53 protein-coding genes and 1 riboswitch (2 of these 54 cut by a window edge) are annotated in these 57,671 nt (G+C 53.4%); of the genes, 48 read left to right on the forward strand and 5 right to left on the reverse strand.

What is annotated here, in order from left to right:
* The 5 genes from ACY1JZ_RS07970 to ACY1JZ_RS07990 form a co-directional block, all read left to right on the forward strand.
* Positions 1–950, forward strand: the 3' portion of a protein-coding gene (locus ACY1JZ_RS07970; protein ID WP_462628781.1) for an ABC transporter substrate-binding protein. Its footprint begins 334 nt before the window's first position; the window shows 950 of its 1,284 coding nt (coding positions 335–1,284); its start codon lies off the left edge, out of view; it ends in the stop codon at positions 948–950.
* Positions 951–1,092: 142 nt separating this feature from the next.
* The gene (locus tag ACY1JZ_RS07975; RefSeq protein WP_270165449.1) at positions 1,093–1,989 is read left to right on the forward strand and encodes a carbohydrate ABC transporter permease; all 897 of its coding nucleotides are present in this window, start codon (positions 1,093–1,095) and stop codon (positions 1,987–1,989) included.
* Positions 1,989–2,813, forward strand: a complete 825-nt coding sequence (locus ACY1JZ_RS07980) for a carbohydrate ABC transporter permease (protein ID WP_462628782.1) — start codon at positions 1,989–1,991, stop codon at positions 2,811–2,813. Before ACY1JZ_RS07975 ends, ACY1JZ_RS07980 begins: the two co-directional genes overlap by 1 nt.
* Positions 2,810–3,823, forward strand: a complete 1,014-nt coding sequence (locus ACY1JZ_RS07985; RefSeq protein WP_462628783.1) for a pectinesterase family protein — start codon at positions 2,810–2,812, stop codon at positions 3,821–3,823. Before ACY1JZ_RS07980 ends, ACY1JZ_RS07985 begins: the two co-directional genes overlap by 4 nt.
* Before the next feature lie 187 nt (positions 3,824–4,010).
* Positions 4,011–5,138 carry a glycoside hydrolase family 88/105 protein gene (locus tag ACY1JZ_RS07990; RefSeq protein ID WP_462629058.1) on the forward strand — a complete coding sequence of 376 codons (1,128 nt, stop codon included), beginning with the start codon at positions 4,011–4,013 and terminating at the stop codon, positions 5,136–5,138.
* Between the two features lie 170 nt (positions 5,139–5,308).
* Here the strand turns inward: ACY1JZ_RS07990 and ACY1JZ_RS07995 are convergent, their stop codons facing one another.
* Complete coding sequence (locus ACY1JZ_RS07995; protein WP_462628784.1) at positions 5,309–6,118, reverse strand: MerR family transcriptional regulator; 810 nt, start codon at positions 6,116–6,118, stop codon at positions 5,309–5,311.
* A gap of 305 nt (positions 6,119–6,423) precedes the next feature.
* On the opposite strand from ACY1JZ_RS07995, the gene ACY1JZ_RS08000 reads away from it, so the two are divergent.
* From ACY1JZ_RS08000 to ACY1JZ_RS08020, 5 genes are all read left to right on the forward strand, one after another.
* Positions 6,424–7,752, forward strand: coding sequence for a cytochrome ubiquinol oxidase subunit I (locus tag ACY1JZ_RS08000; protein WP_270165444.1), 1,329 nt, complete (start codon positions 6,424–6,426; stop codon positions 7,750–7,752).
* Positions 7,753–7,766: 14 nt separating this feature from the next.
* Positions 7,767–8,783, forward strand: coding sequence for a cytochrome d ubiquinol oxidase subunit II (locus ACY1JZ_RS08005; RefSeq protein ID WP_462628785.1), 1,017 nt, complete (start codon positions 7,767–7,769; stop codon positions 8,781–8,783).
* A gap of 620 nt (positions 8,784–9,403) precedes the next feature.
* Entirely contained in the window at positions 9,404–9,898 is a 495-nt protein-coding gene (locus ACY1JZ_RS08010; RefSeq protein ID WP_270165442.1) for an RNA polymerase sigma factor, read from the forward strand.
* Positions 9,891–10,559 (forward strand): zf-HC2 domain-containing protein, encoded by a 669-nt coding sequence (locus tag ACY1JZ_RS08015; protein WP_270165441.1) that lies wholly within the window; start codon positions 9,891–9,893, stop codon positions 10,557–10,559. The genes ACY1JZ_RS08010 and ACY1JZ_RS08015 overlap by 8 nt, the downstream gene beginning before the upstream one ends.
* Before the next feature lie 155 nt (positions 10,560–10,714).
* A complete protein-coding gene (locus ACY1JZ_RS08020) occupies positions 10,715–11,275 on the forward strand; it encodes an SF0329 family protein (RefSeq protein WP_462628786.1) in 561 nt (186 codons plus the stop codon).
* 438 nt (positions 11,276–11,713) lie between these two features.
* Here the strand turns inward: ACY1JZ_RS08020 and ACY1JZ_RS08025 are convergent, their stop codons facing one another.
* On the reverse strand, positions 11,714–12,988 hold the full coding sequence (locus ACY1JZ_RS08025) for an MFS transporter (protein ID WP_462628787.1): 1,275 nt from the start codon (positions 12,986–12,988) through the stop codon (positions 11,714–11,716).
* Between the two features lie 167 nt (positions 12,989–13,155).
* On the opposite strand from ACY1JZ_RS08025, the gene ACY1JZ_RS08030 reads away from it, so the two are divergent.
* The 14 genes from ACY1JZ_RS08030 (at position 13,156) to ACY1JZ_RS08095 (ending at position 28,806) form a co-directional block, all read left to right on the forward strand.
* Positions 13,156–13,701, forward strand: a complete 546-nt coding sequence (locus ACY1JZ_RS08030) for a hypothetical protein (RefSeq protein ID WP_462628788.1) — start codon at positions 13,156–13,158, stop codon at positions 13,699–13,701.
* Entirely contained in the window at positions 13,702–13,965 is a 264-nt protein-coding gene (locus ACY1JZ_RS08035) for an acyl carrier protein (protein WP_462628789.1), read from the forward strand. It abuts the gene before it with no gap.
* Positions 13,962–14,255 carry a hypothetical protein gene (locus ACY1JZ_RS08040; RefSeq protein ID WP_462628790.1) on the forward strand — a complete coding sequence of 98 codons (294 nt, stop codon included), beginning with the start codon at positions 13,962–13,964 and terminating at the stop codon, positions 14,253–14,255. Before ACY1JZ_RS08035 ends, ACY1JZ_RS08040 begins: the two co-directional genes overlap by 4 nt.
* Entirely contained in the window at positions 14,252–15,553 is a 1,302-nt protein-coding gene (locus ACY1JZ_RS08045) for a beta-ketoacyl-[acyl-carrier-protein] synthase family protein (protein WP_462628791.1), read from the forward strand. The genes ACY1JZ_RS08040 and ACY1JZ_RS08045 overlap by 4 nt, the downstream gene beginning before the upstream one ends.
* The gene (locus tag ACY1JZ_RS08050; protein ID WP_462628792.1) at positions 15,550–16,473 is read left to right on the forward strand and encodes a beta-ketoacyl synthase chain length factor; all 924 of its coding nucleotides are present in this window, start codon (positions 15,550–15,552) and stop codon (positions 16,471–16,473) included. Before ACY1JZ_RS08045 ends, ACY1JZ_RS08050 begins: the two co-directional genes overlap by 4 nt.
* Positions 16,451–19,366: an AMP-binding protein gene (locus ACY1JZ_RS08055; RefSeq protein ID WP_462628793.1), complete on the forward strand. Its 2,916-nt coding sequence runs from the start codon at positions 16,451–16,453 to the stop codon at positions 19,364–19,366. The genes ACY1JZ_RS08050 and ACY1JZ_RS08055 overlap by 23 nt, the downstream gene beginning before the upstream one ends.
* Positions 19,366–21,696 (forward strand): PEP/pyruvate-binding domain-containing protein, encoded by a 2,331-nt coding sequence (locus ACY1JZ_RS08060; RefSeq protein WP_462629059.1) that lies wholly within the window; start codon positions 19,366–19,368, stop codon positions 21,694–21,696. Before ACY1JZ_RS08055 ends, ACY1JZ_RS08060 begins: the two co-directional genes overlap by 1 nt.
* Complete coding sequence (locus ACY1JZ_RS08065) at positions 21,693–22,313, forward strand: gamma-glutamyl-gamma-aminobutyrate hydrolase family protein (RefSeq protein WP_462628794.1); 621 nt, start codon at positions 21,693–21,695, stop codon at positions 22,311–22,313. The genes ACY1JZ_RS08060 and ACY1JZ_RS08065 overlap by 4 nt, the downstream gene beginning before the upstream one ends.
* Positions 22,300–23,064 (forward strand): class I SAM-dependent methyltransferase, encoded by a 765-nt coding sequence (locus ACY1JZ_RS08070; protein ID WP_462628795.1) that lies wholly within the window; start codon positions 22,300–22,302, stop codon positions 23,062–23,064. Before ACY1JZ_RS08065 ends, ACY1JZ_RS08070 begins: the two co-directional genes overlap by 14 nt.
* Positions 23,065–23,075: 11 nt before the next feature.
* Positions 23,076–23,807, forward strand: a complete 732-nt coding sequence (locus ACY1JZ_RS08075; protein ID WP_462628796.1) for a phosphocholine cytidylyltransferase family protein — start codon at positions 23,076–23,078, stop codon at positions 23,805–23,807.
* Between the two features lie 20 nt (positions 23,808–23,827).
* On the forward strand, positions 23,828–24,883 hold the full coding sequence (locus ACY1JZ_RS08080) for a hypothetical protein (protein WP_462628797.1): 1,056 nt from the start codon (positions 23,828–23,830) through the stop codon (positions 24,881–24,883).
* Entirely contained in the window at positions 24,880–25,398 is a 519-nt protein-coding gene (locus ACY1JZ_RS08085; protein WP_270165411.1) for an adenylyl-sulfate kinase, read from the forward strand. Before ACY1JZ_RS08080 ends, ACY1JZ_RS08085 begins: the two co-directional genes overlap by 4 nt.
* Before the next feature lie 51 nt (positions 25,399–25,449).
* Complete coding sequence (locus ACY1JZ_RS08090) at positions 25,450–26,268, forward strand: helix-turn-helix transcriptional regulator (protein ID WP_462628798.1); 819 nt, start codon at positions 25,450–25,452, stop codon at positions 26,266–26,268.
* Positions 26,269–26,427: 159 nt separating this feature from the next.
* Positions 26,428–28,806, forward strand: a complete 2,379-nt coding sequence (locus ACY1JZ_RS08095) for a helix-turn-helix transcriptional regulator (RefSeq protein ID WP_462628799.1) — start codon at positions 26,428–26,430, stop codon at positions 28,804–28,806.
* A 120-nt stretch (positions 28,807–28,926) separates the two neighbouring features.
* On the opposite strand, the gene ACY1JZ_RS08100 is transcribed toward ACY1JZ_RS08095, so the two are convergent.
* The gene (locus tag ACY1JZ_RS08100) at positions 28,927–29,805 is read right to left on the reverse strand and encodes a LysR family transcriptional regulator (RefSeq protein ID WP_270172611.1); all 879 of its coding nucleotides are present in this window, start codon (positions 29,803–29,805) and stop codon (positions 28,927–28,929) included.
* Between the two features lie 160 nt (positions 29,806–29,965).
* On the opposite strand from ACY1JZ_RS08100, the gene zwf reads away from it, so the two are divergent.
* The 7 genes from zwf (at position 29,966) to map (ending at position 37,514) form a co-directional block, all read left to right on the forward strand.
* Positions 29,966–31,531: a glucose-6-phosphate dehydrogenase gene (zwf, locus tag ACY1JZ_RS08105; protein ID WP_462628800.1), complete on the forward strand. Its 1,566-nt coding sequence runs from the start codon at positions 29,966–29,968 to the stop codon at positions 31,529–31,531.
* Positions 31,509–33,503, forward strand: coding sequence for a transketolase (gene tkt, locus ACY1JZ_RS08110; protein ID WP_462628801.1), 1,995 nt, complete (start codon positions 31,509–31,511; stop codon positions 33,501–33,503). Before zwf ends, tkt begins: the two co-directional genes overlap by 23 nt.
* A gap of 30 nt (positions 33,504–33,533) precedes the next feature.
* A complete protein-coding gene (gene fsa, locus ACY1JZ_RS08115) occupies positions 33,534–34,199 on the forward strand; it encodes a fructose-6-phosphate aldolase (protein ID WP_270165406.1) in 666 nt (221 codons plus the stop codon).
* A 47-nt stretch (positions 34,200–34,246) separates the two neighbouring features.
* Complete coding sequence (gene gnd / locus ACY1JZ_RS08120; RefSeq protein ID WP_270165405.1) at positions 34,247–35,671, forward strand: NADP-dependent phosphogluconate dehydrogenase; 1,425 nt, start codon at positions 34,247–34,249, stop codon at positions 35,669–35,671.
* A 414-nt stretch (positions 35,672–36,085) separates the two neighbouring features.
* A complete protein-coding gene (locus tag ACY1JZ_RS08125; protein WP_270165404.1) occupies positions 36,086–36,232 on the forward strand; it encodes a hypothetical protein in 147 nt (48 codons plus the stop codon).
* A 172-nt stretch (positions 36,233–36,404) separates the two neighbouring features.
* A complete protein-coding gene (locus ACY1JZ_RS08130) occupies positions 36,405–36,590 on the forward strand; it encodes a hypothetical protein (protein WP_270165403.1) in 186 nt (61 codons plus the stop codon).
* Between the two features lie 165 nt (positions 36,591–36,755).
* Entirely contained in the window at positions 36,756–37,514 is a 759-nt protein-coding gene (gene map / locus ACY1JZ_RS08135) for a type I methionyl aminopeptidase (protein ID WP_270165402.1), read from the forward strand.
* A gap of 100 nt (positions 37,515–37,614) precedes the next feature.
* On the opposite strand, the gene ACY1JZ_RS08140 is transcribed toward map, so the two are convergent.
* Entirely contained in the window at positions 37,615–38,382 is a 768-nt protein-coding gene (locus ACY1JZ_RS08140; protein WP_462628802.1) for a hypothetical protein, read from the reverse strand.
* 537 nt (positions 38,383–38,919) lie between these two features.
* Between ACY1JZ_RS08140 and coxB the strand changes: the two genes are divergently transcribed.
* From coxB to ACY1JZ_RS08200, 12 genes are all read left to right on the forward strand, one after another.
* Positions 38,920–39,963: a cytochrome c oxidase subunit II gene (gene coxB, locus ACY1JZ_RS08145; protein ID WP_462628803.1), complete on the forward strand. Its 1,044-nt coding sequence runs from the start codon at positions 38,920–38,922 to the stop codon at positions 39,961–39,963.
* A 69-nt stretch (positions 39,964–40,032) separates the two neighbouring features.
* Positions 40,033–41,838 (forward strand): cytochrome c oxidase subunit I, encoded by a 1,806-nt coding sequence (ctaD, locus tag ACY1JZ_RS08150; RefSeq protein WP_270172609.1) that lies wholly within the window; start codon positions 40,033–40,035, stop codon positions 41,836–41,838.
* A complete protein-coding gene (locus tag ACY1JZ_RS08155; protein ID WP_270165397.1) occupies positions 41,835–42,455 on the forward strand; it encodes a cytochrome (ubi)quinol oxidase subunit III in 621 nt (206 codons plus the stop codon). The genes ctaD and ACY1JZ_RS08155 overlap by 4 nt, the downstream gene beginning before the upstream one ends.
* Positions 42,456–42,458: 3 nt before the next feature.
* Positions 42,459–42,776, forward strand: coding sequence for a cytochrome C oxidase subunit IV family protein (locus ACY1JZ_RS08160; RefSeq protein ID WP_270165395.1), 318 nt, complete (start codon positions 42,459–42,461; stop codon positions 42,774–42,776).
* 85 nt (positions 42,777–42,861) lie between these two features.
* Positions 42,862–43,764: a cytochrome c oxidase assembly factor CtaG gene (gene ctaG / locus ACY1JZ_RS08165; RefSeq protein WP_270165393.1), complete on the forward strand. Its 903-nt coding sequence runs from the start codon at positions 42,862–42,864 to the stop codon at positions 43,762–43,764.
* Positions 43,765–43,967: 203 nt separating this feature from the next.
* A riboswitch (cyclic di-GMP riboswitch) is annotated at positions 43,968–44,054 on the forward strand.
* A gap of 151 nt (positions 44,055–44,205) precedes the next feature.
* Positions 44,206–44,673, forward strand: a complete 468-nt coding sequence (locus ACY1JZ_RS08170) for a chemotaxis protein CheX (RefSeq protein ID WP_270165391.1) — start codon at positions 44,206–44,208, stop codon at positions 44,671–44,673.
* A gap of 21 nt (positions 44,674–44,694) precedes the next feature.
* A complete protein-coding gene (locus ACY1JZ_RS08175) occupies positions 44,695–45,054 on the forward strand; it encodes a response regulator (RefSeq protein WP_270165389.1) in 360 nt (119 codons plus the stop codon).
* Positions 45,055–45,243: 189 nt separating this feature from the next.
* Positions 45,244–45,963 carry a hypothetical protein gene (locus ACY1JZ_RS08180; RefSeq protein ID WP_462628804.1) on the forward strand — a complete coding sequence of 240 codons (720 nt, stop codon included), beginning with the start codon at positions 45,244–45,246 and terminating at the stop codon, positions 45,961–45,963.
* Positions 45,964–45,984: 21 nt separating this feature from the next.
* Complete coding sequence (locus ACY1JZ_RS08185; RefSeq protein ID WP_270165385.1) at positions 45,985–46,401, forward strand: GntR family transcriptional regulator; 417 nt, start codon at positions 45,985–45,987, stop codon at positions 46,399–46,401.
* The gene (locus ACY1JZ_RS08190; RefSeq protein WP_462628805.1) at positions 46,398–47,294 is read left to right on the forward strand and encodes an ABC transporter ATP-binding protein; all 897 of its coding nucleotides are present in this window, start codon (positions 46,398–46,400) and stop codon (positions 47,292–47,294) included. Before ACY1JZ_RS08185 ends, ACY1JZ_RS08190 begins: the two co-directional genes overlap by 4 nt.
* 79 nt (positions 47,295–47,373) lie before the next feature.
* Positions 47,374–48,276, forward strand: coding sequence for an ABC transporter ATP-binding protein (locus tag ACY1JZ_RS08195; RefSeq protein WP_462628806.1), 903 nt, complete (start codon positions 47,374–47,376; stop codon positions 48,274–48,276).
* Positions 48,236–49,564, forward strand: a complete 1,329-nt coding sequence (locus ACY1JZ_RS08200) for an ABC transporter permease (protein ID WP_462628807.1) — start codon at positions 48,236–48,238, stop codon at positions 49,562–49,564. Before ACY1JZ_RS08195 ends, ACY1JZ_RS08200 begins: the two co-directional genes overlap by 41 nt.
* A 122-nt stretch (positions 49,565–49,686) precedes the next feature.
* Here ACY1JZ_RS08200 and ACY1JZ_RS08205 read toward each other — a convergent pair whose 3' ends face one another.
* Complete coding sequence (locus tag ACY1JZ_RS08205; RefSeq protein ID WP_462628808.1) at positions 49,687–51,285, reverse strand: CotH kinase family protein; 1,599 nt, start codon at positions 51,283–51,285, stop codon at positions 49,687–49,689.
* Positions 51,286–51,647: 362 nt separating this feature from the next.
* On the opposite strand from ACY1JZ_RS08205, the gene ACY1JZ_RS08210 reads away from it, so the two are divergent.
* The 5 genes from ACY1JZ_RS08210 to ACY1JZ_RS08230 form a co-directional block, all read left to right on the forward strand.
* Positions 51,648–52,652, forward strand: coding sequence for an ABC transporter substrate-binding protein (locus ACY1JZ_RS08210; protein ID WP_462628809.1), 1,005 nt, complete (start codon positions 51,648–51,650; stop codon positions 52,650–52,652).
* A gap of 134 nt (positions 52,653–52,786) precedes the next feature.
* A complete protein-coding gene (locus tag ACY1JZ_RS08215) occupies positions 52,787–54,457 on the forward strand; it encodes a helix-turn-helix domain-containing protein (RefSeq protein WP_462628810.1) in 1,671 nt (556 codons plus the stop codon).
* 188 nt (positions 54,458–54,645) lie between these two features.
* Complete coding sequence (locus ACY1JZ_RS08220) at positions 54,646–55,776, forward strand: hypothetical protein (RefSeq protein WP_462628811.1); 1,131 nt, start codon at positions 54,646–54,648, stop codon at positions 55,774–55,776.
* 65 nt (positions 55,777–55,841) lie between these two features.
* Positions 55,842–56,939 (forward strand): hypothetical protein, encoded by a 1,098-nt coding sequence (locus ACY1JZ_RS08225; protein WP_462628812.1) that lies wholly within the window; start codon positions 55,842–55,844, stop codon positions 56,937–56,939.
* 63 nt (positions 56,940–57,002) lie between these two features.
* Positions 57,003–57,671: the 5' portion of a hypothetical protein gene (locus tag ACY1JZ_RS08230; RefSeq protein ID WP_462628813.1), read on the forward strand. It continues 489 nt past the right edge of the window; only the first 669 of its 1,158 coding nucleotides appear in the window; the start codon lies at positions 57,003–57,005; its stop codon lies off the right edge, out of view.

Here is a 57,671-nt window from a genome sequence, read left to right on the forward strand (position 1 = left end):
ATGCCGATCAACTGCTGGATCTGACGGAGGACAAGATTGAGGAGGGCATCCTGCCGAACTTCCGCGAGGGTGGCAAGTACAATGGCAAGACCTATGCAGTGTCCACTCAGGTGCTGGGCTATGGCCTGATCTACAACAAGCAGGCGTTCAAGGAAGCTGGCATCGATGCGCCGCCCAAGACGCTAAGCGAGCTGAAGACTGCGGTGGACAAGCTGAATAACGTCGGTATTACACCGTTTGCCTCCGGCTTCAAGGATGTGTGGCTCAGCTATCATATGTTCTGGGCGATGCAGGGCGCAACGCTGGATGACTTTCAGCAATTCTACGACGATATGAATGCCGGGAAGGCGAAGACCAAGACGGATCGGCTGGATAAGGCGTTCGAGCTGTTCGATCTATACAATGCGAATGATGGGCAGAACCCGCTGTCCAGCGACTTCGCCAACATGAGCCATCTCGTCGGCACGAAGCAGGCTGCGATGGCGATCCAGGGCGTCTGGTCGTATGAGGAGATGGTGAAGCTCGACCCCAACGTGGAGCTTGGCCTTGCGCCGATCCCGGTATCCGAAGATCCGCAGGAAGCGACGATGCTCGCGGACGGCGATGGCTTCATCTACATCTCCAAGGACAGCAAGCATCCGCAGGAGGCGAAGCAGTTCCTGGAGTGGATGGTGTCGAAGGAAGGTGCTGAGGCAACAGTTGGCAGCATCCTGAAGCAGCAATCCACCTCGGCGAGCAATCCGAAGTCCGAGCTGAACGCGCTGAGCGCCGATGTGGCCAAGTATATCGAGGAGGGCGGCAAGACGCGCGGATTTGTGATCAATTTCTGGCCGAGCGGTCTGGCCGACATTATCGGCAAGGAAATGCAAGACTATATTGCGAAGAAGAAGACGCGCGACCAGCTCTTCGACAACATCGACGCTTCGTGGAAGAAGCTATATAAGCCATAATCTGCAGGACGCGCATAAGCGTTCCCATATAAGATCATAAGAGTTCCCATATAGAGAAGAAGGCAACAGCCGTCCCGGCGGCCAGGTGCAGAGCTTATGCACGCACCTGGCCGCAAGTGGACTGGAGGAGGAGAGAGATCATATGAACAGCATCCTGCAGCGTCGCGGCAAGAACACTGCCTCCCTGCTTATGTTTACGGCCCCATTTCTGATCGTGTTCGCTGTGTTTTTCCTGTATCCGCTCGCGCGCGGCGTTGTGCTGTCGTTCACGGATTGGAATGGCATTGAACGTAGCGCTCCATTCAACGGGCTGGACAATTATATCGAATTATTTACCGACGATTCAAGGTTTTTGCACTCGCTCTGGATTACATTTGTATTCACTGCGCTCACAGTCATCGCATCGAACTTTGTGTCGCTCGTGCTGGCCGTGCTGATTGAGAGTGGCGCTCGCTTCAAAAATACGCTACGGACGTTATTTTTTCTTCCTTATGTATTCAGTCTCGTCGTCGTTGGGTTTACCTGGAAAATTATGTACATCGAGATTATCCCCGACATTGCGAAGCTGAGCCCCTTGCTCGAATTTCTGAATTTGGACTATATCGGGAACCCGCAGCTTGCGCTGTATGCGGTGATCGTGATGAATATCTGGTTTGGCATCGGCTACTATCTGATCATCTACCTTGCAGGCATCCAGACGATCGACTCCAGTGTCATGGAAGCAGCGTCAATCGATGGCGCGACAGGGTGGGCGCGGTTTCGCATGATGACGGTGCCGCTCCTGATGCCGTCCATCTCGATCTGTGTGTTTACGAGCATCACGAGCTCGCTCAAAATATTCGATGCGATCTTCGTGCTGACGGGCGGAGGCCCGGGCTATGCAACAGAGTCGATAGCGCTGAACATCTATTATGAGGCGTTCGGCTCGGCGAACCGTTTTGGCTACGGCATGGCGAAGTCGGTCGTGCTCGGCATCATCGTGCTGATCATTTCCTACTTCCAGTTGAAATTTTTCAAATCCAGGGAGGTGGAGGCTTAATGCGCAGTCCATTCAAAACATCGCCTCTGCTGGGCATCGTGCTGCTGCTCATGGTTATCGTCTATCTGTTCCCGGTGTATCTGATCGCGCTCAATTCCTTCAAGTCCTTCCGGGAAATCTTTGATTCGTTCCTGGCGCTTCCGCAAACGCTCTATCTGGACAATTATGTTCGGGCGTGGTCGTCGACCAACTTTGCCAAGGCGTTTATGAATAATGCGATCATTTCTGTCGCCTCTGTCATCGGAGTGATTATCGTGGCTGCGCTGGCGGGCTACAAGCTGTCGCGTGATCGCGGGCGGTTGGGCTGGTTCATTTACTTGCTATGCACGTTCCCGTTCCTGATTCCGTTCTACACGTATATGATTCCGCTGGTTCAGTTGTCCAAGACGCTGCATATTACGAACAATCCGCTGGGGCTGTCGCTGATCTACATGTCCACAGGCAGCTTCGCCGTCTTTCTGTTCCATGCCTTCGTCAAAAGCATCCCGCGTGAGATCGATGAATCGGCCTACATGGATGGCTGCTCGGAGATGGGCTTCTTCTTCAAGATCATCTTTCCGCTGCTGAAGCCGGCGGTAAGCAGTGTCGCTATATTGTATGCGCTCTGGACATGGAATGATTTCCTGCTGCCGTTTCTCGTGCTGACGGACAAGGAGGCTGCGACGCTCACGATCAACATCTATAAGCTGTTCGGCAAGTTCGGCAGCGATTGGGATATTATTACGGCGAGCCTGATTCTCTCCTCGCTGCCGATCGTCATCCTGTATATCTCGCTGCAAAAATATATTATTAGCGGGGTAGCAGCGGGGGCAGTCAAAGGATGAGCAGGAAGAAGAGGATGGTTGTCGCTTGGGATGGGAGTGGGGAATTCACCCGAATTCAAGAGGCCATCGACCAGGTGCCTGCAGACAATCGCGAGCAGGTCGTCATCTACATCAAGCCGGGGGTGTACCGCGAGAAGCTGGTTATTGAGAAGTCATATGTAACCCTGATGGGGGAGAGTAAGGATGCGGAGGATACGGTCATTACCTATGATGACTCTGCATGGAAGACATTCCCGGACGGAGAGCGTTATGAGACCTTCCATTCGTATACGCTGTTTGTCGGAGCGGTCGGCTTCACAGCAGAGCGGCTGACGATCGAGAATAGCGCCGGGCCGGGCGAGCAGGTAGGGCAAGCGGTGGCGGCCTATGTGGATGCAGACCGCGCTGTATTCCGCGATTGCCGCTTGCTCGGCTATCAGGACACGCTCTGTACCGGGCCGCTGCCCGATCGGCCGATCGATCCGAATCAGCCGTACTTCGGCGGCCCGCGAGGGCGCGCTCCTCGTATACAGGGAAGACAGCTATACGAGCGCTGCTACATCGAGGGAGACATCGACTTCATCTTCGGCTCGGCAGCGGCGCTCTTCTACCATTGCTCGATTCATTCACGCTCGTTGCGGCAGCCCGCTGCCACCCATGGCTGGGTGACGGCGGCATCGACACCCGAGCATGCGAAGTACGGGTATGTATTCCGTCGTTGCCGACTGAGTGGAGATGCGCCGCCAGGCAGTGTCTATCTGGGACGCCCATGGCGCAATCACGCGCATACGGTGTTCATCGATTGCTGGCTTGGTGCGCATATTCGCCCGGAGGGCTGGGATAATTGGGACAAGCCGGAGAGCGAGCACACGGTGCGGTATGCGGAGCACGGCAGCTACGGGCCGGGAGCGATGGGGGCGCAGCGTGTCAGGTGGTCGCGGCAGCTCGCGGAGTCGGAGCTGCGACAGTATGAGCCGGAGAGGATGCTCGGCGGCTCGGATGGCTGGAGGCCGCTGGAAGGCAGCGAATAGGCGAGGTGTTGCTCCAGCGGAGTCCAATGTGCAGCACAAGCCGGGAGAACAAGCATGTGGGTGGGCGCAGACGCTCCGCAGTCAGTGTGTGAGAGCTGTTACTCGTGTCGATATGGAAGACATGGCAGGAATTCGAGAGATGGAGAGAGAAGAAGTGAAGGATCATTCATCAAAGGAGGCGGAGCACCTGAGCAAGCTATGGTCGCTGGCGATGTCCGAATCATTTATGAAGCAATATCCTCTCGTATCGGACATGCCCTTTCAGAAGAGCAGATGCTGGAATTATGAGAACGGTTGCATTTTAACCGCATTTGAACAGGTATGGCGAACGACGGGAGACGAGAGATACCTCACCTATATCCGCGACAACATGGATTTGTTCATCCGTGAGGACGGCTCCATCGATACGTATTCGCTTAACGAGTACAATGTAGACATGATCAATCAGGGCAAGGCGCTCTTCGTGCTGCTGGAGCAGACCGGAGAGCAGCGCTACCACAAGGCAGCAGAGCTGCTGGCCGCACAGTTGAAGGGACATCCTCGCACCACAGAGGGCGGGCTGTGGCATAAGAAGATTTATCCGTTCCAGATGTGGCTGGACGGGGTGTATATGACCTCGCCATTTCTGGCGCAATATGCGGCGGTGTTTGATGAGGCGCAGTGGTATGATGATTTGGCAAGCGAAATTCTGCTGATGGAGCGCGTCTCGCGTGATCCCAAGACAGGATTGCTCTATCATGGATGGGACGAGAGTCGTGAGGAGCGGTGGTCGAATCCGCAGACAGGCTGCTCGCCGCATTTCTGGGGACGGGCTGTCGGCTGGTATATGATGGCGATCGTCGATGTATTGGATCATCTGCCGCTGTCCCATCCGCAGCGTGGTCAGATTGTCGGTATCTTCTACCGTCTAGCCAAGGCAGTGGTGCGCGTGCAGGATGAGGGGAGCGGACTGTGGTATCAGGTGCTGGATCAAGCGGAGCGCCAAGGCAACTATCTGGAGGCGTCCGGGTCGGCGATGTTCACCTATGCACTGGCAAAGGGAGCCAACGAGGGCTATCTGGACGGCTGGGCGTTGGAATCGGCGGCACGCGGCTACCACGGGCTCTTGAAGCATTATGTGGAGCAGGATGCAGATGGCTCCCTGCATCTGAACGGCATATGCAGCGTTGCGGGGCTGGGCAACACGCCATACCGCGACGGCTCGTTCGACTATTACATCAGCGAGCCGACGCGCCGTGATGATCCCAAGGGCTTCGCTCCGTTCGTGCTGGCCTGTCTGGAGATCGAGCGGTCAGGCGTGCTGGATGCCGGATGATACCCAGAACAAATGAATAACCGCTATGAACAGCACCCGGGCGTATCGTCCGGGTGCTGTCTTTGCTCGACATACAAGAAAGTGATTATCCAACGTATACTGATCTTCCATTCCTACGCGAAACGAGGCTTGACTCTTAACGGCGGCAGCCGTCTACGCCGGGGGCTGCTTCACGCCCGCTCAAGCAGGCACGCGACTGGCAGGAGCAGCTCATAGTGCAACTGGTCGGGGGTGAACAGGGAGAGATATGACTTCTCCACTACAACTAGCGGGCCACAAGCGACCAGTGCATGCTCGGCGGCATAGTCCTGGAGGAGCTGAATGGGCAGCTCCAGCTCCTCCTCGTCGGAGGCGAGGGTCTGGATAGATAGATAGGAGCCCGTCGGTAGCTCCAGATCAGCGGGCTGTTCACTCTCGATATAGAGCCCGACTCTTCCCCGATCATCCCGGATATAGTGAATATCGGCCTCGAACAGCTCCGGCACCTGCCGCGGCTGGGCGACCAGCAGTGCGGCATGGAGCGTATCATGCTGGCCGAGCTCCAGCCAGCGGAGCAGATGGACGCCTGCACGTTGCTTGAGCATACAGCGTCCCTTGCTTGCGGCGAAGCTGCGGTGCTCCTCCAGAATATGAAGCGTGTGCCGCTGCAGCTCCTGAAGCCGAGCGATCTCGCTTGCAGTGTCATGAAGCGATTGCTCCAGCAGCTCCTCGTATTGCACGCTGCCGAAGGATGTGAAGCACTCCTTGATCGTCGGCACAGACACCCCGAGCTTGCGCAGCAGAAGAATATGGGCGAGCCGATAAATTTCCTCCAGCCCGTATTTACGGTATTGGTTATCATCGATGAATGCTGGGGGGAGCACCCCTTTGTCCTCAAAATAGCGGATCTGATGCACAGACACCTTCATCAGGCGCGCCAACTCACTAATCGTAATCTCCTTCTTCATCCTTCCTGCCGCCCTTCCACATTCCTTATCCATTAGAATACACCTTAGGGCAGAGCTAGTGTCAAGCCGAAGGGTGCTATAAGGCACAGCCTGGCGATTCAGACAGGTGAACAAAGCCCTGGGGACGACTCTGATCACGAGGCTTCGCGCATAGGCAGATCGTGGACTGGTTATGATAACCATGTTCATGAATTCCAGAAGCTTAGGATGGAGCTGGGGAGTGTGCTAGCCGATCCATGAGCCATCAGGGATCATACGCTGTCAGCAAGAGTCTTGTGCTGTGCCCGATAGGGCGAAGCGGGCTGGCGCATCATAAGGTTTGGGGGAGGCATTGTAATATGAGTACAGTGGATTGGAGCCGCGGTCTGACGGAGATGACGCTGGCTTTTCATATTTTGTTCGCCACGATTGGGGTAGGGGTGCCGGTGCTGATCTCCATCGCTGAATGGCTCGGCATCTACAGGAAGGACCCGCATTATTCGCTTATGGCGCGCAGATGGGCACGGGGATTCGTTATCACGGTTGCCGTCGGTGTCGTTACTGGCACGTGCATCGGCTTGCAGCTCAACCTGCTGTGGCCGGAATTTATGAGTCTGGCCGGCAATGTCGTCGGACTGCCGCTGTTCATGGAGACGTTCGCGTTCTTCTTTGAGGCGATCTTCCTCGGCATCTATCTCTATACATGGAATCGGTTCAAAAACCCTTATACCCATTGGCTGCTCACGCTGCCGATCGTGCTGGGGGCCTCCGCCTCCGCACTGTTTATTACGACTGTGAACTCGTTTATGAATACGCCCCAGGGCTTTACATTCGAGAATGGCAGCCTGGTTGATGTCGACCCGCTCGCTGCGATGTTCAATCCGGCTGCCCCATCCAAGGTGGCGCATGTCCTGTCCTCGGCTTATCTCACCTCTGCCTTCGTGCTGGCGATGATCGCTGCCTTCTCGATGCTCAAGGGGCGCAAGGATGAGTATTACCGCAAGTCGATTCGATTGAATATGACGGTTGGCCTCGTACTGGCGGTGCTGACGATTCTCATCGGCGACATGTCTGCGCAATTTCTCGCGGCACATCAGCCAGAGAAGCTGGCGGCAGCGGAGTGGCACTTCGAGACGGGCGGGCGAGCGCCGCTCATCGTTGGCGGTGTGCTTGACCCGGACACGCAGCAGGTGAGAGGGGCGCTGGAGCTTCCGTGGGGACTAAGTCTGCTGGCGACTCATAACCCGGATGGCGTGGTCATCGGCCTGAATGACTACCCGCAGGAGGATTGGCCGCCGCTCTATGTCCATTATCTGTTCGACGCGATGGTCACGATCGGCTTCTACCTGCTTGCTGTGCCTGTACTCTTCCTGCTGCTGCTGCGTTCCAGGCGAGAGGGGGCGTATAATCGCTGGATGCTGGCGGCCATCGTCGCAGGCGGCCCCTTGTCACTGTTCGCGATTGAGCTGGGCTGGTTCTATGCCGAGGTGGGACGTCAGCCCTGGATATTGCGCGGCTATATGCGCGTATCGGAGGCGGCGACGACAAATCCGCATGTCGGCGCAGCGTTCTGGATGTTTGCGGCCTTGTATGCCTTACTGGGCATAGTCTGCCTGGTCGTGCTGGCGAGGCTGTTCCGCAATAAGCCAGCCGAGCTGGAGCTGGAGGCGCGGCGGATTATATTATAGGGAGGAATGGGAGGATGTCGATTGAACAACTGGGCATCGGGGTACTGTGGAGCTTCTTATACGGCTATCTGATCGTCGCCTCTATCGATTTTGGAGCAGGCTTCTACGCCTACTATGGTCGCTTGATCGGTCAGGAATCGATCATCGCCCCTGTCATCTCGCGTTATCTGTCTCCGGTCTGGGAGGTGACGAATGTCTTCCTCGTCTTCTTCTTCGTCGGCCTGGTCGGCTTCTTCCCGGAGACGGCCCATTATTATGGAACAGCGCTTCTAATTCCTGGCAGCATTGCGCTGGTGCTGCTGTCCATCCGCGGCTCCTTCTACGCCTTCGCCAATTACGGCGCGAAGAAGAACAGCTTCTATTTATTCGCCTACGGCATGACGGGGCTGCTGATCCCTGCTTCCCTGGCGACCGTCTTCACCATCTCTGAGGGTGGATTTATTGCCGTACATGGTGCAAGAATTGAGCTGCTCATGGCGGAGCTGTTCTACAGCACGTACTCCTGGGCGGTCGTACTGCTGGCGATGTCGAGCGTGCTGTTCATCAGCTCGGCCTTCCTGGCGTATTATGCTGCTCGCGCCCGCGATGAGCGGGCACTGGAGCTGATGCGGCAGTTCGCGCTATGGGGCGGAGTGCCGACGATCATCTCCAGTCTGTTCGTGTTCATCGCCCTGCGCAATCACAATCTGGAGCATTTCGAGCGGACGCTGGACATTTGGTGGATGTTCGGATTGTCGCTGATCAGCTTCCTCGGGGCGGCCTGGCTCATCTGGCGGCGTCAGCAGTATGGACTGGCGTTTGTACTGGTCATGCTGCAATTCGCATTTGCCTTCTACGGCTACGGTATCTCCCATCTTCCGTACCTGCTGTACCCGCATCTGACCATCTACGGCAGCGTAACGAATCCGGCGTCTGGGCGTGCGCTGGTTGCTGTCTTCGTCGCAGGCTTCGCGCTACTGGTGCCCTCGCTCGTGCTGCTAATGCGTCTGTTTCTGTTCAATGTCCGTTATGTAAAGGGGGAGCTGTCATGAATCTGTTCGATCGGCAGGATCGCTGGCTGATGCGTCTATGCTTCGGGCTGGCGGTACTGCTGCTGCTGTCGATTGTTCGCCAGTTGGTGTAGGAGGAATAGGGGGAGGGCTTGAAAGCCCGATTGAATTTCGTTTGGCAGTTGATCACATGACGGTTATTGATCTATCCTAGAGAAGGCACCTCTTCAGTGTGGCAGTGGAGCTCGACACTCTCACTTTACCAAACGAAGAGGTGTTTTTCTATGTTCGTCAAGATGGCTCCCCAATAGATTTCAAGCCTGTGCTACACATGCTGTTGAACTGATTCTCACTCTGTGAAAGTTGATGTGTAAACCTGATTTATGTATTCTGGCTCAACCTAATAATCAGTGCTTGACAGAAAGGGATTCTGGAGAAACGTCAGTGTTCGCCTTTAAAGACCGATTCCCACCATAGTCTTCATATAAATAAAAGGAATCGGGCTTTAACAGCGATCGGAAGAACCCTCTGTCCCGTAGCGTCTCATCTCGGCCCAAGTCAAGCACTGATTTCTGGTTTGAGCCTGTAGTATAACGAAAAATATTTAAATGACCTGTAACGAAATGACGGATGTGCGCACTTATAAAGCAGGAGGTGAAGAAATGGAAAGCATTGAGCATCTCTATGCAATGTATGCTCAAACCGTTTACAAATACTTATTCAGCATCACGCAAAATGCTGACCTGTCCGAAGAGCTTACGCAGGAAACGTTCTACCAAGCCACAAAAACCATTCATCATTTTCGCGGCGATTGTAAAATTTCCGTCTGGTTATGCCAAATCGCCAAGCGGGCCTGGTATAAAGAGTTAAGTAAAAGTAAAAAAATGCAAACCCGCTCCATGGATGAGTCGGAATCCCTTGTACATCCTGGACATAATTTGGAAAACAGCGTTTTGCAAAATGAAGACAAGCTGGCGATGTTTCGAATGCTGCATCGGCTGGATGAGAAAACAAAAGAAGTGATGTATTTACGCCTTTCAGGCGAACTAAGCTTTTCCGAAATCGGGGATATTCTGGGTCAAAGCGAAACGTGGGCCCGGGTGACATTTTACCGCGGCAAACAAAAAATGGTGAAGGAGCGAGAGCAGAATGGATAAATTAAACTGTAAAATTGTACAAGATCTTCTGCCGAGCTATATTGAAGGTCTGACAAGCGAAGTTACGAACAAGTCTCTGGAGGAACACCTTGCTTCATGCAGCGAATGCGAGAAAATACGGTCGGCGATGACAAAAGAAGTGAAAGAGCTGGATACGGCTCCGCAAAAACAGATCAATTTTCTAAAAAAAATCAAAAGGCGGCAATGGATGACGGCCGCGATTAGCGTATTTGCCGCCCTAATGATCTTTTTCGCCGTGTTTTACTTCATTGTTCAGAGACAATTTCCCGTCTCAAGCAGTGAAGTGAAGATTAGCGATGTGTACCAAATGAAGGATGGCTCCATCCATTACCGAATCTCTGCTAATGTGGAAAGTTATATAAGCAACGCCACCCAGATCGGCAGCGGAAGCACACAAATTCTTCGACTCTATGAGCACAGGCGCTTCTCATCGAGTTCAACCAAAAGCGTCGTTTCACTTCCCGAGAACTGGATTCCCACAATCCATCCGAGCACGAACAAAGAAATAACAGCCATTTATTACGAAGGAAAAAATCAAAACGACCGGATTACCATTTGGGAAAAAGACATGAATATTCCTAAAGCCACTGCTGAACAAGAAGCCGAATATGAGAGAAATGTCCGAAACAACGTCAAATAAAGCTGGATGCTTCCGCGAGAGAAAGTGGCTCCCAAAGCAGCTTCCGGCATGCGAGTTATAACATACTCGGGGGAAGCGCCAAGCGTCTCCTGTATTCGCACCTGTTCAATAATTGGTGTATGATGGTATGTATCATAGGTAATATGGGAGGATACATGTCCTGGAGCAAAGTGAAGCAACAACTGGAGAGTTTTCTCAGTCCTGCATTACAGGGGAGGGTAGAGTACCGGGCAACCAGCTATCGTTATCTGCCGGACAAAGCAGGGCAATGCTATATTACAGTAGATAAGAAGAATATTCTCCATATGGGCGATCCAGCAAGCCCCATCAGATGGTACCAGACAGAGCTGGAGATTAAGAATGATGCCACGATCCAGATTCCGATCAGCGAGGAAGAAATAGAGGCGATCAGAATAGAGACCAAAGGGCAAGTTCCAGAGGATCGTCTGCAGGTTATCGCGAGAGGCAGGAAAACTTCTGTCTATGCCAAGGAGATTATGCTGGCACAGACTGCCCTAAGCAAATCTGATTTTATGACGGTCGCGACGAGGTTTTTGTCCACTTCCATAGAGGATTGCTTGGAGAGCAAGGAGATCGTCCTGAATATCCTAGCCCTGGTGGACAGACGAGTGGGCAAGAAACGATTGTTGAACATGGCCGACAAGATGAAGGCCAAGCATCCCAGCGTGCAATACTTTTATGAGCTGCGGCTGTAGTCTACACTGGTCGATCGATGGATAGCGATAATCATCCTGATGCTTTCGCCGACATTGTTCTTTATCCTTAATCGATGGGATATTGCAATCCTTGTCATTCTACTGCAGATTGGATTATTTCTGGCAGTGCTCAAGATTAGGCCGCCGAAGGAGATTATTACCCTCTGACTTCTAAAATAAATTCTATACGAAGCAATTCTCCAGCAGCTATGAGATTTCTAGACTAGAAATTATTCTAAGATAATAGCATTTCAAATGAACAGATGCAGAATCACCCCATCACCGAATGTACCCTTCGGTGATGGGGTGATTTTGTTATGGGCAATACACTTTGTACAGGCTTCGTCTGCCAGAATTGATGCGTCTCATCGTTTCCGAAAAAAAGTGAATACAGGAAAAAATGATAATTTCTTGATGAATCTGCTTCCTGTATAGTCATTACATGGCTTTGGAATCGGCGCCAACCGTGCTGTCGCTCGAAGTCCCACTGACGGCGAGCGTCAGCCGGAACATCAGCGAGATGACGACCGTCGAGATAATAAACATCAGGCCAGAGATGACAAACATAACCGCCAGCGGCACGTAGGAGCTGAGCCAGCCGGAGAGCATCGTCATCAGTACCATCGACCCCATAAACACAGGGCCGAACGCGCCATTGACTCTGCCCACATAGGATTCATGCGTCGTCTTCATGACGATCGAATTAATCCCGACTTGAATGAAGGGCAGGACAAACCCACGGATGAACTGCATCAGCAAGGATAGGTACAGATAGGTGGATATGCCGATGCCGATGACAGAGAAGGCGCTCACGATATTGCCGATGGCGAGGATCTTCTGAGAGGATACCCGCTTGGAGATGCCGACGACGAGCAAGCCCCCGGCTACGGTGGCGACAACGTTCGTGCTGGCGAACCATTGGTAGTATTCCTTGTCTAATGAAAGCTGCTTCACGACGATGAAGATGCTCAGCGGCTGGATGATGCCTACAGCGAGCCCGCCGAGTCCGAAGGCAATGCCCAGCAGGCGCAGCACCGGATGCTGCAGCACATAGCGAAAGCCGCCGCGCAGCTCGATCCAGAAGGGCTCTTGCGCTGTGGCAGCGCTGCGTGGTTTGTCTGTTGGCAGCATAACGAGCGTGACAGCGGACAGGATGAAGGCCACTGCCACCAGACCTAATGAGACCTGGATGCCGTATGCGCTGTATACGTAGGTTCCGATGACCGGGCCGATGATCATGAAGGTGCTGATCAGCGTCTGATACATCGCCATGCCGGTCTGTATATGCTCCTCGGGTACATGCTGCTTGAATAGCTTCATTCCAGAGGGCTGCGAGAATTGGGATAGGATGGCGGACAGCAGCGTTGTGAAGAAGACAGCCTGCCATGAACCGGCTGTCAGAGCAGCTAGAATCGCTAGCAGCGATAGAGCGCTGAGGATGTCGCACCAGATCATCGTCCGCTTCGGCCGCCAGCGGTCCGCGAACGTTCCGCCGATGACGGAGAAGATGAAGATCGGAGCATATTCGGCAACGTACAGCAGCGATACAGCCATCGTATCGTTGTTCGTCATCTCCATGACGAATAGGAGCACGGCGAAGTTGCGCACCCAGACGCCGGTCTGCAGGAACAGACTGGACAGCAGTATGACGCGGATAAATTTGTTGCCAAAAAAGTCGGATGCCGACATCAGTTGCTTGAGCTTGTGCATCATGTTCGATCGCTCCTATGAAATTCAAGGTGATGATACCGTTTTCTAAAAAATACCATGTTCTGCTGCTCCCTACAATAAAAAATTAAAAAGTGGATACATTATGTGATTTTTGTTATTTTAGGCTGCCCCGCTTCCCCGTACTGCTGATGAAAGGAGGTGAATACCCATTGGGCGACACCAATCGCTTGGAATGGATCATATTTCAACTGCTCGTCACCTCGAATAGCCGTACAACCGATCTGCTGGAGCTGATCGTCATGGATCGGCTTTTGCCTATCGTGGCGGGTCAATCGGAATTGGCCGGAGGGGTAATATGGCGTGAGTCCTTCCTCATGACGGAGAAGGATCAGCGCTATGTATCACAAAACATCGTAAGGATCAACCCGAATTACGTGCCGCCTGCGCTGCTGGGGCGAATCGTGCATGAGGGAGAAGGCATCGGCCACGTGCTGCGTGCAAGCGGCACAAGCGATCAGCGGCAGATGATTCGCAATGGCTGGCGGCGGGCAGAGGAGATTGTTGATCTCTTCGGTCAGCCGTATCAACTGAGCTTTGAGGAGGCTGGCTGGATACCGTTCAAGGAGTACAAGCTGATATTCCCGCCTTATGAGCAATGCGGGGCGCATATTCTCGAATATTTTAACCCGGATATGCTGCGAAGGACGATGGAATCGGCACTGCAATTCACTGTAAAGGAAGGAGAGTTGGTATAAATGACGAGAGAACATATCTATGAGGCTATTGTTCAGATGATTACAGGTCATATGAATCTCCCTATCGATCCACAGGCGATCGCCGAGGAGCTGCCGCTGGGGGAGGCGGGACTGGCGCTGGATTCGATCCAGATTATCGAGCTGGCTGCTCGTATTGAAGCGCAGCTAGGGGTGAAGCTGTCGGACAGCGAGCTGCTGGATGTGGGGGGGTATACGGTAGGCGAGCTGTTGACCACCCTGCAGACGCGGGCTGATGCGGTATGAAGGAGCCGCTGATTACGCTGGAGGAGATTCGGCAACTGCTGTTGGAAAATCAGTTGTATGTCGCGCTATCTGAGGAGCTTCGCTATGATTCGCGCATCGTGATGGATTCACTGTCTCTGCTCTGGTTTCTGGAGAAGCTGGAGCAGCGCCTGCAGTTGCGTCTGGAGCTGCAGGAGCAGGACTATGAGCGTTTTGATTCCATCCAGTCCATCCAGCAGCTCATTTCGGAACGTGCCGCCGCTGCATGCGGCATGGCTGGCGGCTCGGGAGAGAGGAGTGAACAAGGATGAATCGCGTCGTTATTTCGGGTATCGGGATGATGGTGCCCAGCGGCTTCGGAGAGGAGGCGGCGCGGAGCAGCGTGCTGGCAGGCGTGCATCAGTTCCGGCCGATCACTCGTTTCGATACTTCGCCGTTCCGGGCAGGGATAGCCGCCGAGTCGGCCTTTACGGGCAGCCTGCTGGAGCTGGGACTGCGCCTGGCAGCCGATGCTCTGACCTCGGCGGGGCTTGCCGATCTGTCCAGCTCAGCACTGGTGCTAGGCATACAGGGCGATTATAACGGCCTGCAGCACTACTGGCGCGAGCGTATAGACATGGGGACTCCGCAGGTGGCGGCTGGGCAAGCTGCCACTGCGGCTTCCAGCAGCCGCAGTGCAGCCTGGGAGAGCGAGTCTGAGGGAGCAGAGCCAGAGGGCGGGCGTCCTGAACGATTGCAATCCGAGCACATGGCGCCAGCGGCTGTCCCGGCCGTGGAATTTCTGCCGGCGTTCCATATGCAGACGATAGCAGAGCGCTACGGGATGAGCCCGCTGGGCACAAGGCTGTGCCTGAATAATGCCTGTATCGCCTCAAGCAATGCGATCGGGGTCGCCTATGAGCTGATTCGGCAGGGGAGGGCGAATAGTGTGCTATGTGGCGGCTATTCGCTCGTCACTGAGGAGATGTTCGCCAAATTCGATTCGGGCCGTGCCTTTGCCAAGGATGGCCGAGTGCGGGCGTTCTCTGCCAACCGTTCAGGCATGCTGCTCGGAGACGGCGGCGCCATGCTGGTGCTGGAAAGTCTGGAGCAAGCTGTTCGCCGCGGAGCAACGATCCATGCGGAGCTGCTCGGATGGGGGCTGTCCTGCGACGCCTTCCATGTCTGTCAGCCGCATCCGCACGGCGCGGGGATGGCGCTGGCGATCGAGCGCGCGCTGCAGGCATCCGGCTTGCCTGCGGATCAGATCGATTACATTCATGCGCATGGCACAGGTACGCCGCTGAATGACCGCAGCGAGACGGCGGCCATCAAGCAGGCGCTGGGGGCGGCGGCTTATCGAACCCCCGTCTCCTCGACGAAGACGGTGACAGGACATCTGCTCGAAGGCACGGGAGCGCTGGAGACCGCGCTATCGGTGCTGGCGATGAAGGAGGGCATCCTCCCGCCGACTGTCGGGTTCGAGCAGCCGGATGAGAGCTGCGATCTGGATTATGTCCCGAATGAGCCGCGAAGCGCCAGACTGCGACGAGTGGTCAATCTCAATGCCTCGTTCGGCGGCAATAATACGGCGCTGGTGCTTCAGCATCCCGAGGAGGTGGCGAGATGAGCAGAGGATGTCTGCGAGTTATCGCTTCGACTTGTGTAGGACCCTGGGGAGAGACAGTAGAAGGGATGGCCAATTACATCGAGTCGTGGTCGCAGCAAGCATCGGCCGCCTCTGCCGCAACGTCGGCAGACATGGAGCTGCCTCTGACAGCCGAGCTGGCTCCGGTGCCGGGCTTCATCGAGTCCACCTTCAATCCGCTCGTCTACCGGATCATTCAGATGCATCTGGAATCAGGGAACATCCACCAGCCCGAGAAGCTGGCCATCATCCTGGCAAGCGCGATGGGGGATACGGCAACGGCTGACTGCGCCAGCCGCAATCTGCTGGCAGGACAGGTTCATAATCCGCTGCTGTTCTACCAATCGGTGCCCAATTCGATCCTTGGATACGCTTCCAGACAATTCGGCTTCACCGGACGTATGACGGCGCTTGCCCACCAAGGGGACGGGCTGTCTGCGTTGCTGGAGATTGCCACGCTGTATAGCGAGCTGCCAGATGTCGGGCAGGTGCTGGTCATTGGTGTAGAGCTGCACTCGACCCGAGCGGATGAGCTGCTGGCTGAGCTGTCAGGGGATGCCACAGCAATGCGCTCCTGCGACCACGCCGTCTCGCTGCTGCTGGAGCGAAGCGCGAATGTGGATGCGCCCCCGGATAGGTCAGCCGACCAAGAGGATGAGCACGGCTGCGTGGATGCCTATGGTTCCGGAGATATGGCCATGGTCTGCATAAGCGAGATTGAATCGCGGCGGTCGGAGAATACCGATGGTGTTCGACGTGCGCGTCCGCTCTCAGGCAATCAGGGCCTGGCAGAGGTGGCCATCGCCGCAGAGCGAATGAGCCGAGGGGAGATGACGGGGCCGGCTGTGGTCTATGATGATCGATTTGGAGGGGGAGGCTATGCAGTTACACTCAATCGATAGGCAAGCATTTGGGCACATGCTCCTTGCCCATGCGGCGGCGCCAGATGACTTGGCGCTGAAATGCGCATCTGCTGTCACTTATGCGCGGCTGGAGCAGGAGATTGAGGAGCAGCGGTGCAGCCTGTCAGATGCCGGCGTTCAAGCCGGTGATCTGGTGGCGCTGCATGTCAAAAGCTCGCTGACCTTCATTACGCTGCTGTACGCGGTCTGGCGGCAGGGGGCGCAGGTGATGCTGCTGGACAGCAGGCTGAAGCAGGCGGAGAGTGAAGCGCTGCTGCAGCAGTATCAGCCCCATTACTATATCCGGTCGATCGGCAGGCAGAATCCGCTGGCGGCATTTGAGGATCGGGTAGAGGTGGAGATGATCAAGCTGCCAAGTCCGCAGCGGCTTCACAACCCGGATCATGCGCTCATCCTGTTCACCTCCGGCTCTACGGGCAGGCCGAAGGCGATCGGCAGGAGGCGGGAGGCGATTATACATGATATGTACAAGCTGACTGCCGAGCCGCTGATGAAGCCTGGCGACAGAGTGCTGACGCTCTCTCCGCTGACGCATACCTATGGTTTGCTGAATGGTCTGTTGCAGACGTTATACGTTGGCGCAACGCTTTATTTCCCGAGGAATAATCAGAGCGCGCACCTGCTGGAGACGCTGCGCGAGGAACGGATTACGATCATGTACGGTGTTCCGTTCCATTACCAGTTGCTGGCGCAAGCCCCAGCAGCCGCGCCGCTGGAGCATCTGAAGCACGCCATCTCCGCAGGGGAGGCGCTGTCGCTGGAGACGCATCAGGCGTTCTACTGCCGATACCGCGTATCGATCGGGCAGCAATATGGCACAAGCGAGACGGGGGTGCTGACGATGGACTGGGAGGGGCGTTGCCCGGAGAGTGTCGGCCGTCCGCTTCCAGGCGTTCAGCTTCGCGCCGAGCAGGGCGAGCTGCAGGCTGCGCTGCCGGAGAGTCCGTATCTGCCTCCTGCGGGATTGGAGCGCTGGCATGAAGGCTGGTTCAATATGGGAGACAGCGGCTATGTAGATCACGATGGCTATGTGCATGTCCAGGGGCGGTCGGACAGCATCAAAATTATCGGCGGACTGAAGGTGAATCTGCAGGAGGTAGAAGCCAAGCTGAAGCAGCATCCGCAGGTGCGTGAGGTACTGGTCTGTCTCTCTGAGGACAATCAACGAATTGAAGCTCATATCGAGCGGGAGGCGGGGCTGCAGGAGGCGGAGCTGCTGGCATGGTGCCAGGAGCAGATGGCAGACTACAAGCTGCCGCGCCGCTTCTGCTGGACCCCCCGACTGCCGCGAACATCGACTGGCAAGCTGCTGCGAATCCACCCGCATCTGCTGGAGAAGGAGGCGGAGCGGCTGCAGCGGCGCCTGCTTCGCGAGCCTGAGGAGCTGCCCGTGCTGCAGGAGCTGGGCGCCCTCTGCGAGCAGCAGGGCAAGCTGCTGGAGGCGCTGGATCTGTATGCGCGGGCGGAGCGGCTTGCTGCCTCCTCTGGAGCGGGGGCGATGCTGGCGCGTGAATGCGAGCGGCTGCGCGGGCTGGTCGGCGGCATGAGGCTGACGAAGCGCGACTATGCAGCGGCGCTTAACAAGGTGGTCAGCATCTATTGCTATGGACGAAGCGGCACCCACCTGCTCAAGAGCTTGCTGGACGGACACCCCCAGGTGATCGTGACCATGCTGAGCGGGCCGGAGCTGTTCAAGCTGTGGCAGACGCAGGTAGGGATGGCTGACGGGCGGCCGGACTTGGAGGCGCTGGTAGAGGCGATATTCGCTGCCTTCCCCGGTGAGTTCAATGAGGGGCGCGTGCTGGAGGAGCCGCGTATGAATGGCATGTGCGCGCTCGGCGAGGAGCGGGATCAGCTCTTTACGATCGATCGTGTCCGCTTCCGGCAGGAATGGCTGGAGATTGTAGAGACAGCAGAAGAGCTGGACCTGAAGCTATTCTATCAGTCTGTACATCTGGCGGCATTCGTTGCGCTGGGCGGAAGCTATAAGCCGGAGGCGGGAGAATTGCCGCTTATCGTGGAGGGGGGCATCCATTTCGGGACGAATGTCGCGGATACAGAACGTCTGCTTGCGCTATTCCCCTGGACCAGGCTGCTGTATATGGTGCGCAATCCGGTCATCGCCTTTGGTTCAGCGATGAATTACCAGCTCAAGGCAGGGCAAGCGACATTATACAATCTGTGTTTTCAGCTACAATCGCTGTTCCATGGTGTGCCTGCCAAGCCGGAATGGGCGGAGCAGACCTATGTGGTCAGGCTGGACGATGTGCATGCGCAGCCTGAGGCTACACTGCGGCTGCTCTGTGCCTACCTGGGCATGAGGTGGGAGGATAGCCTGCTGCGCAGCACGTTCGGCGGGATGAAATGGTGGAATTCGTTGACCTCCGAGCTGTTGTCCGGGTTCACAGACCGCACGGTCTCCAAAACCTATGACGAGCTGCTATCTCCTCTGGATAAGTCCAGGCTGGCCCGCATGCTGCTGGTCAAGTATCGGGCCTGGGGCTATGATTGCGAGCCTGGCGACATGAAGCAGAAGGTCGAGGCGGAGCGCGCAGGCGAGGAGGGAGCGGGCAGCGCAGCCGATGCCGATAGCGTGGAGGCGACAAGTCGTCATGGCGGAGCAGTAGGAGGCCAGAGCGAAGGGATCAGCGGCTATGCAGAGCTGGAGGAGCAGTTGAAGGAGCCCTTCCGGTTCGAGCAGGCATATGAGGCGGCGGCCGGACAGTCTGGAGCAGTTCGGGCTGTGATCTACCGGCTCTGCATGAAATTGCTTGCAGCAGAGCTGCAGATGGAGGAATCGGAGCGTGTGGAATATAAGGCGCTGCTGCTCTCCGGCATAGCCAGGCAAGGGAGCGGAGGGAGTGTGTCGTGATGGTGTTCGGTACGAAATCGGAGACGCTGGAGCGGTTGAAGGAGCGGGTAACCCAGGCGATCGTGCTTCCGCAGCTTCAATTTGCCGTGGAAGAGTGGCGAATGAACCAAGCCGGCGTATTGGAACGCTTGCGGAAGCTGCCCTGGTCGGGGCAGCCGCTAATTGTCCGCAGCAGCGCCGCCGGTGAGGATGGGGCGGAGGCCTCGCTCGCTGGACGATATGATTCGGTGCTGGATGTGCATGGCGAGGGCGAGGTCATCCTCGCAGTCCATAGCGTGATTGTCTCGTACCCCCAGCAGGACGGGGCGCTCCATCACGTATTCATCCAGCCGATGCTAGCGGATATCGCATCCAGCGGCGTCGCCTTCAGCGCCAACCCGAATAACGGCGGACACTACATCGTCATTAATTACGATGACAGCAGTGGAGCCTCCGATTCGGTGACGGCCGGGACAGGTGGGGGGCTGAAAACCTACTATTACTTTAAAGGCTCTCCCGAGCCGCCAGCCGAGCCGCTGGACAGAGTGATTGCCCTGATCAGAGAGCTGGAGGCGATCCTGATGACCTCACGGCTCGATATTGAGTTCGCATTCGATACGGCTGGCCGTCTCTATCTGTTCCAGGCCCGCCCGCTGGCAGCCGTCTGTGAGCCGGCAGATATGAGAGAACAGACCGAGCTGCTCCAGCGCATCCATGACAAGGTGGAGCAGGGGCAGCAGCGGCAGCCATATCTGTTCGGCAGCAAGACGGTGTACGGTGTCATGCCGGATTGGAATCCGGCCGAGATTATCGGCGTTCGCCCACGCCCGCTCGCGCTGTCACTGTACAAGGAGCTGGTAACCGACAGTATCTGGGCGTACCAGCGCAGCCGATACGGGTATCAGAATGTACGCAGCTTTCCGCTGCTAATCGATCTTGGGGGCGTTCCGTACATTGATGTGCGTGTCAGCTTCAATTCCTTTTTGCCGAGAGAGCTGGATGCGGCATTAAGCGAGAAGCTGCTCAATTACTATATGGAGCGTCTGATTGCCAATCCGAAGCATCATGATAAGGTCGAGTTCGAGATCATCTTCTCCTGCTTCACCTTCGACCTGGATCGGCAGTTGTCGGGCTTGCTGGAGCATGGCTTTGACCCTGCCGAGCTGGAGCAGTTGGCGCAATGCCTCAAGGAGCTGACCAATCACATCATTGGACCGGACAATGGTCTGCTGCGCAGTGATCTGGAGCGAATCGATGAGCTGGAGGCTCGGCGGGCAATCATCATGGACAGCTCGCTGGATAAGGTATCCCAGATCTACTGGCTGCTGGAGGATTGCAAGCGCTACGGCACGCTGCCATTTGCCGGGCTGGCCAGGGGAGGGTTCATCGCGGTGCAGTTGCTGCGCTCGCTCGTTGCGATCGATATTCTCTCTGATACAGACTATCAGCACTATATGAGCAGTCTGGAGACGGTCAGCTCGCGAATCAGCCAGGACTACAGTGAATTGGATAAGCAATCATTCCTGGATAAATATGGGCATCTTCGTCCTGGCACCTATGAGCTGTGCTCACCACGCTATGATGAGGCTCCGGAGCAATATTTCGCGTTCGAGCTGTCGCAAAATAGCAGTGACAAGCCGGATAAGCCGTCCTTCTCACTGTCTCTCGCGCAGTACCGGCGCATCCAGGCGCTGCTGCTGGAGCACGGCTTGCTTGGCGGCGATGTGCTGCAACTGTTCGATTTTCTCAAGACGGCGATTGAGGGGCGGGAATACTCCAAATTCGTGTTCACCAAAAGCTTGAGCGAGGCACTGCGTCTGTTCGGGGAAGTAGCGGCTGAATACGGCATCTCGAAGGAGGAGGCTGCTTATGCAAACATACTCGTCATTAAGCGAGCCTATGAGTCGGATGGGGATCTGCGCAGCCTGCTGCATAGCAGCATCGAGGAGGGCAAGCGACGGCACAAGGCGACATTGCAGTTGGAGCTGCCGCCTCTGATTACCGAGCCTGCTGATGTGTGGCGCTTCAGCTATCCCGAATGTGAACCGAACTATATTACGCTTCGTGAGGCGACGGGACGAGTCGTCTTCCCGGAGGATGAGCGCGACCGCTTCAAGGGAAGCATCCTGCTGCTGCCAAGCGCTGATCCAGGGTATGACTGGATATTCTCCACCGGGATTGCGGGCTTCGTCACCATGTACGGAGGCGCCAATTCGCATATGGCGATTCGTGCAGGCGAGCTGTCGATTCCGGCTGTAATCGGGGCGGGCGAGGTGCTGTACCAGCGATGCAGCCAGGCTGAGCTGCTCACGATTGATTGTGCAGGCAAGCAAATGAGGATTATTCGATGATCATGATTGGCGTAACGTTGCGCGTAGATGATTGGAGTGAGCGAGTGGAGCGGCGCGATGCGATCGATCAGCGGTGGATCAAGCTGCTGGTAGCCTGCGGCTGTATGCCTGTGTTGCTGCCTAACCATCTGCCAACGGTGAAGATGATACTCAGCCAGTTGACGATCCGTGGCTTCTTAATTACCGGGGGCAATGATCTGTCCAAGTATGGCGGAGACTCCCCGGAGCGCGAGGAGAGCGAGCGCTGGCTGCTCCGTTATGCGTGCAGCAGCGGCAAGCCGCTGCTCGGCGTGTGCCGCGGCATGCAGCTTATACAGGATTATTGGAAGGTGCCGCTGGAGCGAGTCGAAGGTCATGTAGCTGCTCGTCATATCGTGCATAGTGGCGACGGCAGCGCCTCCCGCAACAGTTATCACCGCTTCGGCGCGCGCACGACTGTAGATGAACTGGAGGTGACGGCCCGATCGCAGGATGGAGTGATCGAGGCCGTGGCTCACCGTGAGTTTCCAATTCGGGGCATCATGTGGCATCCAGAGCGGGAATACCCATTTGACACGACAGATATAAGCATGATCCAACAATTTTTCGAAGGAGAGAACGCATATGAAACATGGTGACTTTACATTGCTGGCCAAACAATATATACATCGTCCTGGTTACTCGGAGAGAGTGCTTCGCGTGCTGATGTCCCACACTGGAGCGGACAAGTCCCCGTTCACAGTGGCGGATGTCGGAGCAGGCACAGGGAAGCTGACCGAAATTCTGGGGGAGCTTGGCATGAAGGGAATGGCGGTTGAGCCGAATGATGCGATGCGCGAGGAGGGCATGCGCCTGCAAGCGGGCGGACAGCTATTCGAGTGGCGCAAAGGGTTCGCGGAGGAGACAGGGCTGGCGGATGCTTGTGCCGACTGGGTATTTATGGCGTCCTCCTTCCATTGGACCGACAAGCCGCGGGCGCTGGCAGAGTTCCACCGCATCTTGCGGGAGGGCGGACATTTCACAGCACTATGGAATCCGCGGAACATCGAAGGGAATGCGCTGCATGAGGAGATTGAGGCGCTCATCCGCCATTACGTGCCGGATCTGAAGCGGGTCTCGTCCGGGTCGCACAGCCATATGAACGGACTGGAGGAAGCGCTGCAGTCCACCGGGCATTTTGGCGACCTGCTGTTTGTGGAGGCGCCGCATCATGTCGACATGACCAAGGAGCGCTACCTGAATGCCTGGCGGTCGGTCAATGACATTCAGGTTCAGGCCGGGCCGGAGCTGTTCGAGCGAATTGTAGGCGAGATCGATCGCGTGCTTGGCGATGCGGAAACGATCCGTGTGCCGTACAAGACGCGAGCCTGGACGGTTCAGGCCAGGTAGGGGGAGGAAGGATGAGAGCGATTCTACTTGCCGCCGGTCGCGGCAGCCGCCTGGGAGAGCTGACGAGGCAGGAGCCCAAATGCCATACGGTGCTGCTGGGCAAGCGTCTGCTTGACCGTCAACTGGAGGCGCTCCGGGCGGCGGGCATCAGCGAGATTGCGATCGTGCGCGGCTACAGGGCAGAGCAAATTCAGGTCGATGGCGCTACTTGCTTCGACAATGAGCAATGGGAGCATACCAATATGGTGTCCAGTCTATGCTGCGCGGCCTCCTGGCTGGAGCAAGGGCCATGCATCGTAAGCTATACGGATATTGTATACAGCCCTTCCGCGATAGAGCAGCTCCTGCAAGCCGAGGAGGATATTGCGATTCCCTATAGCACGCAATGGCGCTCCTTATGGGAAGCGCGCTTCGAGCATCCATTAAGCGATGCCGAGACCTTCAGGCTGGGGGCGGATGGACGTCTAGCGGAGATTGGCGGCGTGCCGGCAACTATGGAGGAGGTAGAGGGGCAGTTCATGGGCTTGCTGCGCGTGACGCCTGCGGGCTGGGAGGCCATCCGTACCTATCTGGCTGGTCGCAGCGCCCAAGAGAGAGCGCAGATGGATGTAACGAAGCTACTTGCGGCACTCCTGCGCGAGGGCGGCGCAATCGCTGCACTTCCCTATGAGGGGCTGTGGCTGGAGGTGGATCAGGAATCGGATCTGCGTCTATATGAACAGAGGTACAAGGATGTATTATAACCTGGAAGGAGGCGGCCTACGTGGTGAAGCTCGCGTTTGAGCCGTACAATGCAAACCGGATTGACTGCTACTGGAATAATGTTGTCGCTATACTGATGACCAGGCATGAGGAGTTTGAGGCGCTGGTTCCGCTCGTGGCGTCGCAATATGTCATCCCTGTCCCCAAACGGGAGATCATCTCGGCAGCAGAGTTCACCGATAGGCAGCGGAACGGCTTGCTGCTGCCCTATCTTACAAGAGAGCTGCCTGACGAGCTGTGTGATCGCTATATAGAACGTACCGAGCTGTCGCTAGGCCGCGACACGGATATTGTGGAGCTGGTGAGGCAGTATGTGCGCGGCGGATACTATTGCGTTGTGCGTCTGGACCGCTACCATTTCCCGTTCTGCCCGGAGTCGTTGCAGCGAAGCCTGGTTCATCCGGTGCTGGTGTTCGGCTATGATGATGAACGGCAAGTTGTATATGCGGTCGAGGATTGCATCCCTCCTGGCAAGATGAATGTATATGAGTTGAGCTATGAGAGTCTTCAAGGCTCCTATAATTCCGTGGCGGAGACGGAGCTGTTCGGCTTGTCACTGCGCGTGCTGCAGGAGCGGATGGACAAGGGTGCACCTTGCGGCGTGATTCGCAACAATATTCACAGACAGCTCTACGGGGAGCCGGTGGAGACGGAGCAGCAGATACTGCTGCATGGGCTTGCGGCCGTGGAGTATTATCGCGAGCACTTCGCTGAAGCGGCGCTTGCGATGAGCGGTCAGGATGTTCACGCTAATCTGCGCTTATCCTATCCGCTGTTCTACCAGCAGCGCAATCTGATGCTTGTCGGCTATCTGGGTGGCAAGGGCATCTTGAGCAATCGGGAGCAAGAGGAGCTTCATCGCGGATTCCAGGAGCTGTGCAATGCGTGGGGGCTGATTCGTACCAAGCTGATACAATATTACATCAAGCCGGAGCGTCCGTCTGTCCAGGACTATGCTGCGGAGATGGAGCCTTACCTGGAGGGCTGTCTGAAGGAGCGTGAGCTGCTATTGCAACTGTTGGCAGCTCTGGAGCGGGCAGGAGTGGAGGCCAGTTGAGCAGCCAGGGGAGAGTATATTGGATTACGGGTCTTGCTGGCGCAGGCAAGACCTCCATCAGCAAGCTGCTCTATGCGAAGCTGAGGGAACAGCGCGATGGCGTTGTTCTGCTGGATGGCGATATGCTGCGCGAGGCATTCGGACATGATCTGGGCTATTCGAGAGCTGACCGTTATACGAATGCGATGCGTTATGCAAGGCTTTGCCGCATGCTGTCGGAGCAGGGGCTGGATGTCGTGTGTGCCACGATCTCGATGTTCCACGATTGCCGTGCCTGGAATCGTAAGAGCATTGCGGATTACTGTGAAGTCTATGTGCGAGTATCTGCGGCCACGCTAATGGAACGCAATCAGAAGGGGCTGTATGCGGCAACAGGCGAAGGACAGAAGCAGGCGCGGAATGTGGTCGGGCTCGACCAGGCCTTTGAGGAGCCGCTGCAGCCAGATCTTGTAGTCGATAATGACGGGCAGACCCCGCTGGAAGCTATCGTGGCGCAGATCATGCAGTTGCCATAATGCATCGACGTGTCGGAGCCATGCCCGCAACAGAAGGGAAGCCAGACCGTAATGAAGATTCAATTGTATTCCTTCATATCCCAACAGTCGTTGACGGTGAACAGGAAATCTATACGACCGCTTCAACTGATCCAGCAGAATCAACACATTCTGCTGCAGGCTCTTCATCCGTTAAGCTTGCTGCAGGGGCCGCGCGCAATGGAGATGGCCAAGGGCGACGTGATGCTGGCCGCAGGCCCGCTCGACATCACCCCGCAAGCGAATCACCCGGTTAGCTTCCGGGCGATGATCTTCGACGTGATGGAGTCGCCATCGGCGGAGCAGGCAAGCTGGGCAAGGCCGATTACAGAGACGGAAGCCCGCAGCAAAGCGGAGCGACTGCTCGAAGCACCGCTGCAATCCGAGCAGGAGATTGCAGTGGCTGAGCGAGGGCTGCAGCGAATTGTTGCCGCTTGTCCTCTACAGCCATGGAGTGGTAGAGAGGTGTCTTACAGACCGCAGGAGCAGGTGGAACAGCGTGTAGCCTCTGTCTATCACTATATGCTGACTCATTGCGAGAAGCCGCTTACGCTGCAGGAGCTGTCTCATCTGGCCGGATGTCACCCTGTCTATCTGAGCAATATGTATTCACGTGTGTACCAGGTATCTCCGATGCAGCACTTGCAACAGATTCGAATGAGCAAGGCCAGTGTATACGTTCGCAGTACCAAGATGAAGATTAAAGAAATCGCGCTTTCTCTCGGCTATGTCTCTAGCTCGCAATTTGGCTCCATCTACAAGCGTTACTACGGCGTGTCGCCGAACCGCGATCGTGTAGCGGCGAGAATGAGGCTGAGTCGCAATGAGACCCGGGAGGAAGAGCAAGGATAAGGGCGGCGTCCTCTGTATCGGAGGGCGTCCCTCAATTAAAGTTCTATAGTTTGTGAAGAACAATGTATAGTCTATAATCTTGTTCCTGCTGTGGACAGCCTATATACTTGGTTGAAAGGAATAATATGCTAATTCAACCATGTGAACGGAGCTGGAGCAATGATGATGAAGTGGTATTGCCGCGCGCTGCTTTCGTATATCCCCATGTTGTTTATCATCATTTCTTCCCTTATTTTCTTCTCCTTTATGGCACTTACTGCCGCCTCTGAACATGACTATATCGAGACCAACCAAGCGATACTGGACCGCATTGCTTATCAGGCTGATGCGAATCTGTTGCTCATTGAACGCAATGTCATCAGCCGACTGTTGACAGATAAGGAGCTGCAGCAGTTTTTCTCGAACCAACCCAAGACCGCCTATGATCATCTTCATATTCAGCAATCGCTCATTGAATTGAAGGCTGCTCTGCCCTTCCACAGCTCGGTCTATGTCTTCAATCAGGAGGAGCAGCGCATTATGTCCGAGGGGGGGGCATATGAGCTGACGGAATTTGCGGATCGCTCCTTTGTCCAGACGAATGATGCACAGGCTGTCCCGGCACAATGGTCAGCGCCCCGTTCGCTGCTTGCCTATGACGGTAGCACAAGTCAGGTTGTGTCGCTTATGAAATATTACGAGGAGGGCGGAGTCAGACGAGGGGCCATCGTTATTAATGTATATACGGACTCGATATTGGAGTATGTGAACAGTTTTAGTGAAAGCGTTACCAGTCCGATAAGACTGATGTATGGAGACGAGATGGATCAGGCGGCTTCAAGGCGCGGAGGCACAGAGGCCATATCGTACAGTGTAGCTCCCTCCGAGTATACGGGATGGGGATATCGATGGGAGATCGGACAAGGCACAAGCTATGAAACGTTGTCGCTGGCGGCACGCCTCTGGTTGGGGCTGGCGATACTGATCGCGGCAGCATCGCTTGTCGGATTTACCCTTGTTGTGCATAGACGCCCAGAACAATTGACGGCGCTTGTCGCCAGCCGGATTGCCGTCTGGCCGCGAGGGCAGACGGGGGCGGGTACGAGCAGGATCAAGAGCGGCGTGGCTGAGTATGGGATAAGTGCCGCTGAAGGTCAGAAGCCGACGGAGTACGCAGCGCTGAAGCGTGCAGAGGAAGAGGAGGGCTACACTCTCTTGGCACAGACGCGCAAGTCGACCGATTCCATGCGTAAGCCAGCGGGGAGCTGTACAGATGAAGAAGCTCGTCTGGCGGAAGTGGCGGGATTGCAGGCAGCAGAGCCATTCGTGGCACTTGTGATCGATGAGGAGGAGGTTCAGTTGCGCAGCCAGCGGCTATTTCATGACTTGCTGGCGGGACATGTCATACTGACCGATGATCAGTTCATCTGTCGTATGTCGCAGTTGCAGCTTCCGTATGCTTTTGACCGGATGGGAGTATTCGCCGCAGAGATCGATAAGATATCCCCCTTTACAGAGCATTATTCTGCACAGGACCGGCAACTGCTCAAATATGTGGTCGAGCAATCCCTGCGCGAGCTAGCCGAGCAGCATGGGCTGTTTGCCTGGCAGGTGTGGATGGAGCCGTATCGTCTGGCCTGCGTTGTTCACCAATTCAGGCAGGAGCCCGCGCCGCTCATGACGGCGGGGGAGCTGGCGGCGGCCTGGCAGAAGTGGATCAGGCAGTATCTGCAGCTCACCCTATCGATCGGCGTCGGGGCCGATTCGAACAGCATCGAGACGATTGCTGAATCCTACCGCAATGCACAGGATAATCTGTCGCTGAAGCCGGTATTCGGGGTCGGGGCATGGATTGACAACAAGCTAGGCGCATCCAAGAGCAGTCTGGACAGCTATGCCTATCTGCAAGCTCTGGAGAGTGTGGTGCGCTCCTTGCGTCTGCAGGATGAAGATTGGCAAGACAAGCTGATGCAGTGGATCACAGAGCTGCGAGACAGGAGGATAACGAAGCAAGAGCTGAATATGCTTGTACATAGTGTGGTGCTGCAAGTAGAGAAGGAGCTTCTCGTCTTGCACCCGAACATTCAACAGCAATGGAAAGAGGAGTTTATACACCGTTTTGCCGATTTGAAGGAGTGTGTAGAGACGCTGGATGAGCTGGAGAAGCAGCTTGCGAAGGAGTTGACGGCCTTCGCCCGTGTAATCGAGCAGGAGCGTGAGCTGCGCCGTCATCATCATCTTGCGCTGCAAGCCAAAAACTATATTGATCTGCACTTCACCGAGCCCTCCCTGTCGCTGGCTTCGGTAAGCGCGATGCTGAATTTGCGTCCTAGCGCCTTGAGTCAAATTTTCAAGGAGGAGCTCGGGATCAAATTTGTGGATTATGTCATTCGAATTCGGCTGGATCATGCCAGACGAATGCTGGCGGAGACAGATGAGCCGATTCAGGCGATCGCTGAGCAGAGCGGCTATCCTAATGTGATTTCCTTCTATCGCGCATTCAAGAAAGTGCTGGATATTCCGCCAGGCGAATACCGCAGTGTGTATCGTGCGCTATAGAGCTGGGCTCCAGCCAGCTACATGACAGTATGACAGTGTACCCTTCGAGCCTCCCGTCCGTATCTGCGGCAAACGCTGCAAACATCGGACGGGAGGCTTGCTTGCGTAGCGGCTGCCCGGTTACTTGACCAGATCCATGAAGGTGGTTGCAGTTACCGTCAGCGGCATATTGCGCATCGTCATTATGCCCACATTGGAGGGGGGCAGCGGCACATTGAGCTGTACCTCGAATAACGAGCCCTCCTCCAGCTCCTTGGACACGAACTCCCGCGTTACGAAGGAGATGCCCAGTCCCCGACGGGCGAACTGGATGAGCAGATCCACGCTGCCCACCTCGATCTCGGGACGCAGCGTATAGCCATAGCTCTGGAACAGCTCGGTAATCGCCATTCGGGCCCGACTGTTGCGGGAGAATAGAATGATGGGGTAGCGCTGAAGCTGCTCCAGCGTAAGCACCTCATTTATGAGCTGAGAGTAAGTCTCGCCCGCCACAAAGCAATCCTGTAGCTGGATGGTTTCCCGTACCTCCAACTGTGGATCGACGATCGGCATGCGCACAACCCCCAGATCGATCTTGCCTTCCTTGAGAAAGGAGATGACCTCTGGTGTTGTGCCATGGTTCAGATGGAGCCGGATGTCTGGATATAGCTGGTGGAACAGCTCCAGATAAGGGAGCAGGTAATGCTTGAATAAGGAATCGCTGCCGCCGACTCGCAGCTCGCCGCTCTCCAGACTTTTGAGTGCGGCCATCTTCTCCTCGGCTAATGTAATCAGAATGTGAGACTGTTCAATATAGGAATACAGCATCGTCCCCTCTGGCGTCAGCGTTACGCCCTTAGCGGTACGTTGAAACAGCGTGAGTCCGAAGCTATCCTCCAATTGCTTGATCGCGTGGCTGACGCTGGGCTGGGTCAGGTAGAGTGCCTTGGCTGCTTGCGTCAGGCTGCCTGTCTTGGCGGCCCAGTAGAACACCTTGTACAGCTCGTAATTGTTAGTCATAGACATGGTCTATAGCTCCTGTTAAATATATTAATTACTTATATGGCTGCTAAACATATTATAGTAGATGTATAACAAAGAAGCCAGAGCAGGTGGTTGGCAGGCGCATGCGGCATTCGCTGCATAGGGACGCCTACGCTCTGATGAAAGGGGTAAGGAGATGGAGCCAGTAACATATGTATTGTTTGGCGCGACGGGGGATTTGGCTAAGCGGAAGATCTATCCGGCCTTGTTCAATCTGTTCATCGACCGGAAGTTGCCTCAAGCCTTCTCCTTGATTGGTCTTGGGCGCAGAGAGCATACCGATGCCTCGTTCCGTGCGCATGTGGCGCAATCGCTGCAACAATTTTCCAGAAGACAGGCTGAGGATGCTGCTCAGGTGGAGCAGTTTCTGCAAGCTTTCCAATATTGCGTATTCAACATCGGGCATCAGGAGGATTACCGCAAGCTGCTCGGCATGGTTGAGCATCGCGAGCAGCAACTGCAGATGTCTCCGAACCGGCTATTCTATCTATCGGTAGGGCCGGAGTTCTTCGGTACGATCGCTGCTAACATCCAGGAGAGCGGACTCGGATCGGCTGCCGGGTGGAAGCGTCTGGTCATTGAGAAGCCATTCGGGCATGATCTGCAATCCGCACGCGAGCTGAATGAGAAGCTGAGCAAGGCATTCGCGGAGGATGAGATATTCCGCATCGACCATTACTTGGGCAAGCCGATGGTACAGCGGCTTGAAGCGCTGCAGCAGACGAATCCCGTCATTCAGGCACTCTGGAACAACCGTTACATCGCCAATGTGCAGATTACCGCTAACGAGACTGTTGGTGTGGAGGAACGCGCCGGTTACTATGATCATGTTGGCGCTGTGCGCGATATGTTCCAGAATCATATGCTCCAGTTGCTCATGATGGTTGCGATCCAACTGCCGCATAAGAGCCATTCCGAGCAGGTGCGCGAGAAGAAGAAGCGGGTGATGGAGGCGCTGGAGCCGCTCCAGCGTCAGGATGTCGGGACATATGTTGTGCGCGGTCAATACGGGGCGGGCAGCATTCAAGGCAAGCAGGTCGATCCATACCGCTCCGAGCCGGGCATCTCCTCCGATTCGATGAACGATACGTTCATTGCGGCCAAGCTGGAGATCGATGATTACTTCTGGCGCGGCGTGCCGTTCTATATCCGCACAGGGAAGAGGATGCATGAGAAATCGACCCGGATCGTGGTGGAGTTCAAGGAGCCGCTCAAGCATTCGCTGCCGCCTGAGGAGCAGCATGTGCTGCCGAACCTGCTCATTGTCGAGATGAGCCCTGGCGAGAGCATCACGCTGCGGATGAATACGAAGGATAATGATACCGGCCAGTTCTCGCCGATTCATATCGATCTGCACCCGAACTATGGCGAGCAGCCGGAGGCTTACGAGAATCTGATCCATGATGCGCTGCGCGGCGACTCGACCTTCTTCGCCCACTGGGATGAGGTAGAGCTGTCATGGGCTTGGGTACAGCCGATCCTGGACGCTTTCCGTGAGAATGAAGTGCCGCTGCATCACTATGCAGCAGGGTCTTACGGCCCCGTGCAGTCCAGTCAGCTACTGGAGCGCGATGGCTTCCACTGGTGGTTTGACAAGCCGGAGGCGAGCAGCTCTGCTAACGGGCAGGAGACAGACGCAAGGTCTGTGCAGCAATCCGAAGCAAAGGAAGGGGAACACTATGCCTACAACATCAACCGTTGAACAATTAGCAATTGATACAATTCGTACCTTATCCATCGATGCAATCAACAGTGCCAATTCCGGTCATCCGGGTCTGCCGATGGGGGCGGCTCCGATGGCGTACACGCTATGGGCGCAGTTCTTGCAGCATAACCCGGCGCATTCCAAGTGGTTCAACCGGGATCGATTTGTTCTGTCGGCAGGTCACGGCTCGGCGCTGCTGTACAGCCTGCTGCATCTGTCCGGCTATCAGGTATCGCTGGAGGATCTGAAGCAGTTCCGCAAGCTGAACAGCAAGACGCCAGGCCATCCTGAATTCGGGCATACCGATGGCGTCGATGCGACGACCGGCCCTCTCGGACAAGGGATCGCGATGGCAGTGGGCATGGCGATGGCCGAGGCGCATCTGGCTGCGAGGTTCAACCAGGAGAGCTATCCGGTCGTGGATCATTATACGTATGCGCTGGTTGGCGACGGCTGCCTTATGGAGGGCATCTCGTATGAGGCGATGTCGATGGCCGGGCATATGAAGCTGGGCAAGCTAATCGTGCTGTATGATTCCAATGATATATCGCTGGATGGAGAGCTGAGCCTGTCCTTTGGGGAAAACATTCAGAAGCGTGCGGAATCGGCGAACTGGCAGTATCTGCGCGTCGAGGACGGCAACGACATCGGTCAGATCGCTGCGGCGATCGCCGCAGCCAAGCAGCACGATTCGCAGCCAACCCTGATCGAGGTGCGGACGATTATCGGCTATGGCAGCAAGGTGCAAGGCACGAACAAGGTTCACGGCAATCCGCTCGGCAAGGAAGAGGCGAAGGCGACCAAGGAAGTGTATGGCTGGCCCTATGAGGAGGAGTTCACCGTTCCTCAGGAGGTTCGCGCTCACTTCGAGCAGTTGAAGAGCCAGGGCCAAGCGCAGGAGGATGAATGGAATCGGCTGGTAGCCGCCTATCGCGCGCAGTATCCGGCTCAGGGAGAGGAGCTGGAGCGGATCATCGAGGGCAAAGTATCGCTGAGTGCTGAGCAGCTATTGACCTTTGATTCCTCGAAGGCGATCTCAACTCGCGTAGCGAGCGGCGAGGCCATCAATCATTATGTCCGCCTGGAGCCGTCGATCTTCGGCGGCAGCGCCGACCTGTCCCATTCGACGATGACGGACATCAAGGGCGAGCAAACCTTTGCCATCCAGTCTTATGCTGGTCGCAACGTCTACTTCGGTGTGCGCGAGCATGCGATGGGCGCGGCAGGCAACGGCATGGCGCTGCACGGCGGCGTGAAGCCGTTCGTCAGCACGTTCTTCGTGTTCAGCGATTATCTGCGGCCGTCGATTCGTCTGGCTGCGCTGCAGAAGCTGCCGGTCATCTATGTGTTCACGCATGACTCGATTGCTGTCGGGGAGGACGGCCCGACCCATGAGCCTGTGGAGCATCTGGCCGCGCTGCGGACGATTCCGGGTCTGACGGTCATCCGTCCGTCGGATGCCAATGAGACCGCGAGTGCATGGGCCTGGGCGCTGCAGCAGCAGGATGGTCCGGTCGCGCTCGTCCTCAGCAGGCAGAACCTGCCGGTATTCGAGGAGACCCGCGGGAACATCGACCGTGTTGCCAAGGGCGGCTACGTTCTGACGGAGACGAACAGCAACCCGGATGTCGTGTTGATTGCGACAGGCTCTGAGGTCTCGCTGGCTGCGGCGGCGAAAGCTGAGCTGGAGAAGGAGCAGGTCTCTGTGCGGGTCGTAGCTATGCCATGCCGGGAGCTGTTCGACCGTCAGCCTGCGGCCTACCGGCAGAGCGTGCTGCCAGATGCGGCATCGCGCCGGATTACACTCGAGGCGGGCATTGCCCTTGGCTGGGAGCGGTATGCTGGACCAGGGGGCAAGGTGCTATCGATCGATACGTTCGGCGCATCGGGCTCAGGGCCGCAGGTGATGGAATATTTCGGCTTCTCGACCGAACATGTGGTACGATTGGCTAAGGAATTGCTTGCATAACCAAACTAACAATAAGCGGAGGTAATGGAAATGAAATTTTTTATCGACACAGCAAACCTGGAAGACATTAAGAAAGCCTATAAAATCGGTGTCCTGTCCGGCGTCACCACTAACCCGTCTCTGGTGGCCAAGGAAGGCGTAAAGTTCGAGGATCGCATTGAGGAGATTTTGCGCGAGGTGCCTGAGGTGGAGTCGGTATCCGCCGAGGTAACGCCAGATGCTGTTACAGCAGAAGAGATGATTGCGCAAGCCAATGAGCTCATCAAGATTAACAATAACGACAAAAATATTACGATCAAGCTGCCTATGACGCTGGCAGGTCTGGAAGCATGCCGCTACTTGTCCCAAAAAGGCGTGAAAACCAACGTGACGCTCATCTTTACTGTGAACCAGGCGCTGCTGGCTTCCCGTGCAGGCGCGACCTACGTATCGCCGTTCCTGGGTCGTCTGGACGACATCTCCGAGGATGGCGTGCAACTGGTTGCCAGAGTAGCCGAGCTGTTCCGCGTCCATAACCTGGATACGCAGATCATCGCTGCATCCGTGCGTCACCCGGATCATGTCACTCGTGTAGCGCTGGCGGGCGCGCATATTGCCACCATTCCATTCAGTGTGATCGAGCAGCTCTCGAAGCATCCGCTCACGGATCAGGGCATGGAGAAATTCGCTGCAGACTGGAAGAAGGCTGTTCAGTAAGAGGCTGTTAATAAGCGCTCGATTAAAATGACAGGAGGGTCAAGCAAGTGAGCAAACAACAAATCGGAGTCATCGGCCTGGCGGTAATGGGCAAAAATCTGGCCATGAATATTGAGAGCCGCGGCTTCTCTGTTGCATTGTACAACCGTTCGCCGGAGAAAACGGACGATCTCCTGAAGGAAGCGCCGGGCAGAAACTTCGTCGGCACCTACAGCATGGAGGAGTTTGTCGGGGCGCTGGAGACACCGCGCAAAATCTTGATTATGGTACAGGCCGGTCAGGCGACGGATGCGACCATTAATCAGTTGGTTCCGCTGCTTAGTCCTGGCGATATCCTCATCGACGGCGGCAACGCCTATTTCCCGGACACACAGCGCCGCAACAAGGAGCTGTCCGCACAGGGCTTCCGCTTCATCGGTGCAGGCGTGTCCGGCGGCGAGGAGGGCGCCCTCAAGGGGCCGGCGATTATGCCGGGCGGACAGCAGGACGCCTATGAGCTGGTGGAGCCGATCCTGACCGCGATCTCCGCCAAGGTGAACGGCGACCCTTGCTGCACCTATATCGGGCCGGATGGCGCTGGACATTACGTCAAGATGGTGCATAACGGCATTGAATATGGCGATATGCAACTGATCGGCGAAGCCTATCATCTGCTCAAGGATGTGCTTGGTGTAAGCACAGAGGAGCTGGCGAACATCTTCAGCGAGTGGAACAATGGCGAGCTGGACAGCTATCTGATTGAGATTACAGCCGACATCTTCACGAAGACAGACCCGGACACCGGCAAGCCGATGGTAGATGTGATTCTGGACTCTGCCGGCCAGAAGGGGACGGGCAAGTGGACAAGCCAGAGCGCACTCGATCTGGGTGTGCCGCTATCCATCATTACGGAATCGGTATTTGCTCGCTTCATCTCGGCTCTGAAGGAAGAGCGCGTCGCTGCGAGCCAGAAGCTGAGCGGCCCTGCGGCTACTGCATTTGACGGCGACCGCCAGCAGTTTATAGAGGCAGTGCGCCAGGCGCTGTATGCGAGCAAGATCGCTTCCTACGCTCAGGGCTTCGCACAGATGCGAGCTGCCTCGGAGGCGTATGGATGGGATCTGAACTATGGCAGCATCGCAATGATCTTCCGTGGCGGCTGCATTATCCGTGCCCGCTTCCTGCAAAATATCAAGGATGCGTATGACCGGAATCCGCAACTGGCGAACCTGTTCCTTGATGACTACTTCGGCGGCATCGTTCAGCGCTATCAGTCGGCATGGAGAGAGGTTGTTGCTATTGCGGTCACACGTGGCATTCCGGTGCCGGCCTTTGCATCTGCACTGGCCTACTACGACAGCTATCGCACCGAGCGTCTCCCAGCCAATCTGCTTCAGGCACAGCGTGACTATTTTGGTGCACATACGTTCGAGAGAGTAGATAAGCCTGGCAAGTTCCACTACCAGTGGATCGAAGAGCAAGGCGAAGCTTAATATCGATGGGGATCGCCCCGGTTTTGCAGACGAAGCGGAGTTGCTTCTGGCTGCAAGACCGGGGCTTTGTATTTGGAGCCGGAGGGAGCTGACATTATCGTCATGAAAGCCATTATTAATAGAAGAAACAGAACCAGTATACTCGTGAAATTTGCATGACAATTCGGGAAAAGGGCCGAAAACAGCTTGACACATTACAAAATATTGGATATAAAGTTATAATCTACACTTTAGTGGCGAATACCGCGAATCGTGTCGGCGCGTATTCCGCGAGCCTTCTGCGCTTTGTGCCTGGCTAAGAAGAGGAGGAGAAGTATTGGCAAGCCGCTTGGATGGAACGCATTTGAAACGGAGGTGGGTTTTAGATATAATTAGCCCTATACCAGCTAGTAGGACAAGGAAGGAGGATGAGCGATGGCAGGAGATTGGATAACATGGGCGCTCGTCGTATTCGGCGTACTGGTGGCGATCGTCGGAGTGATTGCATATATCCGCATGGTGTCGCCAACCTCTTCCGAACGTCCATTTCCCAAATCACCAGGAAAAGAAAAGAGGGAGTAGCTCTTGCTTTTCTAATGCGTATCATAATGTTATAATATAAAGGAATCAAATATCCGGCTGACCATGATAAGCCTGAACCGAATGGATTGCTTGAGCTAAGGAAGATTACGATAGCGCACGATGGCTCTCGTAATGAATTAGGACGACCAACCACTATATGGGAGGGGATTTCATGGCCAAGAGAAGCCATAATGAAGTCAAAGACAGTCTCAAGGAACTGACGAGAATTTTCCAACCGAAAGACCCGAGAAAGTTCGTTCGTGACTACATTCGCAAGTACAGGATTACGGGCGGATATGAGGATGAGTTGACTTCTGTGGTCGAGCATGAACTTGGGAAGATCAATTCGGTCAGCTAAGCCGGATGCATTGGTCAAATGACGTATATGACGAGCCTTGCCCTCTGTGGGCAAGGTTTTTTGTGTTGCCGGCTGGATGGCAGGCAGTGGAATAATGTGGAATGATTGCCCTGCGGAGGACATATGGTGCTGGTAAAGCCGTAATATGCCAGGGGGAATAGAACGATGGGCAATGCACGAAGGATTCGCACGCCAGAGCAGATTGCGCGCATCGGACGTGCTGGCGCAGTTGTTGCTGCATGTCACCAGGAGCTGCGCAGTCGACTGCGTCCAGGGATGACAACAGCTCGGATCGACCAGTTTGTCGAGCGCTATCTCCGCCGCCACGGCGCCAGAGCGGCTCAGAAGGGCTACAAAGGGTTTCCGTATGCCACCTGTGCGTCCGTCAACGATACAGTATGCCATGGCTTTCCTGATGACCATCCGCTTAGCCTTGGAGACCTCGTAACGATCGACATGGTCGCAGAGCTGGACGGCTGGCTGGCTGATTCGGCCTGGACCTACGCGATCGGCAAGCCGAAGCCAGCAGATGCGCTGCTGCTGGACGCAGCCAGACAAGCGCTCTACGCCGGTATTCGAGTAGCGCAGGCTGGCAACTATATCGGCGACATCGGGGCAGCCATCGAGCGCTGTGCACAGCGGCAAGGCCTGTCTGTCATCCCCGACTTTATCGGGCATGGCATCGGTCGGGCGATCCATGAAAAGCCCGAGGTGTTCCATACAGCTTCACAAGGAAGGGGCGAGAGGCTGGAGGAGGGAATGGTGATCACGATCGAGCCGATCCTGACGGCTGGCGATCCATCGACCTTCACACATAGCGATGGGTGGACGGTCACGACACTTGATGGAAGCCGTACAGCTCAGTACGAGCACACGATTGCCATTACGAAGGGCATGCCCCTCATTCTGACTCGCCAACGTTAATGCGACCCTTGTGACATAGCGTAGCAATTGCTGCGTATCAGCCAGATAGAGGAAGCGCCAGCGCCTCCCTTATCTGGCTTGAGTCGCTGGCGCGAAGTGACTAATGAATGGGAGACGGAGGGGCTGGCGCTCTTCGGAGCTCATTAATCGAGATGGGAAGCTTCTTGCCGTTGCCAAACTGATAGTTCACAAAGGTATTGAAAGCGCCTGTCCATGGCTCCAGCGGCTTGCCAGCCCAGGCAATCTTGGCATAGTCCACCATTTCGTTCACGAATTCCTGATTCGCTGAGATATGCACTTCCTCGACCTTCGGCACAAACTGCCGGATTCGAGCGGCGATCGTCTGCTTGAGTTCACCTGACAGCTCATTGAGATCATTGACTGAGAAATAAGAGTTATACGGTGTGATCAGCTTCTGGTTATTGTAATAGGGCGTGCCGTCGCGGGCATTGTATACCCCTTCGTTCGTCCCCGTATTGTCCTGCTCGCGTGAGGCGGCGCCTCCACTTCTCTTGGTTCCGACAGCCGTCCAGTCGAGCGCAATGCCGGCATAGGCATTCTTGTCCGTCAGCATGACGATCGCAGTGGCGACGCCATTAATTGCTCCAACCTCGCGCGATAGCATCGAGCTGTATTCGAAATAACGGTTGCTGTGCTGGTTAGATCGACCTGTCTGAGACCCGTACAGCCGTGGACCGACCATCTTCGGGTCCCCCTTTTGCTGAGAGCCGTAATCATAGTCGCTGTCTTGAACGCGCCGCGTATAATTGCACCCGGTTATGGAAATGCAGAGAAGACAGGACAAGAGCGCAAGCAGCGCCGCGCGGCGGCAGCGATGCCTTCGGGTGCGATATGTGCCATATAGCATGGTTGGCTAGCCTCCTTGAGTTCATTTAGTGTTAGCTTCTGCGGAGGCGAATGAAATATACGTCGCGAGACGATACATAATCGACCATAGCTTTGGTGAAAATGGTAGAGAATAATTCCAAACCGTCTTTTGTTTCAGTTTTAAGAACAATTTGTGAACTCTTTGTGGAACATTGACAAAAAGTTGTTACAACTTTATATTTAATAAGTAATTCAAGTTGCAGAAGTGTGTGTGAAATGGAGTAAAAACCGCACAGTTGCCTGTCTTGACCTGCCATTTTCGGTACAACCTTGCCCTTGACATCCTTCGGAATGCTGGCGCAGAAAAGTTCGAAATTGGAAGGCTATACCTCTGTCTGTCGGTGCAAGCGGTATCTATGATTTTCAGACAGCACGCTCAAAAGAAATATGGGCACTTGTGTATAGGATTGTCGACAGAGCGCTTATATTTCTGCTTGAGTAACGGTCTGCGTTATGGACTGGCGGCGGAGGCAAGATGTGAGGCAACTGTAGAAAAAGTCAAAAGTGGGGTAGATCAATGATGAATCGGTGGCATGTAATGAAACGGCTTATGCCGCTTCTTGCCATGATGTCGCTGCTGCTGGCGGCATGCGGACGGGAGGACTTGTCCACGCTGAATCCACAGGGACCTGTGGCAGAGCAGCAGTTCGGACTTATGAAATTGTCGATCTCGATCATGGTTCTGGTGGTCGTAGTCGTGTTTGTCATTGCCATTTATGTACTGATCCGGTTCCGCAGGAAGCCAGGCGATAACCGCATACCGGTACAGGTGGAGGGCAACCACAAGCTGGAGATCATTTGGACAGTTATTCCGCTTATTTTGCTTGTTATTTTGGGTGTGCCTACAGTTAAGACCGTATTTGGACTGGCTAAGGACTACAGCAATGACGAGAACGCCATCCAGGTTAAAGTAACAGCTCACCAATACTGGTGGGAGTTTGAATACCCTGGTTACGGCGTCAAGACGGCTCAGGAGATGGTTGTGCCTGCGAATGCGGTCATCTCGATCGAGGCGAAGACAGCGGACGTGTTGCACTCCTTCTGGATTCCGGCTCTGGCTGGCAAGATTGACACCAACCCTGGCGGCAATGTGAACAGAATGTATTTTGAGGCGAACAAGCCTGGGGTCTACTATGGCAAGTGTGCCGAGCTGTGCGGACCTTCCCATGCGTATATGGACTTCAAGGTAAAGGCAGTGGACGAGGCATCCTTCCAGCGCTGGGTAACAGCGATGAAGGCGCCTGCGGAGCTTCCAGCAGACCCGGCGATTGCCGAGAAGTTCGTCAACGAATGCTTGACTTGCCATGCCATTGGTGACAAGGGCGGACAGTTGTATCCGAACCTGACAGGTATGGGCGACAAGGTTGCTGTAGCGGGCTTCTTGATCAATACCGACAATCCGCTATACGCGAACGAAGGCAGCGCCTATGAGAACCTGAAGCGTTGGATTGCTGATCCTCAAGAGGTTAAGCCAGGCAATAGCATGCCTAAAGTCAACCTGACGGAACAGGAAATTGATGCCATCGCCAAATATTTGTCCGAGCAAAAGCTGGACTATTAATATAACAGTACTTTAAGGGGGGTACCAACCTTGGCTCATGGACATACGGTTAAGCGTTATAGCGGCCTGATGGATTGGCTGACAACGGTTGACCACAAAAAAATCGGGATTTTATACCTGATTGCAGGGGGCTTCTTTTTCCTGCTCGGCGGTCTTGAGGCGATCCTGATCCGGCTTCAGTTGTGGAAGCCGCTCAATGACTTTGTAAGCCCGGATACTTATAATGAATTGCTTACGATGCATGGCACCACGATGATCTTCCTGGCAGCAATGCCGTTGTTATTTGCTCTGATGAATGCGATCGTACCTTTGCAGATCGGTGCGCGCGACGTTGCATTCCCTTTTGTGAATGCACTGGGCTTTTGGACCTTCTTCTTCGGCGGCGTGCTGCTGAATGTGAGCTGGTTCACAGGTGGAGCGCCTGATGCCGGCTGGACATCCTATGTGCCGCTGGCATCGACGACGTATAGCCAGAATCATGGTGTAGACTACTACGTGCTCGGCTTGCAGATTTCCGGTATCGGCTCGCTGATCGGTGGAATCAACTTCCTGGTTACCATCATCAACATGCGCGCGCCAGGTATGAGCTTCATGCGGATGCCGATGTTTACATGGACTGCATTTATTACATCTGCGCTCATCCTGTTCGCTTTCCCGGCTCTGACTGTCGGTTTGGCGGCACTGATGTTCGACCGTCTGTTCAGCGCCAACTTCTTTGAAGTGGCGAATGGCGGTAACGTCGTTCTGTGGGAGCATATTTTCTGGATCTTCGGACATCCTGAGGTTTACATTCTGATCTTGCCTGCGTTCGGCATTATCTCGGAAGTAATCAGCACGTTCGCTCGCAAGCGGCTGTTTGGTTACAGCTCGATGGTGTTTGCAACGATGCTGATTGGCTTCCTGGGCTTCATGGTGTGGGCTCACCACATGTTCACCACTGGCCTTGGTCCAATCGCCAACTCGTTGTTCTCGATTGCGACGATGCTGATCGCCGTGCCTACAGGCATCAAGATTTTTAACTGGCTCTTCACCATGTGGGGCGGCTCGATCCGCTTCACGGCAGCCAACCTGTTCGCCGTCGGCTTTGTTCCGACGTTCGTAATGGGCGGCGTAACAGGCGTTATGCTTGCTGCTGCGCCTGCTGACTTCCAGTACCATGACTCGTACTTCGTCGTTGCTCACTTCCACTACGTCATCGTAGGTGGTCTGGTATTGGGTATTTTCGCGGGTCTGCACTACTGGTGGCCTAAGATGTTTGGACGCATGCTGAATGAAGGACTCGGCAAACTGACGTTCTGGACCTTCTTTATCGGCTTCCATCTGACCTTCTTCGTACAGCATTTCCTGGGCTTGCTGGGGATGCCGCGTCGTATCTATACGTATCAGGACGGCCTGGATTTGAACCTGATGAACCTGATCAGTACAGTTGGCGCGATCTTGATGGGAATTGGAACAATTGTGTTCCTGGTCAACGTTGTTGTTACTTGGGCTAAGCCTAAGAATGCGGCTAATGATCCATGGGAAGACGGACGTACATTGGAGTGGTCGATTCCTTCGCCGGCTCCAGAGTACAACTTCGTGCAAACCCCGCTTGTACGCGGCTATGACGCACTGTGGAAAGAAAAAATGGACGGTAACAAGGGCATGACGCCTGCTGAACCGATTGGTCCGATTCATATGCCATCGCCATCGATTCTGCCTTTTGTGATGTCGCTGGGTCTGTTCGTTACCGGACTTGGCTTAATGTACAATTTTGTATTTGCAGGCATTGGCTTGCTCATTACATTCGGATGTATGTTCCTCAGATCGGTGTTTGATGATCACGGGTTCCATATTGAGCCGGAAGAACTGCAAGACAAGGGGGTAAAAGCATGAGTGCACATACGCATGTAGACGGTCAGCTTCCGCATGAGCCGGAGAAAGCCACCCTTGAAGGACGCAATAAAGTTCTTGGCTTCTGGCTATTCCTTGGCGGAGAGACGGTGTTGTTCGGCACCCTGTTCGCAGCGTTTCTGGCGCTGCGCAATCAGGTAGGCGACGGCAACCCGACATCGCAAGAATTGTTCGATCTTGGGCTCGTCGGATTGGCAACTTTCATCCTGCTTACATCGAGCTTGACGAGCGTATTCTCCATTCAGGCGATGCACAAAAATCAAGTGAAGCCCATGCTGATCTGGCTGGCGGTTACCGTACTGCTGGGCGCAAGCTTCCTCGGTCTTGAAATTTATGAATTTTTCCATTATGTGCATATGGGGCATGGATATACAACGAGCGCATTCAGTTCCTCGTTCTATACGCTCGTTGGTTTCCACGGCGCTCACGTTGCATTCGGTGTAACCTGGATTACGATTCTGATCTTCCAGGTTTTGAAGAAGGGTTTGAATACCGTAACGGCTCCGAAGCTATATGTTGCCGGCATGTACTGGCACTTTATCGACGTCGTATGGGTATTCATCTTCACCGTAGTTTACCTGATGGGAAAGGTGGCGTAACTCATGGCGGGAAACCACTCTACTTCCGAGCATCAGGGCGGACGGCATAAAGTCGAAGGCCCTCAGAAGCATATTATTGCTTATATATTCTCCCTGGTGTTGACTCTCCTTGCATTCACAATGGTAGCAGCAGGCGAGATCAATACTATGTTCACGTACATTTTGCTGCTAGTTATGGCTGGCATTCAGGTCTATATCCAGATGGCATTCTGGATGCACATGAAGGACCGTGGCCATATGTATGCTACAGTGGGAATTTTAACAGGTGTGTTTGTTGTATTTACGATGGTAGTTATGGCTGAATATTGGGTTTGGTGGTAATATCGAGCCTGATTAGGCGGAGATGGGCGGTCGCGATGTAGTGACCGCTCTTTCTTCATTTTTAACATGGAGGAGGTAATCCGAAGTGCTGGGGTTGCAGTACTTTTCCTTTGAAGACTTGTGGAGTCCAGTGGTGCTCTTCGTATGCGCCGCGCTAACGATCCTGTACTTTTATATCATCGGCCCGTGGAGGGAGAGACATTATCCGCTCGAGGCGAAGGTATCCGCAAAGTCGAAAATGTGGTTCGTGTTGGGGATCACCTTGTATTATCTGTGCCAGGGCGGGCCATTGGAGCTGCTGGGTCATTTGACCTTTACCTTCCATATGACGAATATGTCGATTACGTATCTGATTGTACCTCCGCTCATTTTGCTGGGTATTCCGGCATTTGTCTGGAGGCACGTGTTCTCTGCAAGCTTCTGGAGGCCTTTTAGATGGATGATGCACCCCTTGCTGACGCTGGTGCTGTTCAACATGTTGTTCTCGATCTATCATGTACCGGTTGTGCATGATTATGTAATGGTTCATTTCACCATACATCGAATCTATTACTTGGGCATGTTGATCGCTGCCTTTATGATGTGGTGGCAAATTGTATGTCCGGTAAAGGAATGGGCACGTCTTACGGATGTGAAGAAGATGGGCTATGTGTTTGCGAATGGTGTTCTGCTGACACCAGCCTGCGCCTTGATTATCTTCTCCGGTTCGCCTTTATTTGCCATGTACAATGATCCTGAAATATGGGCCAATGCGATGGGCTACTGTGTGTCGGGCGACACCAGTCTGCTGCTGGCGCAATTCCAAGGACCAGAGTTTTTTAATTTTATGCCTGCGCTGGAGGATCAGCAGCTCGGGGGCATTGTGATGAAATTTGTGCAGGAATTTATGTACGGTATTATTCTGGCTTACGTGTTCTATCATTGGTACCGTCGCGAGCATTCCGATTCCAATGATGATGTGCCGACTCCTGAACCGGCGGGCAGCTAGGTCCAGTCAGGGGTATGAAAGGCATAGTTTGCAAAATAGCCGTCACTTGGGCGGCTTTTTTGTATCTATGCGATGAAATTGAGTGCTGAAGGGTGAGTTACACTTTGGATCAAAAAGTGCATTAAACGACATCTTACGACATTTAATTAAATCTATTGACATATTGAACCAATATATAGTATAAAATAAATAGTGTTTAAGAACTATTAATAGGGCAAACTTAGTGAAAATTAAGGGCGCAAAGCCACGGGCCTAAAGTATGATATTACTACGGCAGCCGGGTTGCACAAGTGATGCATATCTCCTATGCGTACTGTTTGCCCTTGCGTAAAGTAGGGCCTTTTTGTATTTTTCCATTTCGGTTTATGTTGTGCAAGAAGGCGTTCATTTCTGTTCGTGCATGATTGGTAAATTAGTCTTATTAGGGGATGTGTAGAACGCATGGCTTTAAGTATGGAGTATTATCAGGCAGTATCAAGGGTAGGTTCCAATGTGTTATCAGGCTATCTGGGGATGTCCGTCTCGACCTTGGAGCTGCGAGAGCAGGTTCAGCTTAGCACAGATCCTGATGTCTCGGTGAAGATCGAGATGTTGGGGCAACTGGATGGCCGCATCATCTGCGCCATGAATGAAGAGACGGCCAAGCAGATCGTCGGGCGTATGTTTGGTGGAATGGAGATTCAGCAGTTGGACGAGATGGGCTGGAGCGCTATTATGGAATTCGGCAATTGGTTTGTGAGTGGAATCGCAACCGAGTTCTCTAATCAAGGGTTGGATGTGAATATTTCGCATCCGAGCGTTGACCAGCAGCAGGAGAAGGCGTCCCTGGATCACTTTGTTGTGACGCCGCTGGAGAGCGAGTATGGTGTGATTGATATTTATTCAAAACTTGTAATCAAATCAGCTTAGAATAGGAGAGGTCAACTCAGGATGGCAAGAGTAATGGTCGTGGATGACGCTGCTTTTATGCGGATGATGATTAAGCAAATATTGACGGAATCCGGGCATGAGGTCGTTGCCGAGGCAGTGAATGGTCTGGAGGCTATTCAAAAGTATAAGGAAAATATGCCTGATATTGTGACGATGGATATTACGATGCCGGAGCTAGACGGTGTAGAAGCAGTAAAAGAAATCCGCCAAGTCCATTCCAAGGCCAAAATTATTATGTGTTCGGCAATGGGGCAACAGCAGATGGTTGTGAGTGCTATTCAGGCAGGGGCAGCCGATTTTATCGTGAAGCCATTCCAAAAGGACAGGGTGCTCGAGGCCGTACATAAGGCGCTAGGTTGATTTCTATTGCCTACATATAGATGAGAATAGCTTGTTCATGAAATCTCCCTCTGGGGAGATTTTTTGCTTTTTCGGCCGTGTGGCTTGTGCTGCAGGACATTCTGCAACAAATAGTTGACACGGGGGAGACATAGTCATTATACTGTGTATATCAATATATACAGTATAACACTGAATCCAGGAGGGTCTATGAAACATTGGCGCGGGGCAATACATCTGTTGCGCTTTGAGTTGAAGCGCGATTGGCCGTCCTTTATATTCAACATTCTATTCTACACCTATCTGGCGATTATCCTTACACCGTTCGTAGATGAGTCAACGGTCTATTATCAACGATTGAGCTGGATGGTCAATTTTCTTTATCTGTCGCTGCTTCCTTGTATGGGCTTCGCGTTGAATCGCACGATATTCCGCTACTGGCAGGATGACCTCTATAGCCGTAAGGTGGCCATGTGGCGAACGATGCCGATTGCAATCGGGGAGATTGTATGGGCAAGACTGCTTCATCTGAAGTTGATGACGGGTATAGGCATCCTCTACTACTTCGGCTTGCACTATGTGGCGCTGGATCAGCTATGGAATACGGTACCCCATCCTGTAGTTTACATGGGACAGGTCATCGTATGGTATGCTTATGCGCTCGCTATGGGTGTTACGCTTGTATACTGGGAGATCTGTTATTCTGGCAAAACCTTTGTCATCATCTCTTTTGTATATACGTTAATCTTTGTGGGCATAGCAGTGATGCTGCAGAGGATGGGGATAGATGTAAACACCTTTATAATGGGGCAGATGAACGGAAGCGGGTGGTGGATCATGCTGCTGGCTTCAGTAGTGGTGGCCGCTGCTGCTATCGTAAGCGGGGCTGCCTTAATGACGGCGAAGCTCAAGAAGCGGCCCGTTCGATGAGGAAGGAGACGAGGTGATGCTGTGTGGATTCCTATTCAGATTAATGAGATGAGCGCGGAACCGCTCTACCACCAGATTACGGTGCAGCTCCGCGCATTAATTGTCAGCGGGCAACTGGAGGAAGGCACCTTGCTGCCATCGATCCGGGAGCTGGCACAGCAGCTCAAGTGCAGCATCATTACGATCCGCCGCGTCTATCAGGATCTGGAGGTACAGGGGCTGCTGCGCACCCGGCAAGGCACTGGCACTTATGTTGCCCGAGTAGATGAGCAGGAGCGAAGCAGGCATAGGCTGCAATCTGTCGTGACGGCATTCGAAGCGGCGGTAGATGCTGCGCTGCGTGTGCAATGCACATCGGAGGAGATGGAAACGATATTGCGAGAGGTCATTGCAGCGCGGCAGAGCAAGCCGACAGAGGGGAGGGAAGCGGATAGATGACGGATACGATTATTCAGTTGGAGCAAGTTGTACTGGAGCGGGAGCACTTCCGGCTGGGACCGCTCCAGTTGGAGATTCCCAAGGGGTATATCTCAGCAATAGTGGGGCCCAATGGTTCGGGCAAAAGCTCGACCTTCCAGTTGCTGCTGCGTCAGATCATGCCAGATAGCGGTACGATTACGCTGCTCGGTGAGCGTGTGGACGATGAGAGAGGCGAGCTTGCAGCGAAGAAGAAAATCGGTTATCTGCCGGAGGAGGCCAGCAGCCAGGAGAACTGGATGCGCGGCAAGGATAAGGCTGACTTTGTCCGCTACTGGTATCCGAGCTGGAATGTAAATCGTTACAACGAGCTGCTGCGTCTGTTCGAGGTCAATGACAATATGAAGCTTGGCAAGCTATCCAAGGGCTTGCGCCGCAAGCTGGATCTGGCGATTACACTGGCGCACAGTCCAGAGCTGCTGCTGCTGGATGAGCCCTCCTCGGGTCTTGACCCGATCTCCTGGAAGAAAATGCTCCATGTGCTGCAGCAGTATATGGAGGAGGACAATCGGACGATTGTGATGGCGACCCACATTATGGATGAGGTCAAGCGGCTGGCAGATTACATTATATTTATGGCGAACGGGCGCTTGCTGGGCGTCTATGAGAAGGATGAGCTGCTGGGCAATTGGCATGCCTTCTTCCTCAAGGAGCAGGATGCAAGTGAGCTCAGACTTAGGCAACTGCCTGGGATGGAGAGGCTGGAGGCAGTAGGCGGCGGCTTCCTGCGAGTCATATCGAGCGAGGCCAGAGCGGCCGAGCAGTGGTTGATCGCGGAGGGCTGGAGCATTAACGGTCAGCAGCCGCTGGAGATGGACGACATCTTAGAGGTTCTGATGGCGATAAGCGGTTAAGCCCGTAATACAATCTAAGCAGCGCTGCCATGGCAGAGGAAGCTTGGGCGATAATCTATAACTAAAGGAAGTGTATAAGATGAAGCCACTAGTGCTGGAGCAGGTGTCAAAGCAATATGGGGAGAAGACGGCCGTCAACCGGATGAATCTGGAGGTAGAGGCTGGTGAAATCTATGGTCTGCTGGGAGCGAACGGAGCGGGCAAGACGACGACGATGCGGATGGTGCTTGGTCTTATCTATCCAGACTCCGGTTCCATTCGCTACCACGGCAAGCCGTACAGTCAGGAACAACTCCGTATGCTCGGCTACCTGCCGGAGGAGCGGGGGATGTATCCTAAGGTGAAGATTAGCGATCAAGTGATCTATCTCGCGCAGCTTCGTGGCATGACGCGCAAGGATGCAGATCGCAGCCTTAGAAGCTGGCTGGAGAGGTTCAACATTACAGAATACTACAATATGAAGGTAGAGGAGCTGTCGAAGGGCAACCAGCAGAAGATTCAGTTCATCGCTGCTGTCATTCATGATCCGCAGATTCTCATTCTGGATGAAGCATTCAGCGGACTGGACCCGGTCAATGTCGAGCTGCTGAAGAAGACAGTGAAGGAGCTGCGGGACAATGGCAAGTGTATCCTGTTCTCTACTCACCGCATGGAGCATGTCGAGGAGCTGTGCCGTAACATTACTATTATGCACCGCTCGAACCCGGTTATTCAGGGTGAACTGAAGGATATTAAGAAGCAGTTCCCACGCGAGCGGGTCGTTCTTGGCAGCGAGCAGCCAATTCAGGGGCTGGAGACAGTCGCAGGCGTAGTAAGAGTCGAGCGGCTAGAGAATGGGTATCAGGTGTGGATTCAACGCGAGGACACGGCTCAACTGCTGCTAAGGCATGCGATGGAGCAGACGACGCTGACCCGCTTTGAGTTGCTAGAGCCAACCTTGAATGAAATCTTTATCAGAACGGTGGGTGAGTCCAATGAATAATTTCTTCACTGTAGTCAGCTTCACGATGCGCAACAAGCTGCGCGCCAAGTCCTTTGTGGTCACTACGATTATCATCGCGGCACTGCTATGCATCGGTGTGAATCTTCCTTACATCATCTCGAAATTCAACAGCGATAGCGGCCCGGACAAGATCGGCTACATCCAGGGTAATGTGGCGAGTGTAACGGAGCCACTGAAGGCCTACCTTGCGGCTCCCGTTGATGGGGGGGAGGCGGAGCTGGAGCTGGTCGGCTATGCAGACCAGGGCTCCCCTGAGGCGAATGAGCAGTCGCTCAAGGCAGCGATCGGCAGCAAGGAGATTAAGGGCTACATTCTGGTGAGTGAAGCGGCCGCGGATGACTTCCCATCAGTTGCATACAAATCGGAGAGTATGTTCGACTCTAGCATTACAGGTGCTCTTCGCACTGCACTGCAAGCCGTCAAGCAGGAGCAGGTCATCTCGAATGCCGGGCTTACCGAGCAGCAAAAAGCGCTGCTGCTGGCGCCAGTCAAGATTGAGTCGGCACAAATCTCTGTAACGGATGAAGGAGCCGGTAAGACGGCAGAGCAGCAGGGGCTGGCGCTTGGCTTTGTATATGTGATGATCATCTTGCTATTCATCGGCATTTTCGTTACCAGCCAACTGATCGCAACGGAGATTACGGCTGAGAAAAGCTCGCGTGTGATGGAGATACTCGTCACCAGCGTGGCGCCATTGAAGCAGATGTTCGGCAAGATTACCGGGATGTTCCTGGTCGGGCTGTTGCAGATCACGGTTTATGTCATCGTATTTGTCGTGAATGTATCGATGCCGCACAACAAGTCACTGCTGAGTGGCTGGAATCTGAATCTGGCGGATATAGATCCGCGACTGTATATCTTCGGTCTGATCTTCTATCTGACGGGCTACTTCCTCTACTCGACGCTATGCGCGGCGGTTGGGTCGATCGTCAGCCGCACCGAGGATTTGGCACAGGCCATGACGCCGATTACGATTCTGTCTATGGCGGGCTTCTACATCGGAATCTTCGGCATGTCCTCGCCGGATTCGACGCTGGTGCAGGTGGCCTCCTTCATCCCGTTCTTTACGCCGTATGCCATGTTTCTGCGCATCGGGTTGACTGATCCGGCCTGGTGGGAGATTGGGCTGTCGCTGGGGCTGCTGGTGGTCACGATTCTTGTTCTTGGCTGGATCTCCGCGAAAATCTATCGCACAGGCGTCCTCATGTACGGCAAGCGGCCAAGTTTCAAGGAGCTGCGCAAGGCTATGAAGGCGTATAAGGTATAAGGGCAGGCTAGCTGCTGTCCGAAGGCGGTATGCCAGCTCGACAATTCAAAAAAAGCAACCCCCAAGAAGGCTGGTATTCGGCATTCTTGGGGGTTGCTTTTGCTTTGCATGACTGTTGGACATCACCGAGGCCCGCCGCGATCCTTACCGCCACCTTGAGAGCCGAGCGATTGCAAATTTACTGAGGAGGAATCAACAAGTGCGCTTGAGTCCTCTTGCTGCCCTTCCGTTGTCGATGGAATGGTTCCCTTAAGCTGACCCTGAATGCTATCGGCGCGGAGTGCGCCCAATTTCTTCAGTTCCGCAACCCCCGCTGCAAACTCGTCATAGCTATAGAACGCCGTGGGATCGTTCTTCACGTAGTCAGAAATCATTGACGTCAGATTATCGACGGTCTGCTCGAATTGACCGTTAGCAAAATAACCGTCGACGATCTCTTGCAAATACTGGTGGTACGTTTCCAGATATTCGGGTACTTCAAGCAGCTTGGCAAGCAACGGGCGTTCTTCCATATTAATGCCTGAAACTGGCGTGTCGATGGGAAAGTTGACAACATCCGATGCGCTTCCCGATTGGAAGCCGCCGAACGCGAGGTTGTAATCCCAGGGTAGAATGCTGAGTTGTCCGTCCTTCTCATAGAGATAATAATTATGTCCCATGTTGGAAATATAGCTGTCAAGGTTGACCACTACCGTATGGGCGGCAAAATATCTGAGCACAGCATCCACATTCACATAGGTTTCAAGCTCATTACCCTCGGAGAGATTCTTCAGAGCTTCAATCACTCGTTGTTCATCGGCTTCGTTCGTTTTAGTTTTCGCATTGTCGAAGATGGCCGAATAGCTGGTGAGCTCATCGTCCGTGTATTGGAGAGAGACACCGTTATTCGCCATGCCTCTCATCCCTCGGCCATTTCCTTCGGGCCGCGCAGGCCTCTCCTGCTCCCCGTCTGCAGGTTCAAGAACCGGCCGTTCGCCACTTTCGCCCCCGGGCATCATTTGCCCGCTATTCGCGCCCCCGGGCATTGGTGCACCTGCCCTTCCTCCTGCGCCCATCTCCGATTCGGGCTTATACAACTCTCCCTGATCGTTATAGACGCGATCAAGATAACCGTTGTCCAAATCCTCGACAGCCAGATAAAAGCCCCAGGTCTTGCCATTGAGTGAGATATCCGCGAAGGCGAACAGCGGCGCATCTACTCCGATATAGGACATAATGTCATAGGACAGGTACTCCTTCAGGCTGGTCGCATCGGAGAAATTGTTATTTAGCACGATCTTATCCAGCCCGAGCCAGGTTTGGCCATCTACATACTCGTCAAACTTGATCTTGAAGCTGTAGCGGTCTGTCGTGTCGTCCCGCACAATCGAGGAAAGGCTGGAATTCCCCTTTGGACGGATGCCGACATTTTTGATCGTTGTACCATTAATCGTGATGTCCGCCGGAATATAGTTCTCCGCCTCCGCATTGTCCAGCATCGTCTGCCATTGAACCGTGTCCACCGAGATTTCAAAGGTCATGATTTGTGTTTTGTCGATCTCATCGGCATATTCAGGCGCTGTATTTTGCGTTCCGCTGCCAGAATCCTTATTGGCGGATGCAGATACGGATGTGGAGACTTCGCGATTGCTATTGGATATAAGGGTCGAACATCCCGTCATCATCCATGCTACTGCCAAGACAAGCAAGAAGCTGATTAAAAAATGGTGCTTTCTATACAAGATTTTCATCACCTTTCCTTTGTATTTATAGCCACGAGAGCTATATGGCTTGCTATCTATTCACTCTCCTTATTGTAGATCCCCAACCTTTAACGATTCTTAAATGATAGATCGAGCTCACAATATTATAGTTATCGTTATTGAATTGGCTATCACTAGATGGGGCAGTAAAATAAAGCTTTTGACTGAGTCTTTGTATGATTCGGCAAGCCAGCGGCACAGATCCGCCTTTTTTGATCGTAAATGTCCATTGTCTACATGGGCTTGGTTCTCGTATACTTGCAGTAAATGAGAATTGTTATCAAAATGGAGGGTGTAAGAGAATGATCGCTCGGGATAGGAAAAGAGGGATATGGTTCGTCATGATAACGTGTCTGTTGCTATTGGTGACAGCATGCGGAGGACAGGCGACCGGGAATACGACAGGCGGCACAGCAGGAACAGGGACGAGTCAAGGGGCAGACGCAGGGAATGCGCAGACAGCGGAGCCGGAGAAGGAGCAGACGCAGCCTCTGCAAGAGGCAACGCGCAAGATCAGCACGGTCAAGGGGGAAGTGGAGATTCCTGTGCATCCGCAGCGTGTGGTGGCGCTATATTATCATCATCAGTTGTTGGCGCTCGGCTTGAAGCCGGTGGGAGCCAATCTGACCTGGTGGGGAGGCAGCCCCTATCTGACTGAACAGGAACAGGGTATCGTCGATGTAGGAGGACCCCCATCGTTGGAGGCGGTGTCCGCGCTGAAGCCGGATCTGATCATTATGAATGATAACAACAGTGAGGATTACGAGCAATGGTCGAAGATCGCCCCTGCTGTATTCATTCCATATGATCCACAGCGCAATGTGTACGAGGATGCGAAGCTGGTTGCCGACATCATCGGCAAGTCGGATATTGCGGACACGCTGCTAGCAACGTTCGAGGAAAAATCAGCCGCTGCGCGAGCCAGCATGGAGGGCGTTGTTAAGCCAGGGGCTAAGGCAGCCATCATACGTATCGAGGGTAAAGGCGGACAGTTCGGAGCATTTGGCGCGAATTACGGGCGAGGCGGCTGGCCGATCTATGAGGGTCTGAAGCTGCAGATGGTGCCGAAGATCAAGGAAGAGATGGAGAAGCAGGGGAAGGGTTTGTTGCAGGAGCTGTCGTTCGAGCTGCTACCTGAATATGTAGGGGATGCCGATTATATCTTCGTGTCGGATGAAGGGGAGAGTCTGGAGACGATCAAGGATAACCCGCTCTGGAACAGCTTGCCTGCTGTGAAGAATGGCCAAGTCATCGAATTGGAGAAGGCGAGCTATTTCTACTTCGATCCGATCTCAATTGAAGGACAATTGGATTCGATTGCGAATAAGCTGCTAGAGTTACATTGAATACGGGGAGGGGGGGCTGCTGTGCGGCCTCTCTTTTTTTATTTAAATAATCTTTGAATACATGCGTTGATTTCGCTACAATAACAATTGATTATGATTCTCAGATAGAACGATGGAGGGAGCGGCGAGGGCGCATGGAGAGCGAGTGGGAGCTTCCGCATTATGAGGCATGGCTGTACACGCTGAAGCAACTGAGACGGGTGCGCATGGCTGAGAGCGCTGAAGGAAGGCAGATTCTCATCCGGTATTATACATTGGTTGCTGTTGTAGGTGGGAGCGGCTTCGGCCAGTTCAACGGCAAGCGGTACAGACTTGTGAAGGGAGGCTGCTTCCTGTTGGCGCCAGGTAGCTGGATGGAGCTGGAGGCTATTGGCAGGGGCGGATTGGCGTATGATCTGATCGTGTTAGACATTAAGGAAGCTGCTCTACCCTACGATGGCGCCTGCTCTAAGGGGCGGATGCCAGTACGCCCGGAGCCGCTCCCATTGCCCGATAGACTGAATATTGGAGCGATGAAGACGTGGCTTGCGATGGTGGAGGAGCTTCATCGACACTCCGATCAATCGAGCAGGAAGGAGCGCTATGAACAGCATCTACGGTTACAGCAACTGCTCTATTGGCTATGGAACTGGAATTCACCGTCGGAGAAGCACGGCTCCAGCGCAGTCATCGACATGGTCATTGATCGTCTGCATGCTCAGCCAGAGCAGACAGTAGCGGTTAAGGAGCTGGCAGCAACCGCTAATCTCGGTGTCCGGCAGTTCACCCAACGGTTTAAGGACGTGACTGGCTTGACGCCGCTGGATTATATTGCAAGGCTCCGCATGAACAAGGCCAAGCGCGAGCTGATGACTACCAGCGAGAGCCTTGCAGTTATTGCTCAGCGGGCGGGCTATCCTGACGTGTACTACTTCAGCCGTCGGTTCAAGCAGGTCATAGGTTTATCACCGCGCCAGTATGCTGATGAGACTAGGCGCAAGCTGAGGGTCGTTGCGCTCTATTATAACGGGATGGCGATGCAGATGGGCGTTACCCCTGTAGCAGCTAATCTGACCTGGTGGGGCGGGAGTGTATATCTGCGCGAGCAAGAGCAGGGGATTGTTAATCTCGGCATCACGCCGTCACTGCAGGAGATTGCCGATCAGAAGCCTGATCTGATTCTGCTTAATGACCACAACAAGCATCTCCATGATCAATTGCAGAAGATTGCTCCTACTGTATTTATCCCTTATGATGGGCATCGCAGCGTATATCAGGAGGCGCGAATATTCGGCGAGCTGTTCCGCAATCCACTGGAGGCAGAGCGTTTCATTCTTCGCTATCAGCACAAAGCAGCCGATGCCCGCCGTCGACTCGCTGCTGCAGGCGTCTACTGTGAGCAGATGACGGCTGTCATCATTCGTCCCGATGGCCGTGGCAGCCGCTTCTCAGTGTTTGGCGATAATTATGGCCGCGGCGGTTGGAGTGTGTATAGAGGCTTGCGCCTGCAGGCGCCGCCAGCCGTGCGTGATCTCGTCGATAGCGGAGTTCAGATCGCGCAGCAGCTCCCGCTCCATCTGCTGTCGCATTATGTGGCAGTGGCTGACATCGTATTGATCGTCAACGAGGGGACGGGCTTCCGCGAGGCGATTGCACATCCAGCCTGGAGGGAGCTGGCGGCGACGGGGCATCGCAGAGTATATGAGTTGGGGAAAGAGCGAATCTCTTACTTTGATCCGATATCGATCGAGGCGCAGTTGGAGTTGTTAACCCGTCTTCTGCTGGGAGAAGAAATGTCTGGTGATGAAGAGCCTCTCGCCACCTGAATTGTTATGGTTCGTTGTACCTCTCGTCGCATGGCATTACTTGCTATGCGGCGTTTTGTTGTTGGGTCAACTGGGTACCGTTAACGATTGGGTAAATAATTATATAGGAATTAAGAACTACTATTACATCAATGTATGAAAATACCGATAATGTATGAATAACTAATAATTTAAAGATGTTTACTAGCGTGCATACCGAACCTCCTTCGGGAACAGCAGTGGATGGGGGGGACGAGGGGGATATATTTATGAATTTGAGTAAATATACACTGGATAGAATATCAAATATATTATGTCATTTGACCGTTCTGGCTTCAATTACTACTGGAATATCTGCTTGGGCTATCTATTTCAATCGGAGGGTCGTAGAAGCTTCATTGGACACAGCCCTTACTGTCTTTTTTATTTTTCTCGCCTTTCAATTTGTCTCGTCTATTTATTTTTTGTCGGAAAAGAGAGCCCGCAAATACCAGAGAGCACAGATCGTTATAGCTTGTATTACAGGCTTTAAATCAACCTTCGATCTTTATTTTTTGTATTATGTTGTGAACCTCGTCAAAGAGCTGCCTCAAGAAAATATTACAATTGGCATCATTTCGTTAATCGCTGGTTTCGTTATTCAATTAGTGCGGGCTACATCTATATATATCCAAAATAACTCAGTGACCCATGCTGATGCTCAGATTGAGGATAAGCTATTCGGTCGTAAGGGTATAAAGCCTAGGATTTATTTTGTGCTTTTTTTTGCAGTTTTGATTCTCGCGAAAGGAACAGGTTATTTCGATGAAGGATACTCCTTAATCATCTTATACCAAGCCTTTATATTGCAACTCTTTAATTTTTCTGTATGGCCAGGAATCGGGATTGCAACCTATTATAAATTCAAAACTAATTTTATTAGCAAGGTTGATAGTGATGATGACACAACTATAGCTGTAAATGACAATTTGATAAATACGAAGTGGTGGAAATTAATTTTAATCAAACTCATTCAGTATTTGCTTTTGTTTTTTTTGATGCCGTTAATTACAATCATTGAGTTTGAATCTCTAAGCACACTGACGTTTTTTGTGTATGTATTGTGTTTGTATAGCCTGCTCAAGTGGATATGCCGGTATCGAATAACTGGCGTTGATCTCTATTGTATAAATAATATACTCTCTGCATTTTCTTTTGTTTTGCTCCTTATGTTTGTTGCGTTTCTGTCTAATGTTGAATCGGTGAAGACTTCCGAGTTTTTTTCAGTGATGTTGATCGGATTCATTATGATTGTATGGTTCTGGAGTTATAATATTGTTCAATTTTTTAGAAGGAATTAACATTAATCGCTTTGTAATTTTGGAGTCGATGAATAATAATTCAACTTTGCGGAGGGAGAAGCCTATTGAGACCATTAGGGGAGAATTTATTAAGTATGAGTTACTCTCAACCAGAGCAAGTATCCCGTTTTTTATGCAACTTGACTGTTTTGAGCGCGGTTACAACTGGAATTGCTGCTGATGCGATTTATTACAATAGGAGTAGGGTTGAGGACTCTTTAGTAGTCCTCATCATTTTCATGTTAATGATTCTCGGAACGCAGTTCCTATCCTTCGTTTTTTTTGGATCTAAGAAGCGGGCATTAAAATATCCGAAATCACACATGATTATAGCGTGTATGATGTGCGTAAAATCAATGTTCGATCTTTATTTCTTTTACTATGTTGTAAATGTAATTAAACAGTTACCCCAAGTCAATCTTGTCATAGGTTTTTTGGTGTTATTGATTGGATTTCTATATCAAATCATTAAGCTTATTTATTTTCTATATGAAAATAAGTTATATGTGGATCAAGAAAAACGAATTTCTCTCAACAATAGAATAAACAAGTTTAAATTAAAGCCGAGTACGTATCTTCTGTGTTTCCTGTTAGTCTGGAGTATCTCACAATATAATAACTATTTTGAAGATCAATTTTCGCTGATTATTTTATTTCTTGCCTTTACATTTCAAATATCGAGTTACGCAACGTGGCCAATAATGCTGACAGTATCGTATATGAAATTTGGAAAAAATAGCGTTAGCGGAGTTAATCATTTTAGTCAAATGGAACAACACGTAACTTACAAATTTAAAAATGCCAAGTGGGGACATGTACTGCTGATTAAACCTATTCAGTATTTGCTGTTGTTTTTTTTAGTTCCATTATTTATTGATGTGGATTTAGAGTCAATAGACATGTTGAAAACTATTTTTCTAATCGTCTGCCTATTCATGCTTCTCAAGTGGATCAGTCAATACAGTATATCTCCAATAGGTCTGTATTATATTAATGGTTTGCTTTCAGCATTAATATTTTCGTCTATGATGATGATTACTGGGTTTCTTTCTAATAGCGGTCCAATAAAGACACCCGCCATGCTTTTGTTTTTTATAATGGCTATGATTCCGGTTGCTTGGTTGTGGCATTTCAACGTTATTCTATTCTTAAGGAAAACTTGAATTCATTTGTGTTATGCCCTGCAATGAGCGCGGTTGCTGGCGCAGTGATTTATGCAGGTTTAGATGTTCTGGAAGTGGGGTGAGGGCTTGAAGCAACGGGATGAAATTATGAAATTTATACCTATCCATATCATTGAATTTCGTCCTTATGCCATGAGGACAGTTTTATGGGTGACATTTTCATTCGGGTTTATTATTACGGGCCTTTGCTTCATGGCTCTCGACGAGGGGCTTGTCAGTCCATTCTTCGAAGTAATCATTACATTGTCCATCCTATTATTAATCGTTCATTTCTGTGTTGCTGTTTACTTTTCCTCCAAAGAGAGAGCAACTAGACATCAGAACATGCAAGCTGTTGCGACTTGTTTTTATTTATTTAAATGTTCGTTAGATCTCTATTTATTGTATTTCGTGGTATGGGACGTTAAGCACTTGCCTGACTTTAATGCTGCTGCAGGGATAACGGTCATGTTGGCTGGTTTCTGTTTTTTGAGAATAATGATGATCCTAAGGATGAAGGGATACCCAATTAAAGAAAACTATTATATCGATGAGGAGATATGGGCGCCAAAGCGAGGTCTTATCTATCGCAAAGTCTCACTTAAAACTCGATTTCTTAACTATTCAATGTATCTTTTGATTATATTAGCGGCTCATAATATATCGCAACAGTTAGGAGTTTTTACAGAAGGGTCTTCGCTGTACATCCTCTATCATGCGGCTTTTTTGCAA

It is taken from the genome of Paenibacillus sp. J5, assembly GCF_054955055.1.

Excerpts from the sequence above, each read along its gene's own strand:
- ctaD (WP_270172609.1), top strand. The coding sequence starts at position 40,033 with ATGGATTGGCTGACAACGGTTGACCACAAAAAAATCGGGATTTTATAC.
- ACY1JZ_RS08175 (WP_270165389.1), top strand. The coding sequence starts at position 44,695 with ATGGCAAGAGTAATGGTCGTGGATGACGCTGCTTTTATGCGGATGATG.
- ACY1JZ_RS08200 (WP_462628807.1), top strand. The coding sequence starts at position 48,236 with ATGAAATCTTTATCAGAACGGTGGGTGAGTCCAATGAATAATTTCTTC.
- ACY1JZ_RS08045 (WP_462628791.1), top strand. The coding sequence starts at position 14,252 with ATGAATCGCGTCGTTATTTCGGGTATCGGGATGATGGTGCCCAGCGGC.
- ACY1JZ_RS08170 (WP_270165391.1), top strand. The coding sequence starts at position 44,206 with ATGGCTTTAAGTATGGAGTATTATCAGGCAGTATCAAGGGTAGGTTCC.
- ACY1JZ_RS08040 (WP_462628790.1), top strand. The coding sequence starts at position 13,962 with ATGAAGGAGCCGCTGATTACGCTGGAGGAGATTCGGCAACTGCTGTTG.
- ACY1JZ_RS07995 (WP_462628784.1), bottom strand. The coding sequence starts at position 6,118 with ATGGATAAGGAATGTGGAAGGGCGGCAGGAAGGATGAAGAAGGAGATT.
- ACY1JZ_RS08125 (WP_270165404.1), top strand. The coding sequence starts at position 36,086 with ATGGCAGGAGATTGGATAACATGGGCGCTCGTCGTATTCGGCGTACTG.
- ACY1JZ_RS08025 (WP_462628787.1), bottom strand. The coding sequence starts at position 12,988 with ATGATGCACAAGCTCAAGCAACTGATGTCGGCATCCGACTTTTTTGGC.
- zwf (WP_462628800.1), top strand. The coding sequence starts at position 29,966 with ATGGAGCCAGTAACATATGTATTGTTTGGCGCGACGGGGGATTTGGCT.
- ACY1JZ_RS08160 (WP_270165395.1), top strand. The coding sequence starts at position 42,459 with ATGGCGGGAAACCACTCTACTTCCGAGCATCAGGGCGGACGGCATAAA.
- ACY1JZ_RS07975 (WP_270165449.1), top strand. The coding sequence starts at position 1,093 with ATGAACAGCATCCTGCAGCGTCGCGGCAAGAACACTGCCTCCCTGCTT.
- ACY1JZ_RS08130 (WP_270165403.1), top strand. The coding sequence starts at position 36,405 with ATGGCCAAGAGAAGCCATAATGAAGTCAAAGACAGTCTCAAGGAACTG.
- ACY1JZ_RS08100 (WP_270172611.1), bottom strand. The coding sequence starts at position 29,805 with ATGACTAACAATTACGAGCTGTACAAGGTGTTCTACTGGGCCGCCAAG.
- ACY1JZ_RS08060 (WP_462629059.1), top strand. The coding sequence starts at position 19,366 with ATGGTGTTCGGTACGAAATCGGAGACGCTGGAGCGGTTGAAGGAGCGG.
- ACY1JZ_RS08095 (WP_462628799.1), top strand. The coding sequence starts at position 26,428 with ATGATGATGAAGTGGTATTGCCGCGCGCTGCTTTCGTATATCCCCATG.
- ACY1JZ_RS08195 (WP_462628806.1), top strand. The coding sequence starts at position 47,374 with ATGAAGCCACTAGTGCTGGAGCAGGTGTCAAAGCAATATGGGGAGAAG.
- ACY1JZ_RS08075 (WP_462628796.1), top strand. The coding sequence starts at position 23,076 with ATGAGAGCGATTCTACTTGCCGCCGGTCGCGGCAGCCGCCTGGGAGAG.
- ACY1JZ_RS08140 (WP_462628802.1), bottom strand. The coding sequence starts at position 38,382 with ATGCTATATGGCACATATCGCACCCGAAGGCATCGCTGCCGCCGCGCG.
- map (WP_270165402.1), top strand. The coding sequence starts at position 36,756 with ATGGGCAATGCACGAAGGATTCGCACGCCAGAGCAGATTGCGCGCATC.
- ACY1JZ_RS08015 (WP_270165441.1), top strand. The coding sequence starts at position 9,891 with ATGGATAAATTAAACTGTAAAATTGTACAAGATCTTCTGCCGAGCTAT.
- ACY1JZ_RS07985 (WP_462628783.1), top strand. The coding sequence starts at position 2,810 with ATGAGCAGGAAGAAGAGGATGGTTGTCGCTTGGGATGGGAGTGGGGAA.
- coxB (WP_462628803.1), top strand. The coding sequence starts at position 38,920 with ATGATGAATCGGTGGCATGTAATGAAACGGCTTATGCCGCTTCTTGCC.
- ACY1JZ_RS08020 (WP_462628786.1), top strand. The coding sequence starts at position 10,715 with ATGTCCTGGAGCAAAGTGAAGCAACAACTGGAGAGTTTTCTCAGTCCT.
- ACY1JZ_RS08210 (WP_462628809.1), top strand. The coding sequence starts at position 51,648 with ATGATAACGTGTCTGTTGCTATTGGTGACAGCATGCGGAGGACAGGCG.
- ACY1JZ_RS08090 (WP_462628798.1), top strand. The coding sequence starts at position 25,450 with ATGAAGATTCAATTGTATTCCTTCATATCCCAACAGTCGTTGACGGTG.
- ACY1JZ_RS08180 (WP_462628804.1), top strand. The coding sequence starts at position 45,244 with ATGAAACATTGGCGCGGGGCAATACATCTGTTGCGCTTTGAGTTGAAG.
- ACY1JZ_RS08215 (WP_462628810.1), top strand. The coding sequence starts at position 52,787 with ATGGAGAGCGAGTGGGAGCTTCCGCATTATGAGGCATGGCTGTACACG.
- ACY1JZ_RS08005 (WP_462628785.1), top strand. The coding sequence starts at position 7,767 with ATGTCGATTGAACAACTGGGCATCGGGGTACTGTGGAGCTTCTTATAC.
- tkt (WP_462628801.1), top strand. The coding sequence starts at position 31,509 with ATGCCTACAACATCAACCGTTGAACAATTAGCAATTGATACAATTCGT.
- ACY1JZ_RS08190 (WP_462628805.1), top strand. The coding sequence starts at position 46,398 with ATGACGGATACGATTATTCAGTTGGAGCAAGTTGTACTGGAGCGGGAG.
- ACY1JZ_RS08050 (WP_462628792.1), top strand. The coding sequence starts at position 15,550 with ATGAGCAGAGGATGTCTGCGAGTTATCGCTTCGACTTGTGTAGGACCC.
- ACY1JZ_RS08000 (WP_270165444.1), top strand. The coding sequence starts at position 6,424 with ATGAGTACAGTGGATTGGAGCCGCGGTCTGACGGAGATGACGCTGGCT.
- ACY1JZ_RS08065 (WP_462628794.1), top strand. The coding sequence starts at position 21,693 with ATGATCATGATTGGCGTAACGTTGCGCGTAGATGATTGGAGTGAGCGA.
- fsa (WP_270165406.1), top strand. The coding sequence starts at position 33,534 with ATGAAATTTTTTATCGACACAGCAAACCTGGAAGACATTAAGAAAGCC.
- ACY1JZ_RS08155 (WP_270165397.1), top strand. The coding sequence starts at position 41,835 with ATGAGTGCACATACGCATGTAGACGGTCAGCTTCCGCATGAGCCGGAG.
- ACY1JZ_RS08070 (WP_462628795.1), top strand. The coding sequence starts at position 22,300 with ATGAAACATGGTGACTTTACATTGCTGGCCAAACAATATATACATCGT.
- ACY1JZ_RS08055 (WP_462628793.1), top strand. The coding sequence starts at position 16,451 with ATGCAGTTACACTCAATCGATAGGCAAGCATTTGGGCACATGCTCCTT.
- ACY1JZ_RS08035 (WP_462628789.1), top strand. The coding sequence starts at position 13,702 with ATGACGAGAGAACATATCTATGAGGCTATTGTTCAGATGATTACAGGT.
- ACY1JZ_RS07980 (WP_462628782.1), top strand. The coding sequence starts at position 1,989 with ATGCGCAGTCCATTCAAAACATCGCCTCTGCTGGGCATCGTGCTGCTG.
- ACY1JZ_RS08010 (WP_270165442.1), top strand. The coding sequence starts at position 9,404 with ATGGAAAGCATTGAGCATCTCTATGCAATGTATGCTCAAACCGTTTAC.